This is a genomic window from Paraliobacillus sediminis, from assembly GCF_003426055.1.
The window spans coordinates 1-57,671 of the sequence record NZ_QJSI01000001.1; the positions used below are offsets into that span (position 1 = coordinate 1).

Annotated in this window: 57 protein-coding genes, 2 tRNA genes, 1 rRNA gene, 1 other RNA gene and 1 other annotated feature (1 of these 62 running past the window's edge); of the genes, 32 read left to right on the top strand and 29 right to left on the bottom strand. The window is 35.5% G+C overall.

What is annotated here, in order from left to right; translation table 11 throughout:
• The 8 genes from D2K60_RS00005 to tadA all read right to left on the bottom strand — a co-directional run.
• Positions 1 to 363 (bottom strand): 16S ribosomal RNA (locus D2K60_RS00005); the annotation flags it as partial.
• A 697-nt stretch (positions 364 to 1,060) separates the two neighbouring features.
• Positions 1,061 to 1,330 carry a pro-sigmaK processing inhibitor BofA family protein gene (locus tag D2K60_RS00010; protein WP_117167959.1) on the bottom strand — a complete coding sequence of 90 codons (270 nt, stop codon included), beginning with the start codon at positions 1,328 to 1,330 and terminating at the stop codon, positions 1,061 to 1,063.
• A gap of 75 nt (positions 1,331 to 1,405) precedes the next feature.
• Positions 1,406 to 1,621 carry a YaaL family protein gene (locus tag D2K60_RS00015; RefSeq protein ID WP_117167960.1) on the bottom strand — a complete coding sequence of 72 codons (216 nt, stop codon included), beginning with the start codon at positions 1,619 to 1,621 and terminating at the stop codon, positions 1,406 to 1,408.
• 13 nt (positions 1,622 to 1,634) lie between these two features.
• Positions 1,635 to 2,231, bottom strand: coding sequence for a recombination mediator RecR (gene recR / locus D2K60_RS00020; protein ID WP_117167961.1), 597 nt, complete (start codon positions 2,229 to 2,231; stop codon positions 1,635 to 1,637).
• 13 nt (positions 2,232 to 2,244) lie between these two features.
• On the bottom strand, positions 2,245 to 2,568 hold the full coding sequence (locus tag D2K60_RS00025; protein ID WP_117167962.1) for a YbaB/EbfC family nucleoid-associated protein: 324 nt from the start codon (positions 2,566 to 2,568) through the stop codon (positions 2,245 to 2,247).
• Between the two features lie 22 nt (positions 2,569 to 2,590).
• Complete coding sequence (gene dnaX / locus D2K60_RS00030; RefSeq protein ID WP_117167963.1) at positions 2,591 to 4,297, bottom strand: DNA polymerase III subunit gamma/tau; 1,707 nt, start codon at positions 4,295 to 4,297, stop codon at positions 2,591 to 2,593.
• A 135-nt stretch (positions 4,298 to 4,432) separates the two neighbouring features.
• Positions 4,433 to 4,697, bottom strand: an RNA gene (ffs, locus tag D2K60_RS00035) — signal recognition particle sRNA large type.
• Between the two features lie 99 nt (positions 4,698 to 4,796).
• Complete coding sequence (tadA, locus tag D2K60_RS00040) at positions 4,797 to 5,273, bottom strand: tRNA adenosine(34) deaminase TadA (RefSeq protein ID WP_117167964.1); 477 nt, start codon at positions 5,271 to 5,273, stop codon at positions 4,797 to 4,799.
• 130 nt (positions 5,274 to 5,403) lie between these two features.
• Here tadA and D2K60_RS00045 point away from each other — a divergent pair, with 130 nt between their 5' ends.
• Positions 5,404 to 6,693, top strand: coding sequence for a glycoside hydrolase family 18 protein (locus D2K60_RS00045; RefSeq protein ID WP_117167965.1), 1,290 nt, complete (start codon positions 5,404 to 5,406; stop codon positions 6,691 to 6,693).
• A 69-nt stretch (positions 6,694 to 6,762) separates the two neighbouring features.
• On the opposite strand, the gene D2K60_RS00050 is transcribed toward D2K60_RS00045, so the two are convergent.
• Positions 6,763 to 7,275 (bottom strand): type 1 glutamine amidotransferase domain-containing protein, encoded by a 513-nt coding sequence (locus D2K60_RS00050; RefSeq protein WP_117167966.1) that lies wholly within the window; start codon positions 7,273 to 7,275, stop codon positions 6,763 to 6,765.
• A gap of 220 nt (positions 7,276 to 7,495) precedes the next feature.
• Between D2K60_RS00050 and D2K60_RS00055 the strand changes: the two genes are divergently transcribed.
• The 5 genes from D2K60_RS00055 (at position 7,496) to D2K60_RS20515 (ending at position 12,151) form a co-directional block, all read left to right on the top strand.
• The gene (locus D2K60_RS00055) at positions 7,496 to 8,029 is read left to right on the top strand and encodes a YceI family protein (protein WP_117167967.1); all 534 of its coding nucleotides are present in this window, start codon (positions 7,496 to 7,498) and stop codon (positions 8,027 to 8,029) included.
• Between the two features lie 107 nt (positions 8,030 to 8,136).
• On the top strand, positions 8,137 to 9,630 hold the full coding sequence (locus D2K60_RS00060; protein ID WP_240335196.1) for a spore germination protein: 1,494 nt from the start codon (positions 8,137 to 8,139) through the stop codon (positions 9,628 to 9,630).
• Between the two features lie 19 nt (positions 9,631 to 9,649).
• Positions 9,650 to 10,738: a GerAB/ArcD/ProY family transporter gene (locus tag D2K60_RS00065; protein WP_117167968.1), complete on the top strand. Its 1,089-nt coding sequence runs from the start codon at positions 9,650 to 9,652 to the stop codon at positions 10,736 to 10,738.
• On the top strand, positions 10,735 to 11,985 hold the full coding sequence (locus D2K60_RS00070; RefSeq protein ID WP_117167969.1) for a Ger(x)C family spore germination protein: 1,251 nt from the start codon (positions 10,735 to 10,737) through the stop codon (positions 11,983 to 11,985). The genes D2K60_RS00065 and D2K60_RS00070 overlap by 4 nt, the downstream gene beginning before the upstream one ends.
• A 1-nt stretch (position 11,986) precedes the next feature.
• Complete coding sequence (locus tag D2K60_RS20515) at positions 11,987 to 12,151, top strand: hypothetical protein (RefSeq protein ID WP_162880648.1); 165 nt, start codon at positions 11,987 to 11,989, stop codon at positions 12,149 to 12,151.
• Positions 12,152 to 12,232: 81 nt separating this feature from the next.
• Here D2K60_RS20515 and D2K60_RS00075 read toward each other — a convergent pair.
• Both D2K60_RS00075 and mnmH read right to left on the bottom strand, forming a co-directional pair.
• A tRNA-Arg gene (locus tag D2K60_RS00075) sits at positions 12,233 to 12,305 on the bottom strand.
• A gap of 96 nt (positions 12,306 to 12,401) precedes the next feature.
• Positions 12,402 to 13,451 carry a tRNA 2-selenouridine(34) synthase MnmH gene (gene mnmH, locus D2K60_RS00080; protein ID WP_117167970.1) on the bottom strand — a complete coding sequence of 350 codons (1,050 nt, stop codon included), beginning with the start codon at positions 13,449 to 13,451 and terminating at the stop codon, positions 12,402 to 12,404.
• 287 nt (positions 13,452 to 13,738) lie between these two features.
• On the opposite strand from mnmH, the gene D2K60_RS00085 reads away from it, so the two are divergent.
• Together D2K60_RS00085 and D2K60_RS00090 are read left to right on the top strand one after the other, a co-directional pair.
• Complete coding sequence (locus D2K60_RS00085; protein ID WP_117167971.1) at positions 13,739 to 14,380, top strand: deoxynucleoside kinase; 642 nt, start codon at positions 13,739 to 13,741, stop codon at positions 14,378 to 14,380.
• Positions 14,377 to 15,057 (top strand): deoxynucleoside kinase, encoded by a 681-nt coding sequence (locus D2K60_RS00090; RefSeq protein WP_117167972.1) that lies wholly within the window; start codon positions 14,377 to 14,379, stop codon positions 15,055 to 15,057. Before D2K60_RS00085 ends, D2K60_RS00090 begins: the two co-directional genes overlap by 4 nt.
• A gap of 40 nt (positions 15,058 to 15,097) precedes the next feature.
• Here the strand turns inward: D2K60_RS00090 and proC are convergent, their stop codons facing one another.
• The 7 genes from proC to guaB form a co-directional block, all read right to left on the bottom strand.
• Positions 15,098 to 15,910 carry a pyrroline-5-carboxylate reductase gene (proC, locus tag D2K60_RS00095; protein ID WP_117167973.1) on the bottom strand — a complete coding sequence of 271 codons (813 nt, stop codon included), beginning with the start codon at positions 15,908 to 15,910 and terminating at the stop codon, positions 15,098 to 15,100.
• A 224-nt stretch (positions 15,911 to 16,134) separates the two neighbouring features.
• A tRNA-Ser gene (locus D2K60_RS00100) sits at positions 16,135 to 16,227 on the bottom strand.
• Positions 16,228 to 16,303: 76 nt separating this feature from the next.
• Positions 16,304 to 17,578 (bottom strand): serine--tRNA ligase, encoded by a 1,275-nt coding sequence (serS, locus tag D2K60_RS00105; RefSeq protein ID WP_117167974.1) that lies wholly within the window; start codon positions 17,576 to 17,578, stop codon positions 16,304 to 16,306.
• 63 nt (positions 17,579 to 17,641) lie between these two features.
• Positions 17,642 to 17,864 (bottom strand) — a binding site (T-box leader).
• Between the two features lie 36 nt (positions 17,865 to 17,900).
• Positions 17,901 to 18,491, bottom strand: a complete 591-nt coding sequence (gene pdxT / locus D2K60_RS00110; RefSeq protein ID WP_117169049.1) for a pyridoxal 5'-phosphate synthase glutaminase subunit PdxT — start codon at positions 18,489 to 18,491, stop codon at positions 17,901 to 17,903.
• 24 nt (positions 18,492 to 18,515) lie between these two features.
• Positions 18,516 to 19,400 (bottom strand): pyridoxal 5'-phosphate synthase lyase subunit PdxS, encoded by an 885-nt coding sequence (gene pdxS, locus D2K60_RS00115; protein WP_117167975.1) that lies wholly within the window; start codon positions 19,398 to 19,400, stop codon positions 18,516 to 18,518.
• 155 nt (positions 19,401 to 19,555) lie between these two features.
• Positions 19,556 to 20,893 (bottom strand): D-alanyl-D-alanine carboxypeptidase family protein, encoded by a 1,338-nt coding sequence (locus tag D2K60_RS00120; protein ID WP_240335197.1) that lies wholly within the window; start codon positions 20,891 to 20,893, stop codon positions 19,556 to 19,558.
• A gap of 171 nt (positions 20,894 to 21,064) precedes the next feature.
• The gene (guaB, locus tag D2K60_RS00125; protein WP_117167976.1) at positions 21,065 to 22,534 is read right to left on the bottom strand and encodes an IMP dehydrogenase; all 1,470 of its coding nucleotides are present in this window, start codon (positions 22,532 to 22,534) and stop codon (positions 21,065 to 21,067) included.
• Positions 22,535 to 22,754: 220 nt separating this feature from the next.
• Between guaB and D2K60_RS00130 the strand changes: the two genes are divergently transcribed.
• Together D2K60_RS00130 and D2K60_RS20520 are read left to right on the top strand one after the other, a co-directional pair.
• Positions 22,755 to 23,708, top strand: a complete 954-nt coding sequence (locus tag D2K60_RS00130; protein ID WP_162880649.1) for a YaaC family protein — start codon at positions 22,755 to 22,757, stop codon at positions 23,706 to 23,708.
• Between the two features lie 528 nt (positions 23,709 to 24,236).
• Positions 24,237 to 24,455, top strand: coding sequence for a hypothetical protein (locus D2K60_RS20520; protein ID WP_162880650.1), 219 nt, complete (start codon positions 24,237 to 24,239; stop codon positions 24,453 to 24,455).
• A gap of 2 nt (positions 24,456 to 24,457) precedes the next feature.
• Here D2K60_RS20520 and D2K60_RS00140 read toward each other — a convergent pair whose 3' ends face one another.
• The 8 genes from D2K60_RS00140 to dnaA form a co-directional block, all read right to left on the bottom strand.
• A complete protein-coding gene (locus D2K60_RS00140; RefSeq protein WP_240335198.1) occupies positions 24,458 to 25,552 on the bottom strand; it encodes an HD-GYP domain-containing protein in 1,095 nt (364 codons plus the stop codon).
• A 55-nt stretch (positions 25,553 to 25,607) separates the two neighbouring features.
• Positions 25,608 to 28,163, bottom strand: a complete 2,556-nt coding sequence (gene gyrA / locus D2K60_RS00145) for a DNA gyrase subunit A (protein WP_117167979.1) — start codon at positions 28,161 to 28,163, stop codon at positions 25,608 to 25,610.
• Positions 28,164 to 28,213: 50 nt separating this feature from the next.
• A complete protein-coding gene (gene gyrB / locus D2K60_RS00150) occupies positions 28,214 to 30,133 on the bottom strand; it encodes a DNA topoisomerase (ATP-hydrolyzing) subunit B (RefSeq protein ID WP_117167980.1) in 1,920 nt (639 codons plus the stop codon).
• Positions 30,134 to 30,222: 89 nt separating this feature from the next.
• The gene (remB, locus tag D2K60_RS00155; RefSeq protein ID WP_117167981.1) at positions 30,223 to 30,507 is read right to left on the bottom strand and encodes an extracellular matrix regulator RemB; all 285 of its coding nucleotides are present in this window, start codon (positions 30,505 to 30,507) and stop codon (positions 30,223 to 30,225) included.
• 17 nt (positions 30,508 to 30,524) lie between these two features.
• Entirely contained in the window at positions 30,525 to 31,637 is a 1,113-nt protein-coding gene (recF, locus tag D2K60_RS00160; protein WP_117167982.1) for a DNA replication/repair protein RecF, read from the bottom strand.
• A gap of 36 nt (positions 31,638 to 31,673) precedes the next feature.
• Positions 31,674 to 31,904: a S4 domain-containing protein YaaA gene (gene yaaA, locus D2K60_RS00165; protein ID WP_117167983.1), complete on the bottom strand. Its 231-nt coding sequence runs from the start codon at positions 31,902 to 31,904 to the stop codon at positions 31,674 to 31,676.
• 187 nt (positions 31,905 to 32,091) lie between these two features.
• Positions 32,092 to 33,234: a DNA polymerase III subunit beta gene (gene dnaN, locus D2K60_RS00170; RefSeq protein WP_117167984.1), complete on the bottom strand. Its 1,143-nt coding sequence runs from the start codon at positions 33,232 to 33,234 to the stop codon at positions 32,092 to 32,094.
• A 195-nt stretch (positions 33,235 to 33,429) separates the two neighbouring features.
• Complete coding sequence (dnaA, locus tag D2K60_RS00175) at positions 33,430 to 34,782, bottom strand: chromosomal replication initiator protein DnaA (RefSeq protein ID WP_117167985.1); 1,353 nt, start codon at positions 34,780 to 34,782, stop codon at positions 33,430 to 33,432.
• Between the two features lie 913 nt (positions 34,783 to 35,695).
• Here dnaA and rpmH point away from each other — a divergent pair.
• The 11 genes from rpmH (at position 35,696) to D2K60_RS00230 (ending at position 45,931) form a co-directional block, all read left to right on the top strand.
• Positions 35,696 to 35,830 carry a 50S ribosomal protein L34 gene (rpmH, locus tag D2K60_RS00180; protein WP_117167986.1) on the top strand — a complete coding sequence of 45 codons (135 nt, stop codon included), beginning with the start codon at positions 35,696 to 35,698 and terminating at the stop codon, positions 35,828 to 35,830.
• A 151-nt stretch (positions 35,831 to 35,981) separates the two neighbouring features.
• A complete protein-coding gene (gene rnpA / locus D2K60_RS00185; protein ID WP_117167987.1) occupies positions 35,982 to 36,323 on the top strand; it encodes a ribonuclease P protein component in 342 nt (113 codons plus the stop codon).
• 82 nt (positions 36,324 to 36,405) lie between these two features.
• A complete protein-coding gene (gene spoIIIJ / locus D2K60_RS00190; protein ID WP_117167988.1) occupies positions 36,406 to 37,188 on the top strand; it encodes a YidC family membrane integrase SpoIIIJ in 783 nt (260 codons plus the stop codon).
• Positions 37,188 to 37,808 carry an RNA-binding cell elongation regulator Jag/EloR gene (gene jag / locus D2K60_RS00195; RefSeq protein WP_117167989.1) on the top strand — a complete coding sequence of 207 codons (621 nt, stop codon included), beginning with the start codon at positions 37,188 to 37,190 and terminating at the stop codon, positions 37,806 to 37,808. Before spoIIIJ ends, jag begins: the two co-directional genes overlap by 1 nt.
• Before the next feature lie 288 nt (positions 37,809 to 38,096).
• A complete protein-coding gene (gene mnmE, locus D2K60_RS00200) occupies positions 38,097 to 39,473 on the top strand; it encodes a tRNA uridine-5-carboxymethylaminomethyl(34) synthesis GTPase MnmE (protein ID WP_117169052.1) in 1,377 nt (458 codons plus the stop codon).
• A gap of 40 nt (positions 39,474 to 39,513) precedes the next feature.
• On the top strand, positions 39,514 to 41,394 hold the full coding sequence (gene mnmG, locus D2K60_RS00205) for a tRNA uridine-5-carboxymethylaminomethyl(34) synthesis enzyme MnmG (RefSeq protein WP_117167990.1): 1,881 nt from the start codon (positions 39,514 to 39,516) through the stop codon (positions 41,392 to 41,394).
• Positions 41,395 to 41,468: 74 nt separating this feature from the next.
• Complete coding sequence (gene rsmG, locus D2K60_RS00210; protein WP_117167991.1) at positions 41,469 to 42,182, top strand: 16S rRNA (guanine(527)-N(7))-methyltransferase RsmG; 714 nt, start codon at positions 41,469 to 41,471, stop codon at positions 42,180 to 42,182.
• A gap of 351 nt (positions 42,183 to 42,533) precedes the next feature.
• On the top strand, positions 42,534 to 43,385 hold the full coding sequence (gene noc, locus D2K60_RS00215) for a nucleoid occlusion protein (RefSeq protein WP_117167992.1): 852 nt from the start codon (positions 42,534 to 42,536) through the stop codon (positions 43,383 to 43,385).
• 138 nt (positions 43,386 to 43,523) lie between these two features.
• Positions 43,524 to 44,306 (top strand): ParA family protein, encoded by a 783-nt coding sequence (locus D2K60_RS00220; protein ID WP_117167993.1) that lies wholly within the window; start codon positions 43,524 to 43,526, stop codon positions 44,304 to 44,306.
• The gene (locus D2K60_RS00225) at positions 44,278 to 45,117 is read left to right on the top strand and encodes a ParB/RepB/Spo0J family partition protein (RefSeq protein WP_117167994.1); all 840 of its coding nucleotides are present in this window, start codon (positions 44,278 to 44,280) and stop codon (positions 45,115 to 45,117) included. The genes D2K60_RS00220 and D2K60_RS00225 overlap by 29 nt, the downstream gene beginning before the upstream one ends.
• A 103-nt stretch (positions 45,118 to 45,220) precedes the next feature.
• Positions 45,221 to 45,931 carry a DUF554 domain-containing protein gene (locus D2K60_RS00230; RefSeq protein WP_117167995.1) on the top strand — a complete coding sequence of 237 codons (711 nt, stop codon included), beginning with the start codon at positions 45,221 to 45,223 and terminating at the stop codon, positions 45,929 to 45,931.
• 42 nt (positions 45,932 to 45,973) lie between these two features.
• Here the strand turns inward: D2K60_RS00230 and yyaC are convergent, their stop codons facing one another.
• The gene (gene yyaC / locus D2K60_RS00235) at positions 45,974 to 46,570 is read right to left on the bottom strand and encodes a spore protease YyaC (protein ID WP_117167996.1); all 597 of its coding nucleotides are present in this window, start codon (positions 46,568 to 46,570) and stop codon (positions 45,974 to 45,976) included.
• An 84-nt stretch (positions 46,571 to 46,654) separates the two neighbouring features.
• On the opposite strand from yyaC, the gene D2K60_RS00240 reads away from it, so the two are divergent.
• The 7 genes from D2K60_RS00240 to D2K60_RS00270 all read left to right on the top strand — a co-directional run bounded on the left by D2K60_RS00240 (position 46,655) and on the right by D2K60_RS00270 (position 51,268).
• A complete protein-coding gene (locus D2K60_RS00240; protein ID WP_117167997.1) occupies positions 46,655 to 47,674 on the top strand; it encodes a YkvI family membrane protein in 1,020 nt (339 codons plus the stop codon).
• A gap of 63 nt (positions 47,675 to 47,737) precedes the next feature.
• Positions 47,738 to 47,932, top strand: coding sequence for a DUF951 domain-containing protein (locus tag D2K60_RS00245; protein WP_420818798.1), 195 nt, complete (start codon positions 47,738 to 47,740; stop codon positions 47,930 to 47,932).
• Positions 47,933 to 48,195: 263 nt separating this feature from the next.
• The gene (gene ychF / locus D2K60_RS00250; protein WP_117167998.1) at positions 48,196 to 49,296 is read left to right on the top strand and encodes a redox-regulated ATPase YchF; all 1,101 of its coding nucleotides are present in this window, start codon (positions 48,196 to 48,198) and stop codon (positions 49,294 to 49,296) included.
• Between the two features lie 177 nt (positions 49,297 to 49,473).
• On the top strand, positions 49,474 to 49,764 hold the full coding sequence (gene rpsF / locus D2K60_RS00255) for a 30S ribosomal protein S6 (RefSeq protein ID WP_117167999.1): 291 nt from the start codon (positions 49,474 to 49,476) through the stop codon (positions 49,762 to 49,764).
• A gap of 12 nt (positions 49,765 to 49,776) precedes the next feature.
• Complete coding sequence (gene ssb, locus D2K60_RS00260) at positions 49,777 to 50,271, top strand: single-stranded DNA-binding protein (protein ID WP_117168000.1); 495 nt, start codon at positions 49,777 to 49,779, stop codon at positions 50,269 to 50,271.
• Between the two features lie 27 nt (positions 50,272 to 50,298).
• Positions 50,299 to 50,529, top strand: a complete 231-nt coding sequence (rpsR, locus tag D2K60_RS00265; protein WP_117168001.1) for a 30S ribosomal protein S18 — start codon at positions 50,299 to 50,301, stop codon at positions 50,527 to 50,529.
• Positions 50,530 to 50,719: 190 nt separating this feature from the next.
• Entirely contained in the window at positions 50,720 to 51,268 is a 549-nt protein-coding gene (locus D2K60_RS00270) for a GNAT family N-acetyltransferase (RefSeq protein WP_117168002.1), read from the top strand.
• Positions 51,269 to 51,350: 82 nt separating this feature from the next.
• Here the strand turns inward: D2K60_RS00270 and D2K60_RS00275 are convergent, their stop codons facing one another.
• On the bottom strand, positions 51,351 to 52,724 hold the full coding sequence (locus tag D2K60_RS00275; RefSeq protein WP_117168003.1) for an MATE family efflux transporter: 1,374 nt from the start codon (positions 52,722 to 52,724) through the stop codon (positions 51,351 to 51,353).
• A gap of 64 nt (positions 52,725 to 52,788) precedes the next feature.
• Positions 52,789 to 53,577, bottom strand: coding sequence for an HAD family hydrolase (locus D2K60_RS00280; protein WP_117168004.1), 789 nt, complete (start codon positions 53,575 to 53,577; stop codon positions 52,789 to 52,791).
• A gap of 278 nt (positions 53,578 to 53,855) precedes the next feature.
• On the opposite strand from D2K60_RS00280, the gene D2K60_RS00285 reads away from it, so the two are divergent.
• From D2K60_RS00285 to dnaB, 4 genes are all read left to right on the top strand, one after another.
• On the top strand, positions 53,856 to 54,797 hold the full coding sequence (locus D2K60_RS00285) for a YybS family protein (RefSeq protein ID WP_117168005.1): 942 nt from the start codon (positions 53,856 to 53,858) through the stop codon (positions 54,795 to 54,797).
• Between the two features lie 30 nt (positions 54,798 to 54,827).
• Complete coding sequence (locus D2K60_RS00290) at positions 54,828 to 56,804, top strand: DHH family phosphoesterase (RefSeq protein WP_117168006.1); 1,977 nt, start codon at positions 54,828 to 54,830, stop codon at positions 56,802 to 56,804.
• Positions 56,801 to 57,247, top strand: a complete 447-nt coding sequence (rplI, locus tag D2K60_RS00295) for a 50S ribosomal protein L9 (RefSeq protein WP_117168007.1) — start codon at positions 56,801 to 56,803, stop codon at positions 57,245 to 57,247. Before D2K60_RS00290 ends, rplI begins: the two co-directional genes overlap by 4 nt.
• Positions 57,248 to 57,340: 93 nt before the next feature.
• On the top strand, positions 57,341 to 57,671 hold the 5' end (the start) of the coding sequence (gene dnaB / locus D2K60_RS00300; protein WP_117168008.1) for a replicative DNA helicase. Its footprint extends 1,037 nt past the window's final position; only the first 331 of its 1,368 coding nucleotides appear in the window; its start codon is at positions 57,341 to 57,343; the stop codon falls past the right edge of the window.

The window sequence follows — 57,671 nt, forward strand, 5'->3', positions numbered from 1 at the left end:
AGTCTGGGCCGTGTCTCAGTCCCAGTGTGGCCGATCACCCTCTCAGGTCGGCTACGCATCGTTGCCTTGGTAGGCCATTACCCTACCAACTAGCTAATGCGCCGCGGGCCCATCTGCAAGTGACAGCTCAAAGAGCCGCCTTTCAACTTTCCTTCAGGTGAAGAAAAGTGTTATCCGGTATTAGCCCCGGTTTCCCGGAGTTATCCCAGTCTTACAGGCAGGTTGCCCACGTGTTACTCACCCGTCCGCCGCTCGGTCCACAAGTTTCACCCCGAAGGGATTCACTTGCTTCACGCGCTCGACTTGCATGTATTAGGCACGCCGCCAGCGTTCGTCCTGAGCCAAGATCAAACTCTCCATAAAATGCGAGCTTGCTGCTCAAATACTTAACTAGCTTGTTGTTGCTTTACTTACTTAACATACTGTGTGTTTCGTTCAGTTTTCAAAGATCAATTAATGTTGTCTATTAACTCGACAACCTCTATATCATAACACTTGTTAGCGCTTAATGTCAATTCTTTTTTTACTTTTCGTTTCAATACTTACGAACCGAAAAATTTAAGAACAACTTATTTCGACAACTTAAAAATTATAATATATATTCAAAAAAAATGCAAGAAATTTTTTAAATGTTTTTTAAAATGTATATTGATCATTGCCTCTCAAAAAAGCAACGGTATTCAATATAACACGGCTTCCTTCTATTTGTAAACATTAAAAATAAAAAAGATGTTTATGACTAACTTTCCATAGACTCCGTCGTAATCCCATGTTGATTTCCGCTTCAGTCAGTCACTTTCCGCAGGCAAGTCTTCAGCTAACTCGGAAGCCCGTGCTCTTCCTGCAGCACAAACCGAAGATCTTCTATATAAGCTTTAGATTGTACCACGGAAAGGGAGACCATTTGCTACCGTAGCATGTCTATAGCAGGATAAACTTACAACAGCGTTTATCTCAAGTCCGAAGTCCGTATATTGAAAGCAAAAATGTTTGCGAAAAAAGCCCAATAAAAAACTCGTCTGTGCGTTACAACCACACGACGAGTTTTTAAATATAGTTTTCAAACAAATACAAATAGATGTAATGCAGCTAGTGAAACTAGACCAGGAATACCTAGAAATCCAGTAATTACAGCTGTATAGCCATTTATCGGCAAATGTAATCCCAATGATGCACCAAATACATTAAAGAAGAATAGGAACAAGACACCTATAACTAACTTAACGCTACCTTGCATCAACCAGCGCATTGGTTTTAAAGGCGCACCTACAAATAGTAAGACAACAATTAACACAACGATACTACTTATAATTACAACAGAAGAGCCCACCTCGTTTCCTCCTTCCCTTGTCCTTTCTACAAAAATATGAGAAAAACAAAGGAAATAGAACTAAACGTATCTTAATTAGTGGCGGGCACTTATCTTACGATGCCTTGCTTCTCTTAGTAAATAAAAGTATTTTGTTTCCGCAACCTTTAAATCATATAAGGCAATTTCACTAGGCTCTACACTTTTTTCAATAATCATTTTTATTTGCATCCAATTATCTTTTAAACGAAAAATCTCTTCTAATAATCGATTTTCAACATCTTGTTTTTTTATTTTATAACCAAAAGCCATCTGACCCACCACCTTATATTTCGCGTCTTCCTTCTAGTGCTTTAGAAAGCGTAACTTCATCAGCATACTCTAAATCTCCACCCATTGGTAATCCATGAGCGATTCGAGTAATCTTAATTCCAGCAGGTTTAACTAATCGCGAAATATACATCGCAGTTGCTTCCCCTTCAATATTAGGATTAGTTGCAAGAATCAATTCTTCCACTTCTTCATCCTTTAGGCGATTTAATAGACTTGGCACATTAATGTCTTCTGGTCCTATTCCATCCATTGGTGAAATTGCCCCATGTAGTACATGATAGCGTCCACTAAAATCTTTCATTTTTTCCATAGCAATGACGTCTTTTGGATCTTGGACTACACAGATCAATGTACTGTCACGCGTTTCATCTTGACATATCTGACACGGATCCATATCCGTAATATGTCCACATACTGTACAGTGCGTTAGTTCGCGTTTTGCACTCACTAACGATTTCGCAAAATCTAACACATCATCTTCTTTCATATTTAATACAAAAAAAGCCAGACGAACCGCTGTTTTCGGTCCGATCCCCGGCAATTTTGTAAAGCTGTCAATCAGCTTTGAAATCGGTTCTGGATAATACACAGATTATACCCTCCTAGAACATCCCGCCAGGTAAATTCATACCTTTCGTGAACTGTCCCATCGTGTCATTCGACTTATCTTCTACTTGTTTTAGCACGTCGTTTGTTGCAGCTAAAACTAGGTCTTGAAGCATTTCTATATCTTCAGGGTCTACTACTTCTTCCTTAATTTCAACATCTGTAATCACTTTATTACCATTAGCAGTTACTTTAACCATTCCGCCACCGGCAGTTGCTTCAAAGCTCATGTCTTGAAGTTCCTCTTGTGCTTTTGCCATATCCTTTTGCATTTTTTGCATTTGTTTCATCATTTTATTCATATTTGCTCCACCACGCATGGAAAAAACCTCCTTAGATTATCTAATTATCATGTACTTCTAGCAAGTCATCACCAACAAGTTTACGTGCTTCTTCTATTAAAGGATCTTCTTGTGTTTCTTCTTGTTCTCCATCTGGATCCATAATAGCTTGTTGTCGTTGTTTTTGCACGTATTCTTCGCGAATCTCTTGCCAATTACTATCTGGTACAGGAATTATCTTTATATTCTTTCCGATAATCTCTGCTATTAATGATTCTATCGTTTCTTGATGGTCTAAAGCAAGTGAACAGTGAATTTCGTATTTAAAAGCTAGAATTAACGCCTGATCAGATGCTGCGCTAGGCTTACTATCAAGAACAGTAGCATGGGCCGGTGCATTTTGTTGCTTTAGACTTTTCATAAAGTTTGCCCATTGCGATTGTATCTCTTTTAAATTCGACTTAGATGCATCATCAAGGACTTGACGAATTCTCTCATATGGTACTTTGAAGCGATTTTTTGATGGAGAAGGTTTTCGCTTTGGTGTTGCACTAGATCGTTGTCCTTCTGATTCACTTATTGGTGGATTTCGCTTTAGTTCAGCTAGTTCTTTTTCTAGCCGATCCATTTTTTGAGTAAGTACCTTAATTGATTCTACATCACTATTAGATGAACCTACAATTGACTCTTTTTCGGTTATCTTCAGCATGGTGATTTCAATAAATACTTTCGGACTTGTGGTCCAACGCATTTCTTGCTGACAATGGTTAAACTCAGAAATAGATCGTTGAATCCAGATCGCATCTATTTTTTTAATTAACTGCTCAAATGATTCATTCACTACTGCGCGTTCTAACACTTGTTCGAGTCCTGGTGCACTTTGATATAATAAAATATCACGCAAGAAATAGATGCTGTCAAAAACAAAACGACCTGGATCCTTACCTTCTTGGATAAACCCATCAACTAACCGCAAGGCTTGTTGCACATCCCTATCATATAATGCATGGACCATCTCCGTTAACTTCTCTTGAGAAACAGCGCCCGTCACTGCTAAGACATCGTCTAAGACAACTTGTTCATCACTATATGAAATGGCCTGATCCAATAAACTTAACGCATCACGCATACCACCTTCTGCCGCTAAAGCTACAGCATCAAGTGCTTCTTTGGTTACCGCAACATTCTCATGATTGATAATTGTTTGCATTCTTTCTACAATCACTTGTTGTGTAATCCGCTTAAAATCAAAGCGTTGACACCTTGAAATAATCGTCAAAGGTATCTTATGTGGTTCGGTTGTTGCTAAAATAAAAATGACGTGCTTTGGCGGTTCTTCTAGCGTCTTTAACAATGCGTTAAACGCACCAATTGACAGCATATGTACCTCATCAATTATATATACTTTATATGCTACAGCGCTTGGTGCATATTTTACTTTATCTCGGATATCACGAATTTGTTCCACTCCATTATTTGAAGCAGCATCAATCTCCATCACATCTGAAATTGAACCATCTTGAATTCCCTTACAGGCATCACATTCGTTACACGGTTCTGCAACCGGTGCTTGTCTACAATTAATTGTTTTCGCGAAGATCTTCGCAGCACTTGTTTTTCCCGTACCTCTTGGTCCAGAGAATAAATAAGCATGCGAAAACTTCTCCTGCACGATCGCATTTTGGAGTGTTCGTGTAATATGCGGTTGTCCTACTACGTCCGTGAAGCTCAAAGGACGCCATACACGATACAATGCTTGATAGCTCATTTTCATGATCCTCTCTTCGGAATTCATTTCTATTATAACTGAATTAACCACTGAATGTGAACAATTCGTTTAAAAAAATCCAAGCAAAAACCTCTTACCGACATGGCAAGAGGTTTATATATCATATATTTAACGCCGTGCACCCATCGTCGATGACATAACCCTAAGCGTTACTTAAGTTCATGGCTCAGTTCAGGCTTCCCTGCGGCACACGAGAAATACCGCTTACTGCTGCTTCCTTCCGGATCTGACAGGATTTACGGGTTCCCGTTGCGCAGGACCCAAACGTCAACACCAATTCCTTAAGGCAGACCTTAAAGTCATGCACCTCGGATGGGAGTTCCGTCTCGCTACAGCGGATTGCGAGTATAGGGCACCGCTACCTCCCCACCTAGCACGGCAAATTTACTAACAATTTTAAGTTGCGCAAGTAAAGCGCATTTACAAGTATAGCGAGTTTTTGATAAAAACGCAAGTGAAAATGTATAGTAAAATTTCCCTATTCGTCACAAGTAGTCTTCTTTTTCTTATCTCTCAATTGTTTAAAAAAGCTTGTTAACAATGTACCACAAACTTCTTCTAATACGCCACCCTCTACATTGGCTTGATGGTTAAAACGACTATCTTCTAATAAATTAACCAACGAACCTGCACTACCTGCTTTGGGATCATAGGCACCGAAGACAACCCGTGAAATTCGCGACTGTAAAATTGCACCTGCGCACATCGGACAAGGTTCTAATGTTACATATAACGTACAATTTTCTAAACGCCAACTCGATCTTTTCTGATTTGCTTTGTCAATAACAAGCATTTCAGCGTGTGACGCTGTCGTTTGTAATGCTTCACGTAAATTAAATGCCTTAGCAATTACTTCATTCTCATAAACAAGTACTGCCCCAATAGGAACCTCTCCTACCTCACGTGCTTTTATCGCTTGTGCAACAGCCAATTCCATATAATCCTGATCATTCATAGTACGAGTCTCCTAGCTAATTCACTTCAAATGTATTATATCAAAATACTTTCTAAAAAAGAAGTGCACATTTCACTTAGGTAGGTCATAGGCTAATAGATAACAGCACATTTAAAGGGAGGAAAGTAATTTGCAAATTCATGTTGTTGAACAAGGTGACTCTCTCTATTCAATAGCCAATACGTATGGATCTACGTATCAAGCTATAAACGAAGCAAATGAACTAGACAATCCGAATCAGCTTGTCGTAGGGCAATCAGTCGTCATCCCAATCGTCGGCGAATTTTATTTTGTCCAAACAGGAGATAGTTTATATGAAATTGCACAACGCTTTGGCATTGGCTATCAACGTTTAGCTGAAGTGAACAATATTGATCCAAACGCACCTTTATACATTGGTACCCGGTTATATATACCTGAACAAGCAGGTCCAACCATTGAGTCCAACGCTTATATTGAACCAATTGGTGAAACTGTATCCGAGACATTGATTAACGCCGCCGAAAAAAATGCACCGTTTTTAACTTATCTAGCGCCTTTTAATTATCGCGTAAATAGGGATGGCAGTCTAATTGCACCACCTTTAGATAACTTTGCTACGATTGCTGCTGAAAATAATACGGCCTTGATGCTCGTCGTTACCAACCTAGAAGAGGGTGAATTCAGTGCTGAACTTGGTTCATTAATTGTAACCGATGAAAGTGTGCAAAATACGTTGTTAGATGAAATCATTCAAACCGCACAATCAGTTGGTTTTGGAGATGTTCATTTTGATTTAGAGTTTTTACCTCCAGCAGATAAAAATGCCTATAACAGCTTCTTACGTAAGGCTAAGAGTCGCCTATCTGATGCCGGACTATTAATGTCAACTGCTCTTGCCCCTAAAACAAGTGCTGAACAAGAAGGGGAATGGTATGAAGCACATGACTATGCAGCTCATGGAGAAATTGCAGATTTCGTTGTACTCATGACATATGAGTGGGGATATAGTGGCGGGCCACCCTTAGCCGTTTCTCCTTTAGACAGCGTACGTGACGTAGTGGAATACGCGCTAACTGAAATGCCTGCTAACAAAATTATGCTTGGTCAAAATTTATATGGCTATGACTGGACACTTCCATTTGAACCTGGCGGTGAATATGCTAAAGCACTAAGTCCACAACAAGCAATTATACTTGCTCGTGATAATAATGTCGCAATTGAATTTGACCAACAATCACAAGCACCATTCTTTTTCTACACGGATAAGGAAGGTAATCGACATGAAGTATGGTTTGAAGATGCACGGTCAATTCAAGCAAAATTTGATTTAATCAAGGAATTGAATTTAAGAGGAATCAGTTATTGGAAACTAGGTTTAGCGTTTCCTCAGAACTGGCTTTTATTGGAAGATAATTTCACCATTAGAAAACGTGTATAAATTTCTTTAAGAAAGGAAAAGGACCCGATCTTGTGTGTGAATCACACTAAGTCAGGTCCTCTTTTTAACTTAGGCTAAAAGTTTCAACGCTTCTTTATTAAATGCTGGAATATCATCTGGCATGCGACTTGTAACTAGTTGGTTTTCTGATACAACAACTTCCTGATCTTTCACTGTAGCACCTGCGTATGCCATATCTACCATAATTGATTTAAAGCCTGTTGCTATTCGACCTTCTAATTTTTTTGCTGTAAGAAGTAATTGCGGTCCATGACAAATTGCTAAGACTGGTTTCTTATCATCCATAAAAGATTTCACAAAATCCACAAAGCGATCATCGCCACGTAAGGAATCTGGTGAAAATCCTCCTGGAATAAATAAAGCATCAAAATCGCTTGGTTTAACATCATCAATACTTTGATCAATTATTATTGTGGCGTCTCCTTGTTTACCTGTTATTTGCTTCCCTTTTTCCTTTTCAATTGTAACAACTTGATGGCTCGCATCTTTAAATGCTTTAGCGGGTTCTGTATACTCCACGTCTTCAAAATAATCCGTTATTACACACGCTATCTTACTCATCGCATAATCATCTCCTATAATTTTATGATATATATCTAATTTACCCGGGTTTATATTCACTAAACTTATAATTCATTAGTTTAATCTACTGCTTTAAAGGAAATAGAAATATATAAATCTTTTAACAATTAACACTTGACCTACAGTAATTACTATAATATACTTAGTTACATAAAGTAAGTTAATAATTATTAATAACAAAACAATGGAGGAATATATTATGACAAAAACAACTTTTAAAGTAGATCCAACACACACAAGTGTTGATTTTTCAGTAAAACACATGATGGTTTCAAAAGTAAAAGGTACATTTCACGATTTCCAAGTACAATTCGTGGCTGACCCAGAAGATTTAACAACGGCTGAAATTGTCTTTGATATTGATGCAAATAGCATTGATACACGTAATAAAGATCGTGACGGTCACCTGAAGACTGGTGATTTCTTTGAAATTGAAAAGTATCCATCTATCCTTTTTAAGTCAACTAATATTGTAAAAAAATCAGATGATGAATATGCAGTTACTGGTGATGTAACCATTAAGGATGTAACCAAACAAGAAACATTTAAAGTTGTCTTTGAAGGTCAAGGTCAAGATCCATGGGGTAATCAAGTCTTTGGTTTTAACGCTGAAGGAACACTTAACCGCGAAGCATATGGTTTAACTTATAATGCTGCACTAGAAACTGGTGGCGTTCTTATTGGGAAAGACATTAAATTCTCAATTGACTTAGAAGCAATGAAGGAAGCATAAATATAGTTTTCACCAAAGCATGGAGAACATTCTCCATGCTTTTTTTATTTGCATAAAATAGGCAATATCACAAACACTAAGCCAAGAAATATTGGGGAGGTGACTATTTGCCACATAAACAAAAAAGCAAAATAGCGAACAACCGAATTTCCAAGAAGAATGAAAAACTACAAAATGATGCTGCAAGTAATGCCGAAAGACTAAAAAAACTATTTTCATATGGTATTAATCAAGATTTCTCTTATAAACAATTAGAGGCTAAATATAATAAAAAAAAGATTTACTTATTCTTTTATGCCTCAATTGTAAATAGCGACAAAATAGAAGAATTCATTATTAAACCGATACACGAGGCAGAAGGCGATCGGCTTTCAAAAATTATTAATACGCGAGATTTAATTGAAATCACTGATTTCGAACAAGCATCAGATGACATAAATAACGGAAAAATTGTTCTCTTTATGGAAGATGACCCTATCGGTTACTCCATGGAGGTCTCTGATTTTAAACACCGTGCAATAAGTCAACCAGTGAATGAAACTGTTATTAGAGGGCCAAAAGAGGCTTTTACTGAATCTCTCATCGTTAATATCTCTCTTGTACGGAAACAAATTCGTGATAAACAATTGATTACGGAACAATCAATTGTTGGCTCACGTTCCAAACAAAGTGTTATCTTAGTTTATATTTCCGATATTGTGAATGATGAAATTTTAAAGAACGTAAAAGAAAGAATAGAAAGTATTGAGGTTGATGCGGTTCGGAATGTCGAATTGTTAGAACAATACATTGAAGAAAGACCTTATTCTATTTTCCCAAGTATCTTATATACCGAACGACCAGATAACGCAGGTGGTTACTTAGAAGATGGACATATCGTTTTACTAATGGATAATTCAGCAGCTTGTTTAATTTTGCCCGTCACCTTTTGGGACTTGTTTCACAGTCCAGAAGATCATTACTCACGGTTTATGTTCGGTAACTTCACTCGAGCAATACGCTTTATAAGTTTCTATATAACTACGATGATATCCGCCGCTTATGTATCCCTAGCCAACTTCCATAGCGAGATGATACCACCCGATTTACTTTTTGCCATTACCGCTGCTAGAGAATATGTACCTTTTCCATTGATTGTTGAGGTCTTACTAATGGAATTAGCTTTCGAATTGATTCGAGAAGCTGGGATTCGAATACCAAACCCTTTAGGTCCAACAATCGGTATTGTCGGTGCCTTAATCTTAGGACAAGCTGCTGTAGAAGCAAACATTATTAGTCCTATTATTGTCATTGTTGCAGCGTTATCAGGGCTAACATCGTTTGCAATAGCGGATACTAGTTTAAACTACACAATTCGTATTTCTCGATTCATATTTATCTTATCTGCTGCTTTTTTAGGTATGTTTAGTCTAGTAGGTGCTTTTCTACTATGGTTTATGTATGCAGCATCACTTAAGTCCTTTGGTGTTCCATTCTTCGCACCATTAGCTCCCTATAATAAATCACCAGGTGACACGTTATTTCGTAAAGTACTGCGGGCAGAGATATGGCGACCAGCTCATATAAAACCAAAAGATTTACACAAGAAGCAAAGGAAATAAGGTGGGAGGCAGAAAGAAAATGCATGATCAAAAGACATTAAAAGCAGGTGAGATGTTTACCATCATTGGATTGTTTATTGGTATGAAAGTAACCGATACAACACCAACACTTTTTGCTCAAAAATCACAAAATGCTCTTTGGCTGACCCCTCTTGTTTCATTTCTTGTAATTTTGCCTTCTTTCCTTATACTGCTTTATCTATTAAAAAAAGCACAGAATAAAAATTTAATCGAGTTAATGGAAAGTCTTATTGGTACAAAGCTAGGTAAATCGCTTGGTTTTTTGATATTTTTAAGCTCTTTCTTATTAATGGGATTAGACAGTCGTAGTTATGTTGAACAAATAAAGCTATTATATTTTCCCGAGTCTCCGACAACTGTTCTTTTTTTCTTGTTTTTGTGTATTGCCTTTTTTGGAGCAAAAAAAGGATTAGAAGTAATTGGATTCACAGCAAAGATAAGCTTCCCTTTCATTAAAATCTCGGCTCTTATTCTAGCTTTATTAATTTCAGTGGAAATTGTTTGGCAACGTATTTTTCCTATATTTGGCTCCGGCCTGTCAACAATACTAAAAGAGGGCGCACTAAAAGGATCAATCTTTTCTGAGTTTTTTTTATTAACGATCGCCTACACCTCCTTTAAAGATACAAAACACTTTAGAACTGGAACCTTTTTCGGTGTTTTAGTTGTAATGATTGAAATCACATTCTTTTTCTATGTTTATGCAACGGTATTTGATTATAACTCAATTGAGAAGGCCTCTTTTCCTTTTCATGATATTACACAATATGTGCAATTAGGAGAGTATTTTGCAAATATTGAAACATTCTTTATGGTGTTTTGGTTATTAGCAGGTTTTGTTCGATTTATTATCTACCTCTATTTAATCACATGGATTTTTGGAGCAGTATTTAATATTTCTGAATTTGAACCTCTCTTACTACCAATAAGTTTCCTAGCACTTATCGTTGGCATGATACCTGATAATTCTGTTATAAATGAATTATTATATCGTGACACACTGTTAAATTATGTAACTCCTCTTTTTGTCGTATTTCCTGTCATTTTATGGGTTGTAGCATTATCGAGAGGAGCGTTAAAAAGATGATAAAACATTACTATTATATACTTGTTACTTTTGTATTGTTACTTACGTTAACAGGTTGTTACGACAGGATTGAGCTCGAACAGCAATCATATGTTATTGCTATTGGTATTGACAAAGGAGAGGAGAAAGGAGAATTTTCTTTTACCTTTCAATTGGCTAATCCTGAAGTTGGTGCAACCTTATCAGCAGGTTCAGAGGAAGATCCTAAAGAAACAGTTACCATTACTGGAAGTGATATTGTTACCGCAACAAATACTGCTAACTCCTTTATCACCAAGAAGATTACATTAAATCAAACAAAGGTAATTATTATTTCAGAAGAATTAGCCCGTTCTAAGGATTTTATCCGTGTGATCCAAACTGCGGCACGAACGCCACAAATAAGAAGAAGTGTCCAATTAATTGTTTCAAAAGAAGATGCTAGTGACTTTTTAAATAATAACGAACCAAAAACAGAAACAAGACCACATAAGTATTATCAATATATGATTAATCGGGCATCACAAACTGGGATTATACCTGACGCAAATATCCATCGCTTTTTTCAAATAACAGAAGGAGATGCAGATTTATTTTTGGCTATTTACGCAACCACAGAAAAATCTGAACCGAAAGAATCAGCGAGTGAAGATGAGTATATTGCAGGTCAAGTGCCACAACAAGGAGGAAATCAAACGCAATTTATGGGGTCTGCCGTTTTTAAAGAAGGGCAAATGATTGATGTGTTAGATGGTCAAGATACACGCATATGTAATATTTTGGATAAAACAATGGAAATGGAGGAATTATTAGCAACTTACCCAGATCCAGTTAAACCAGACTATCAAGTTTCAGCGAATTACGCCCAAAAGTCAGCACCACAAATCGACATTACCTATGATAAAAAGAATAACCATGCAAAAATAGCTGTTACTATTCCGTTTGAAATTGAAATTATTGCTATTCCAAGCCTAGTAGATTATGCACAAAATCAAAAAAACCAAAAAAATTTACGTGAATCCATTCAACAAAGTCTTGAAGATGAAACAACTCAACTCGTTAAAAAAAGTCAAGAAGAGTATGGATCAGATCCTTTTTATTGGTCCATTTATATCCGAAAATTTTTCAAAGATATCCCAGCATATGAGAAAGCGGATTGGAACAAAGAAATTTATCCTAATGCAGACATTACAATTAATTATGACCTAAAACGTCTTGAGTTTGGAAAGATGTTAAAAGACTCGAAATTAAATGAAGTGAGGGATTAACATGATTATGACTGTCCTAACAATCGTAGCAATATATATTGTTCTATATTGTATCAACTACAGTCGTATCGTTATAAAAGATGGAAATAAATTAGGTGGATTTGCTATTATCTGTCTCATTCCCTTTATTATAGCCGGCCCAATATTACATTATATAATGGGGTAAAAGTTTTGCAAAATGAATTTTCAACAAAAAATAGCAAGGGATATAGGTTTATATCCCTTGCTACATATAACTTTTAACATATGGCCCCAGTAGGATTCGAACCTACGACACATGGTTTAGGAAACCAATGCTCTATCCCCTGAGCTATGGAGCCGTTAGTCATGTTCCTAGTAAAACATGACGCTTTTTTCATTATACAGAATCATTCAGAAATTGCAAAGAAGCGGACAATATAAATATGACTTAAGCCTTATATCACTTTTTCATTATACCTTTTAGCTAAATAATCTTTTAGCAACACGACTGCCTCATTTACAGTCTCAGCTTTAATTATAATTTTATCATCTACGTCGAATTGATCTGCAGAGTGATCATATAACGGATCATAATAATACTCGAGTAGCAACCGTACTGCATGAAAGTACTTTCCAGTATCTAAATCAGATTCAATTTCATTAGCAATCGGGGTATGAATTCGTTTTTTTATTCTAGCGAAGGAATCTATACACTCCTGCTCATGATCCCATGGTTGGTAATCTTCAAGAATGTTATTAACCCTTTCCTCAATTGGTATCTCGATAAACAATTGCGTTCCTTGATTTTTTTTCTCCATCATAAAATCAGGTAGCATTATTTTTCCAATCCGTTTACTTTCTCCCTCAATCAGAATATATGGTGCATGTTGCAGGCGTTCGATACTCTCGATAAACAATGCATCAAACTTTTTTTGATTATGAGGCTCCAACCCAATTTGACCAAAAATAGATCCGCGATGATTTGCTAATCCTTCTAAATCAATAACGGGATAATCGGATTCTTCTAAACGATGTAGTATCGTTGTTTTGCCTGAACCAGTATAGCCATTTAAAACAATTGTATCTGGGTTAACTTCTAATGCACCTAATGTATCTACTACTAAATTACGGTAGTTACGGTAGCCTCCATCCAAGCGCAGAACATTAATCCCCATTAGGTCAAGAACAGTTGCTGTCGTTTTACTACGCATTCCACCACGCCAACAAAAAACAGCTTTATCACCTTTTAACTTATTAAACTCTTTTACAAAGCTCGGTAATTTAGCTGAAGCAATTTCAAGCCCTCTCTCTTGTGCTGCTTCTTTACTTATTTGTTTATAAAGTGTTCCAACTTCTGCTCTTTCTTTATCATCAAATAAAGGTATATTTATACTACCAGGAATAGTAGCATCCTTAAATTCGGAAGGAGAACGTACATCTATTACTGTGATTTTCCCTATTTTTTTTAACGGAAGTAATTCATCTATTGAAATATCTTTAAACATTTTGCTACCACCTTTCTGAATCGGAGAAGTGAAAATATCATTATTAAAGTAACCTTTTCTTTATATGTCTCTTACATAGTATAGAACACTCCCTGCTTTATTGCATGTAGAACATTACTATTTTTAACAAAACAAGGTTTCATGCTTATTAGGTATCTCTTTACGAACATAATCCTTTTATCTATCACATTTATAATGTCCACTTCGCTAATAAATGTGATAGAATAATCATTGTCAATTTTGTTACGCTCAAGAAGCGAACAAGTTATTGTTTAGGAGGAACTAGGATGCATGAAGTACCATTTATAGCAGTTGAAGGGCCAATTGGCGTTGGTAAGACTTCTTTATCAAAAAAAGTAGCAAACCATTTTCAACTACACTTATTAAAGGAAATAGTCGAAGAAAATCCGTTCTTAGGTAAATTCTATGATGATATAGATGAGTGGAGTTTCCAAACAGAAATGTTTTTTCTATGTAACCGATATAAACAATTAGAAGACATCGATAGCCATTATCTTGGATTAAAAAAGGCCGTGATTGCCGATTATCATATCTCTAAAAACATGATTTTCGCCAAGCGCACCTTAAAACATAGACAGTTCGAAAAGTATCAACAAATCTATCATATTTTAACTGCTGACATGCCAAAGCCTAACATGATGATTTATCTAGATGCAAGTCTTGATACACTCTTATCTCGGATTTCCATGCGTGGACGCGAAGTTGAAATGAATATTCAAGCTTCTTATTTGCAACAATTGAAACAAGACTATCAAACATTCATGGATGATTTCGAAAAACAACATCCTGATATTCCTGTCATTCGTATTAATGGTGACAAGCTTGACTTTATTAAACAACAAGATGATTTGAATTTTATTCTTGACCAGATTAACCAGCAATTACAAAAAGGAGAAATTATTCGATGAATTTACGAGAAAAATATCAAATTCCACATGATAGTGTTATCACGATTGCCGGAACAGTAGGTGTTGGTAAATCAACAATGACCAATGCACTAGCCGATTCACTTGACTTTCGTACTTCTTTAGAGAAAGTAGATACAAATCCTTACCTAGACAAGTTCTATGCTGACTTTGAACGTTGGAGTTTCCATCTGCAAATCTATTTCTTAGCAGAACGATTTAAAGAACAAAAGCGTATTTTTGAATATGGTGGTGGGTTTATTCAGGACCGCTCTATCTATGAAGATACAGGTATTTTTGCTAAAATGCATTATGATAAAGGAACAATGACACCCGTAGATTATGAAACTTATAGTAGTTTATTTGAAGCAATGGTAATGACACCATATTTTCCGCATCCGGATTTATTAATTTATCTAGAAGGTTCATTTGATGACGTCGTTGGTCGTATTCAGAAACGCGGCCGACCAATGGAACAACAAACTCCTATTAGTTATTGGAAGGAAATGCATGAACGTTACGAAAAATGGATTAATAGCTTTAATTCTTGCCCAATTCTTAGGATTAACATTGCAGACTATGATTTGGTAAATGACCAAAGTGCTGTTGAATCAGTATTGGAAAAGGTTGGACATTTTATTCAACAATCACGAAAATGGGAAACACGAACAACTAAATAAATAAAAAGGGGCTATCTAAGTTTAGATAGCCCCTTTTTATTTAAAATTTACCTAATTCTTCTGATCGTTGTGCCGCTTGTTTAACTGCCGCTTCAAAGGCTTTATTTACCTCATGCTTATCCAATGCTTTTATTCCGCTTTCTGTTGTACCACCAGGACTAGTGATTCGTTTACGTAAGGTAACAGGGTCTTCTTCTGCCTGTTGCAACATTTGGGCAGCTCCTAAAATGGTTTGATTGATCAATTCTTTTGCATGCTGTTGATCCAATCCTCCATCTTGTGCTGCTTTTTCCATTGCCTCGACAATATAGTAAAAATAAGCTGGGCCACTTCCAGAAATTGCAGTAACTACATGCATCTGTTCTTCTTCAACGATCGTTACCGTACCAACAGTTTCAAATAATTCTGTAACTAGATTCATTTGCTCTTGTCTAACAAATGAACCACCAGTCAATGCTGTTGCGCTATAACCAATTGTTGCAGATGTATTTGGCATCGCACGAATTACTGATAGATTTAATCCAAGGTTTTCTGTAATGAATTGCGATGGAATCCCTGCTAGAACAGAAATAATCACTTGCTCATCTGATAAGAAGGGTTTAATTTCAGCTAACGCTCCTGAAACATCCTTTGGCTTCATTGCTAGAAAAATAGCATCAGCACTTTCTACAGCACTCTTGATTTCATGTGTTGTCTGAACATTATACAGATTCGACAAGTCTTTTAACCGTACTTCATTCGCTCTATTTGTAACCACAATTTGTGTTGACTCTAACACTTTAGATTTTATAATCCCTGCAATAAGTGCTTCAGCCATTGAACCAGCACCAATAAACGCTATTTTATTAAACATACAATACCTCCTTTGATAACTCTTTCCCTCTAGTATAAATAAAAAACGCTTTCCTGTCTTGTTTTTTTGAATGGAAAGCGTATCGAGAAGTCGAGATAGCTTTCGCTCGATTCCACTTCACGCCTGAAAAATAATTAATTGCCTCTATAAAAAAACAACGCTTTAACTTAATTACTAAGTTAAAGCGTTGCTAGCTATTTGTTCTTATGTATTAAAATAAAAAATGGAGGAGGATGAGGGATTCGAACCCCCGCGAGCCGTTAAGCCCCTGTTGGTTTTCAAGACCAATCCCTTCAGCCAGACTTGGGTAATCCTCCGAAACTGACGACAAAACTTATAATATCAGTTTCTTTTAAACATGTCAATATATTTAATACATTTTCTTATTTTTTTTTATTTAATGATGTTCTTACCACCCATGTAGGCTTGTAAAACTTCTGGTATTTCAATTGTTCCGTCTGCTTTTTGGTAGTTCTCGATAATTGCTGCTACAGTTCTACCAATTGCTAAACCAGAACCATTTAATGTATGAACAAATTCTGGTTTAGCTTTTTCTTCACGACGGAACCTGATACCTGCACGACGCGCTTGAAATGCTTCAAAATTAGAACAAGAAGAGATTTCACGATACGTATCATTACTCGGCATCCAGACTTCGATATCGTACTTCTTCGCAGCCGTGAAGCCTAAGTCAGCTGTACACATGCTCAAGACGCGATAAGGTAATTTCAATAGTTGCAATACCTTTTCCGCATGTCCAGTTAAATCTTCTAACGCTTGATAAGAATCTTCTGGTTTCACAAATTGCACCAGTTCTACTTTGTTGAATTGATGTTGACGGATTAATCCACGTGTATCTCTACCCGCAGAACCTGCTTCAGAACGGAAAGAAGCACTGAATGCTACGAATTTTTGTGGCAGATCATCCACTTTTAGAATATCATCACGGTAATAGTTTGTTACAGGAACTTCAGCCGTTGGAACCAAAAAGTAGTCCCAATCTTGAATTTTGAAAGCATCTTCTTCAAATTTCGGCAATTGACCAGTCCCCGTCATACTTGTCCGATTAACCATGTATGGAGGTAACATTTCTTCATATCCATGTTCATCTGCATGTAAGTCCATCATGAAATTAAGTAATGCACGTTCTAAACGAGCTCCTAACCCTTTATAAAAGACAAATCGGCTTCCTGTCACTTTACCAGCACGTTCAAAGTCTAACATACCTAATTCTGTCCCAAGCTCCCAATGTGGTCTTTGTTCAAAATCAGTGCTCTTTACTTCGCCCCATGTACGAACCTCTACATTATCATCTTCTGTTTCCCCAATAGGTGTTGTTTCGTGAGGAATATTTGGTATAGCTAACAATAGTGCTTCTAATCTTTCCTCTACTTCTTTAAGTTCCGTATCAATCATTTTAATGCGATCTCCAACTTCACGCATTTCCACGATCATATCATCTGCGCTCTTTTTCTCTTTTTTTAAAGTAGAAATTTGTTTAGAAACATCATTTCTTTTTGCTTTTAATTCTTCTGTTTCAGCAATTAATTCTCTTCTTCGTTTATCTAAATCTTCAAATGTATCAAATTCAGCTAAATCTTCTCCACGGTGCTGTAATTTCTCTTTTACCTCATCAAAATGTGTACGCAAATATTTTAAATCCAACATACTATTTCCCTCCAATATGATTAATTTTATTCAAACAAAAAAGACTCCCATCCCTAATAAAACATTAGGGACGAGAGTCTTTCCCGCGATACCACCCTGATTGAAGAAATATTTATCTTCCGGCTTCTTTTACGATAACGGCTAAACGTGTTAGCCGGGCATGTTTCATTAAATATCACATGCCAACTCAAGGATGGATTCACAGTTCTCTTTCACTGATTTGCACCAACCATCAGCTCTCTAATAGAAAGAAAGATCTGTTACTAATTCCTCTCATTGTGTTAATTTATAGCATTATTTTTTTAGCATAGCGAAAAATGTTTTACGATGCAAGTTCTTTTTTAGCTTGTTCAACCATTTTAACAAAGTAAGCTGTTAAACGATCATCATCGGTTAACTCTGGATGAAAGGCACTACATAAGTAATGTCCTTCTCTAGCTGCTACAATTGCGTTGTTGTGCGTTGCTAATACTTCAACATGTTTACCAACTTCTACAATAAATGGTGCTCGAATAAAGACTGCATCAAAATCTTTTGCAACATCATTAATTTCTAATTTTGCCTCAAAAGATTCCTTTTGTCTACCAAATGCATTGCGTTCTACTTTGATATCCATCAATTCTAGATGCCCATTACTTTGTCCAACAATCTCAGTTGCTAACAAAATTAAACCCGCACACGTTCCAAAAATCGGTTTTCCCTGTTTACCAAAATGCTGTAAAGGCTCCAAGAATTCATACTGATCAATTAACCGGCGCATCGTCGTGCTCTCGCCACCAGGTAAAATCAGACCATCTATATCATCTAACTGTTCTTTTTTCTTTACAACAAGAGCCTCAGCACCACTTGATTCTATTGACCGAACGTGTTCTCGAACGGCACCTTGTAAACCTAAAACACCTATTTTAGTCATCATGTGATCTATCTCCTTTAAGTCTTACCAGCCACGTTCTTGCATACGGTTTTCTGGTGCAATTGTGCTAATTTCAATACCTTTCATTGCAGTTCCTAATCCTTGTGAAACTTTTGCGATCAACTTATAGTCTTGATAATGCGTAGTTGCTTCAACAATAGCTTTTGCGAATTTCGCAGGATTATCAGATTTAAAGATACCAGAACCTACAAAAACACCATCAGCTCCAAGCTCCATCATTAATGCAGCATCAGCTGGAGTTGCGATACCGCCTGCTGCAAAATTAACTACAGGTAAGCGCCCATTTTCTTTAATACCAATTAGAACTTCGTAAGGTGCACCTAACTCTTTAGCAAATGTCATAATTTCATCATAAGACATACTAATTAACTTACGAACTTGTCCTTGTACCTCGCGCATATGGCGAACTGCTTCAACAATATTTCCAGTTCCCGGCTCACCTTTTGTACGTAACATGGATGCACCTTCACCAATACGACGTGCAGCTTCACCTAAATCGCGGCAACCACATACAAATGGAACAGTATATTCTTTTTTATTTAAATGATATACTTCATCAGCGGGTGTTAGTACTTCACTTTCGTCAAGGTAATCGACACCCATAGATTCTAAAACACGTGCTTCAACAATATGGCCAATACGTGCTTTTGCCATAACAGGAATTGATACAGCGTTCATTACCTCTTCAACTATTGTTAAGTCAGCCATTCTTGCTACGCCACCTGCTGCTCGGATATCAGATGGAACACGTTCAAGAGCCATAACTGCAACAGCTCCTGCCTCTTCGGCTATTTTAGCTTGTTCTGCATTGATAACGTCCATAATGACGCCACCTTTTTGCATCTCAGCCATTCCTCTTTTAACACGATCTGTTCCTAAATTCGTCATCAAATATATCCCCCTATTTATCTTAAAAATCAAGTAATTCATAATTCAAACTATTATTCAACATTGTATAACACTATTATAGCCTAGTGCAAGCACCATTGAAATAAAAAACCTCAACATATCCGTTGTCATGTTGAGGCTTTAACCATTCTATATTAAGCAAACCATCCTTTTACTGTATCAGCGACTGATGAGAATATTCCACTAAAGAAATCTCCTACTGCACCAAGTGTAAGCATAAACCAATTTGCCTTTTCTACAGCATCTGTGGCTAAAAGATCAACAACTTGAACTTGTGCACCATCAAAAATATAACCATAATCGGTACCACCGTTATAAACAAGTTCCATTTCACCAATTTTTTCACCTTTTTCAATTGGTGCTACAAGTTCGCCATCTTCATTAAGTTTATTTTCATCTAGGTGATATTGAACCATGAAAGATTCTTCTTCACCGTTTAACACTGTTGCTATCATAGCTTCACTTGTTTCTATTTCTACTGTATCTTCTTTTCCTTTTGCTACAGGTATAGTAGATTCATCTTCAATCTGAAACCCGGCAGGATAAAGTTCTTGCTTTTCAAACTGATTATAACCATATTCCATTATTTTTTTTGTTTCTTCAAAACGTGCACCTTGACTATCTGTTTTCATTACAACTGAAATCAGACGACGACCGTCTACTTCCGCTGTTGCAGTGAAAGTGTAACCAGCCTCTGTCGTGTATCCTGTTTTTAAACCGTCAATACCTGCAAATGCATATTGATCAAAGTTCACATTATCCCAAGGAAGCATCCAATTTAAATTTTCTAATGGTTGTTCATCTAATTCAGACATCAATGTACTAGAAAATTCCAACGCTTCTGGATAATCATTAACCAAATAATAGGCTAATAATGCTGCTGAACGTGCAGACATTAAATTATCAGCATTTGGATCTGTACCTTCTGGGTAGTTATCACCTAAGTCAGCATTCGATAATCCTGTTGAATTAACAAATTGATATTCAGGAAGACCCATTTCTTCTGCTTTATCATTCATCATTTGCACAAATTCGCCTTCGGAACCAGCAATTAGCTCTGCTAAAGCAATCGTTGTTGCATTATCAGAAATAATAGACATTCCTTCATATAATTGACGTACCGTATAGTCCTGTCCTTGTGTCAAACCAATTCCTGACATAGAAGTGTTTGCAGAAATACTATACGGATAATCACTAATTTGAGTGGTCGTATCCCAGCTAATTTCACCATTTCCTATTGCTTCTAATACTAAATACTCTGTCATCATTTTTGTCATGCTTGCTGGTGGTAATTTTAAATCAGCATTTTTGGCATACAATATTTGTCCTGTTTCTGCATCAACTAAAATAGCAGATTCTGCCTCAACCTCTACTTCAGCTGCATGTACAGCAAGTGGATTCATACCAAACGATGTTACAAGTATTACTAATACCAATATAAGATAAACTGATGCTTTTATTCTATGTTTCAATCTTCTCTACCTCCAACACTTTTTATATGCCTATCCGCTATTTTAGCATACCATGTCGAAAAGTGAAATATACTTTTGTAGGGTATTTTAGTATGGTTTTCCTCTTGTTACGCTTACTACTAATAAACGCCATAAATAAGGATAAAAGACTCCCAATTTATAGCGTTTATTTTATAAAGAATAGTTTGGTGATTCATTGGTGATTTGCACATCATGGGGATGTGACTCACGTAAACCGGCACCTGTCATTCGAATAAACTGTGCTTCATTACGGAATACTTCTAAATCTTTTGCACCACAGTAGCCCATACCAGAACGTAAACCACCTAGTAATTGATGTACCGTATCCGATAACGGTCCTTTGTACGCTACACGTCCTTCTATTCCTTCTGGTACTAATTTCTTTGCGTCCTCAGTATCTTGGAAATAGCGATCCTTAGAACCGGATTTCATTGCAGCTACAGAACCCATTCCTCTATACACCTTATAACGTCGTCCTTGGAATATTTCTGTTTGTCCTGGACTTTCCGTTACTCCAGCAAACAGACTACCCAGCATAACAGCGTGTGCTCCAGCTGCTAGTGCTTTGACAATATCACCAGAGTATTTAATTCCACCGTCTGCAATGATTGGAATACCATGTTTACGTGCTTCAATTGCACAATCATATACAGCAGTGATTTGTGGTACACCAACGCCTGCAATTACACGGGTTGTACAAATAGAACCAGGCCCTATTCCCACCTTAATTATATTCGCGCCAGCTTCTATTAGGGCACGCGTTCCCTCAGCAGTTGCAACATTACCTGCAATAATATCTAAATTTGGATATTTTGATCTAACTTTTTTCACTTGGTCTAGAACACCTTGTGAATGTCCGTGCGCTGTATCGATAACGATTAAATCTACTCCAGCATCGACTAGTTTATCAATACGCGTCATTGCATCGCCTGTAACACCAACCGCAGCACCTGCTAATAAACGGCCATTACGATCTTTTGCAGAATTCGGGAATTCTATTAACTTTTCGATATCTTTAATTGTAATTAAACCTTTTAATACACCTTTATCATCAATCAAAGGTAGTTTTTCAATACGATGTTTTTGTAATATTTTACTAGCTTCTTCCAATGTTGTTCCTACTGGTGCTGTAATTAAATTATCGCTTGTCATCACATCTGAAATTTTAATTGAATAATCTTCAATGAAACGAAGGTCACGATTCGTTAATATACCGACCAATACTTGATCTTCTTCATTATTAACAATTGGCACACCTGAAATCCTAAATTTACCCATTAAGTGTTCCGCATCAAATACTTGATTATCTGGTAATAAGGAAAAAGGATTTGTAATGACACCACTCTCTGAACGTTTAACACGGTCAACATGTTCTGCTTGTTCTTCAATTGACATGTTTTTATGAATGATACCAATTCCACCTTGACGGGCCATTGATATTGCCATTGCAGCCTCTGTCACAGTATCCATTCCTGCACTGATTAATGGTATGTTGAGTTGAATATTTTCTGACAGTTTTGTTTTAATCGAAACATCGCGCGGTAATACTTCTGACTTAGCTGGTACTAATAAGACATCATCAAATGTTAATCCTTCTTTTGCAAACTTGTCGTCTCTCATAACTTAACCTCCTCATAATAATAGGTACTAAAAATAAGTGCATAATGAAAACACGCTCTACTGGTTACACTATAAACAGATCCAATAAGCTGTATCAATTTAATGATCAATATTCTATTGTTCTTTACATTACGACATCCGTGGAGCAATTTCAACCTTTTTACATAGCAAAATAATTAAAGTTTCGTTGCGATTATTTATTAGAAAGGGACCAAACCAATTGAAAAAAAATATAGAACTCTTTTTAGCCTATATTCAATCAGCTGAAACAGCTCAAAAATGCTTATATACTAGTTATCAAAAATTGTCTATTAAAGATGCTCAAAAGCATAGTTATGCCAATTGTTATCAATTTTTCTATTATATACAGCATGGATTACTTTATTATCAAACAGGAAAACATTCACCTGTCGTAACCCAACCATTATTTTATTTCTATGGTATGACGCATCTTATAAAAGCTTGTTTATTAGCAAAGATACCTGATTATCCTGCTAGTACATCATTACTTGCACACGGTCTATCAACTAGAAAAAGAAAAAGACGTGATTATGAATTTTTACAAGATGAAGTAAAAATTCAACAAAAAGGTTTATTTCCGTTTTTCGCTACTCAACTTTTTCAAGTGCAGCGTTGGCAAAGTGATAAAGTTCAAATGGCTACACTTTTAAAGTCAATTCCGGAAATGGATCCATTGTTTTTCATGCACACAAAACAAACTAATATGGTTAAAGTAGCGATCAGACAAGATACAAATTTCACATTCCCTACCCATCTATTAGATTCGTATCATCTTTCTCAGGGTCGATTTTTATCCAAGTTGTCACCTTATATAGATCCAAATAAAATAAAATTGGCTGATAGATCAATAAGTTGTCCCATTAGGCAGTCCTTTTCTATTCTAGAAAAAGGACCCTTCTTTTACCATATGGATGAAGATAGTATTTATTTTCCTACAAAAAATAGGCTGCCTCATGACAGTCATGAAATAATGCATCACTATATTCTTCTTTATAATTTAAGTATGATCGCGCGCTATGAAACAGAATGGTGGGGGGATTTATTGCATGGTAATCCCACAAAAGACTACCCTTTTATTAAGTCATTCTTAGAAGTAACGAGTGATAAAATGCCTCTATACATCGGCCATTATCTTCAAACATTATGTGAATAAAAAAATTGTGAACATTATGCTTTTAAGCGACTTATTTTAGTCCGAATATATACGTTTTTGTTCTATTTTTTAGTATAATTAACTCAACTTTCTCACTTAAATAATAAGCGCTAATCGTGGCTGTGTTGCGTTTGAATTAATTTTTCTTTTATATAACATTCTTTAAAAAGGTCTGCTTTCTAAAAAATTATTGTCAATGACAGAATAAACATAGACTCTGTCGTAACATTGTTATCGGCTAGCTAAATAATTTAAAAATTGGCTATCACGCTACGGTAGCACATGGTCTCCCTTTCCGTGGGCACAACCTCAGCTATCTATAGAAGCACAGAACACTTCTATAGAGGATCTTCGGTTTGTGCTGTTCCCACAGGAGTGTCAACCATTTGCTACCTTTGCTGGATAGTGTATCTTTATTTTATACAGGTGATAAAGTACTTTTCTTTGTTTTTAACTCTTGCTTTTGTTGGCCTTTTAATAACGAATAATAGAGTCTTTCACACAATTTTATTTACCGGACTAAAGCCAGTGGATCAAGCGAAATGGGCGACACTCCTGCAGGAACAGCACGGGCTGAAGATCCACTCGGAAGCGTTCTTTGCTTCCGAGTTAGCTGAAGCCGTGCCTGCGGAAAGGGAGCCCATTTCGCTTGAGGAGCGGGACATAAATTTAAATATAAAACAGGCTTTTATTAATAGCCATAAAAAAAGATTACTCAACAAGCTTGCTTGTCGAGTAATCCTTTAAAATCAATTAATAATATCTTCAATATATAATTGCTTTTCTTCTTTTAACGAAACAATAGTTTTCGTGCTTTCAATTCGAACCATAGGTCGCGTTGGGTATTCTGGGTCTATATATATAATTTCGCCTATTTCGTGATTAGAAAGTTTAACCTTAGTTCCCGAAGAAAAGTTGGTTAAACACAAGATAAATGCTTGTAATATTTGATGGTCAAACTTTTGAAATTGGTCTTGTTGCATCTCCTCAATGACACGAAATGGAGATTGCTTTGCACGATAAAATCGTTCTGATGTCATTGCATGATACGTATCGCTAATAGCTACTATTTTAGCATAGGTATGTATTTTCTCTTCCTTCACACCTAATGGATAACCAGTACCATCCAATCGTTCATGATGCTGTAAGATGGCTAGTTTAGCACCTTTAGTTAAAGAAGTAATTTTTTCAACCAAACGGTAAGAGTAAGTTGGATGTTTCATTATTTCATCAAATTCAGGTTTACTTAATGTCCCTTCTTTATAAAAAAGAGATCGTTTTATTTTTGCCATTCCACAATCAGCTAAAAATGCAGCAATACCAATTTGCATCCACTCTTTTTTAAAACCTAACTTTTGTGCTAATACAGCTGCAATTAAGCTTGTTGAGACACTATGATGAAAAAAGTAATCATCTTTAGCAGTGTATTTATACAAAGTTAAGATATAAAAACCAACTTCTTCGGTTCGTTCTAGCAAAGGAACAATCAACTTTCGAACACTATGAATTTCAATTGGTGATCCACTTTGCCACGCTTCAAATTGAAACTTATAAGCCTTTACAACCTGTTGATAATGATCCATAAGCGGCAGTACTTTTTCAACTTGTGTTTCTTTCTTTACGTTAACTTCTTGTTTTACTTGTTCTTTAGGTGTAAATGCTACACCATTTTCCAAATTGGTAGCGACTTCTACGCGGTCAATTAAAAAACGTTGTAATACTTCTATATGTGCTTCTTCAATAACCGTGTCCTTTGTTGCAATTGGACGATTCGTTTTACCCATTACGTCCGTTTTTAGTATGCATTTAGGAATTAATTGCGATGGATGTACCCACAATGTCATCGTCACCCCTTATATGCGATATAGTGGTTCCCCTAGAGAAGGGAACCACTAATCATTATTCTTCTGTATTCTCTTGTGTGTCTGTATCTTCTTCGTTTATTTCATTAACTGGATCTTGCTGTGTTTCAACTGTTTCTTCTATTTCACTTGTAGATTGATCTTCGATAATTTCCTCATCTTCCTCATTAACAATACGCGCCACTGTTGCTACTTTGCCTTCCTCTTGAAGACGAATGAGACGTACACCCTGTGTATTTCTACCTGTAACAGAGATACCTTCAACTGGCATACGAATGAGGACACCTTGAGTTGTAATAATCATAATATCTTCATCACCTGTTACGGCTTTTACAGCAACTACTTTTCCAGTTTTTTCAGTAATGTTACATGTGAATACACCTTTACCACCACGATTAATAATGCGATAGTCTTCAGCAGGCGTTTGTTTTCCATAACCATTTTCGGTCACGTTTAACACATGTAAGCCGTTTTCAATAATTTCCATAGAGACAACCTCATCATCCCCTCTAAGGGAAATACCTTTAACTCCAGCAGCTGTTCGACCCATTGTACGAATTTGCGTTTCTTCAAAGCGAATAAGTGAACCATTTCTTGTACCGATCATAATGTCTTTCGTACCATCTGTTAATCGAACAGAAATCAATTCATCATCTTCGCGTAAGTTTAATGCAATTAAGCCACCCTTACGGATATTAGCAAATTGTGAAAGTGTCGTTCGTTTAGAAATACCGTATTTCGTTGTAAAGAATAAATACCATTCTGCTTCAAACTCATGAACAGTAATTACCGCATTAATCCATTCACCTTTATCAATTTCTAATAAGTTAATGATTGGAATACCTTTTGCTGTTCTACTGTATTCTGGTATTTCATATCCTTTAGCTCGATATACTTTCCCTTTGTTAGAGAAGAATAAAACAGTATCATGTGTTGATGTAGAAACCAAGTGTTCAACAAAGTCATCTTCATTTGTATCCATACCTTGAACACCACGACCACCTCTACGCTGTGTGCGATATGTTGAAGCTGGTAATCGCTTGATATAACCTTTATTCGTTACCGTAATAACAATATTTTCCACCGGAATTAAGTCCTCATCTTCAAAGAAGTTAATGCCACCAGCTATAATTTCAGTTCGACGTTTATCATTAAAACGTTCTTTAATTTCATTTAGCTCTTCACGAATAATTTCTAATACTTTTCCTTCATCAGCTAAAACTGCCTTTAATTCTGCAATTAATTCTAGTAATTGCTTGTACTCTTCTTCTATCTTTTCACGTTCTAAACCAGTCAAACGTTGTAGACGCATATCTAAAATTGCTTGTGCTTGTTTTTCAGATAACTGATAGTTTTCCATTAAACCTGTACGAGCAATATCTGCTGTTTTGGAACCACGTATTAATGCAATAATTTGATCAATGTGATCTAAGGCAATTCGTAAACCTTCTAAAATATGCGCACGTGCTTCAGCTTTACGAAGTTCATAGGCTGTTCTACGTTTGATAATTTCCTTTTGATGCTCTAAATAGTGAAACAAGGACTGTTTTAAATTAAGTACTTTAGGTTGTCCATCAACTAATGCAAGCATATTAATACCAAAGGACGTTTGTAAAGACGTTTGTTTATATAAGTTATTTAGTAACACATTAGGATTGGCATCGCGACGTAACTCTATTACAATGCGCATCCCATTACGGTCTGATTCATCACGTAGATCGGTAATTCCTTCAATCTTTTTATCACGTGCAAGTTCTGCGATTTTTTCAATTAATCTTGCTTTATTCACTTGATACGGCAATTCATTAACAATGATTGTTGCTTTACCATTGTCACGCTCTTCAATTAAAACTTTTGATCGAATGGTAATAGAACCTCTTCCAGTTTCAAACGCTTTTCTAATTCCACTTCTTCCTAGAATTGAACCACCTGTAGGAAAGTCCGGACCATAGATATACCCTTCCATCAATTCCTCAATGGTGATATCAGGATTCTCACTAACAGCTAGTACCGCATCAATCGTTTCTCCTAGTTGATGTGGCGGAATGTTCGTTGCCATACCAACCGCGATTCCTGATGCACCGTTAACTAATAAATTTGGAAATCGAGCTGGTAATACTTTAGGTTCTCTCTCCGAGCCATCATAGTTGTCTTGGTAATCAATCGTGTCTTTATTGATATCACGTAACATTTCCATTGATATTTTTGACATCCTAGCTTCCGTATAACGCATAGCAGCTGCAGGGTCACCATCGACTGAACCGAAGTTACCATGACCATCAACAAGCATGTTACGATAACTGAAATCCTGTGCCATTCTTACCATAGCATCATATACTGAAGTATCACCATGTGGGTGATACTTACCCAATACATCTCCAACAATACGGGCAGATTTTTTATATGCCTTATCTGCATGAATTCCTAAGTCATTCATGGCATATAATATTCTACGATGTACTGGTTTTAAGCCATCTCTTACATCTGGAAGCGCACGAGCTACAATAACACTCATGGCATAATCTAAAAACGATGTGCGCATTTCTGTTCCAATATTTATTTCTTGTACATGTGGACGTTGATTTTCCACCATACGACTGCCTCCTATCCAACTGACGACGTTACTTCTTTTCTGTTACATGATTAAATATCTAAATTTTTCACATATATAGCATTCTCTTCAATGAAGTTTCTTCGTGGCTCTACTTTATCGCCCATTAACATATCAAATATTTGGTCAGCTTCAATCGCATCGTCTAAATTAACTTGTAGTAACGTTCGATTATCTGGATCCATTGTCGTTTCCCAAAGCTGTGTAGCATTCATCTCACCTAGACCTTTATAACGTTGCAAACCTGGTTTCGGTTGTTTAGGTAATTCACTAACAATCCGCTCCATCTCTTTTTCATTGTATGCATAGTATGCAGCCTTACCCTGCTGTACCTTATACAATGGTGGTTGCGCAATGTAAATATAACCATAATCAATTAACGGTCGCATAAATCGATAGAAGAACGTTAATAATAATGTTCGAATGTGTGCACCATCAACATCCGCATCTGTCATGATTACAACTTTATGGTATCTAGTTTTCGTAATATCAAAATCTTCAGCAATTCCAGTACCTAATGCAGTAATCATCATTCGGATTTCATTATTGGATAAAATTTTATCTAAACGTGCCTTTTCTACATTTAAGATTTTCCCTCTTAAAGGTAAAATTGCTTGGAAATGACGATCACGGCCTTGTTTTGCCGAGCCACCCGCAGAATCACCCTCTACGATATACAGTTCACTTTTCGTTGCATCACGTGTTGAACAATCCGCCAGTTTTCCAGGAAGATTAGAAATTTCTAATGCTCCTTTTCGACGTGTTAATTCACGTGCCTTTTTGGCAGCCATTCTTGCTCGAGAAGCCATCAAACCTTTTTCAACAACAATTTTAGCTGTGTCTGGATTCTCAAATAAGAATTTAGAAAATAATTCACTAAATGAAGCATCCGTTATCGCACGTGCTTCACTATTACCAAACTTTGTTTTCGTTTGACCCTCAAATTGTGGATCTGGATGTTTAATCGAAACAATAGCAGTTAATCCCTCTCTGACATCATCACCAGTAAGATTCGGATCACTTTCTTTGAATAAACTATTTTTCCTAGCATAATCATTGATCACACGAGTTAAGCCTGTTTTAAATCCAGACTCATGCGTTCCACCTTCATACGTATGAATATTATTTGCAAACGAATAGATATTGCTTGCAAAACCATCATTGTACTGTAAAGAGACTTCAACAGTAATACCTGCTTCTTCTTTTTCAGCAAAGAATGGTTCATGCAATACTTGTCTTGCGCGGTTTAAATGTTCTACATAAGAACGAATTCCGCCTTCATAAAAGAACGTTTCTTGTTTACCTTCTTCGCGTTTGTCCTCAATAGAAATATTTAATCCTTTATTTAAAAAGGCTAATTCACGTAAACGTTGCGAAAGAATCTCATATTTGAACGTTGTTGTTTCTGTGAAAATTTCAGTATCTGGCACAAAGTGAATACGTGTTCCACTCTCTTCTGTTTGACCAATAACTTGTAATTCCTCATCAATAGCACCACGTTTAAAGCTCAAATAGTGAATTTCTTTATCACGATGTACGTATACTTTTAAAGAAGAAGACAACGCGTTAACAACAGAGGCACCAACACCATGAAGACCACCTGATACTTTATAACCGCCGCCACCGAACTTACCACCAGCATGTAATACGGTCATAATTACTTCTACAGCAGGACGTCCTGTTTTTTTCTGTATACCTACTGGAATACCACGACCATTATCCATTACGGTAATACTATTATCCTCTTCGATAAAGACTTGAATATGGTCACAATAACCTGCTAATGCTTCATCAATACTATTATCGACAATTTCCCATACTAAGTGATGTAAACCTCTTTCGTTAGTGGCACCAATATACATCCCAGGTCTTTTACGTACTGCCTCTAAACCTTCTAATACTTGAATCTGATTTTCATCATATACTTGTTCTATTTCAATTTTATCTTCCATTGTCAATTCTTTCACCTACAATACTATTTTTTACACTACTTTTAATTAAACGTTATCTATCCTATTCTATATTTATCCCTTTGAAATCGCTACGTTTCATTAGAATTGGTATAGTCTTCTAATTTACTAATAGTAGAAATCATACTTGCACGTTTCTTTAAAGTTAAGACGGAAAGGGGACTGTAATATATATAATCTTTTGTTATTACGATCGCTTTTGTTGTTTCTTCTTGAAGATCTAATACATTTTTGGCTTGTCTTTGATTATCAATCATTTCAGCATTAATTGTAGAAGAAGCAACAAATTGTTGATCAATAATAGCAATAACATCCTCAGAACGGATAACATTATCGCCTCCGATGTGAATAAACATTTTAAATCCCCCCATTTCTATTGCACAATTATACCATTATCGATATGGAACATTTCCGCTTTACTTATCGTTTTGTGCTGAATATCACTAACACTTGTTGTCGATACAAAGGTTTGAACTTTCCCTTGAATAGTATGTAATAAATGTGATTGACGATAATTATCTAGTTCACTTAAAACATCGTCTAATAAAAGAATAGGGTATTCCCCAACTTCATTTTTAATTAGTTCAATCTCAGCTAATTTCAATGATAATGCAGTTGTTCTTTGTTGCCCTTGTGAACCATAAGTTTGTACATCTTTGCCATTCACATAAAATACTAAATCATCTCTATGTGGACCGATCAATGTACTGCCTCTATCAATTTCCTTTTCTATGATATCTGCAAAAGCTATTTCATACTGCTTTTTTATTTTTTCCTTATCTTCCTCTTCTGATACATCAATCGAACCTGAATACGTAATTTCTAATTCTTCTTTATCCCTACTTATACCTTTATGAATTGGCGAGGCCCATTGTCTTAACAATTGCAAAAACAAAAAACGTTTCTCAACTATAACACTAGCATGTTCAATAAGTTGCTCTGTTAAAACCTCCAGCAGTGTTCGATCTTTCGATTGTCTGCGCTGCAAGTTTTTTAATAGATGATTTCTCTGTTTTAATATTTTTTGATATTGACCTAGATGATAAATGTATAAAGGTTTAATTTGACCAATTTCCATATCGATAAAACGTCGTCTAATTTGCGGACTCCCTTTCACCAAGTTCAGATCTTCTGGTGCAAACATAACAACATTTAGAGCGCCGATATAATCACTAAGTCGTCTTTGTTCAATATGATTTAATTTTGCTTTTTTTCCCTTGGAAGAAAGTTGGATTTCTAAAGGGAAGGTACGATTTCTTTTAAAGATGGTCCCTTCTATTTTAGCATAGTTTTCATTCCATTGAATAAGTTCTTTATCACGAGGGGTTCGATATGATTTAGAAAACGCTAAAACGTAGATAGCTTCCATAAGATTGGTTTTACCTTGGGCATTTTCACCTATAATTACATTGACTTTATCATCAAACTTTACATGTAAGTTTTGATAGTTCCGATAGTTCGAAAGTGTTAAGTCTTGAATGTGCATAAAATTATCCTTCCTAATTGGTTCAAGCTATATATATTAGGCATTTTCTTCTTTTACAACTTGATATACGCCAATGTCAGGAATTGAAATCTGATCACCTGGATATAATTTACGACCACGACGTTGATCTTGTTCATCATTAATAAAAACATCATAGTCTGCTAAAAATGGTTTCACCATACCACCTGTATCGATAACACCAGCTAATTTTAAAAATTGACCTAAAGGAATATATGTTGTGTGAATAGCAATACTTTCTGTTGACATATCGAACCACCTTACTTTCTAGAAGAAATATTTTTTAATCTGTTACTCTATTTTACTAAATATTTTCATATAAGCAAAGTAATCTATAAAGGATACGCTATTTCTTTTTAACTTTCTTAATTAAACCGTACAAAAATGGAAAAAGGATAGATAAGTAAACTTAATCTATCCCATTTTTATTTAAAAATTAATATGTTCGAACAGGTAAAATTAGCTGCAATATAAATTCATTATCCATAGGTCTCATAATAAATGGACGCATTGCACCAGTAAACTCTATTTTAACACGATCTTCTTCAATTGTTTTTAGTGCGTCAATCATATATTTAGCACTAAAGGATATCTTAAGCTCTTCTCCTTCAATTGATTCGGTCTTAACATCTTCTGTAACTTGTCCAACTTCTGGTGTATTACTACTAATTTCAATTTCATTATTGCCTTTTGTTTGAAGTTTTACGACATTATTACGATTTTCCTTTGCTAATAATGAAGCACGATCGATTGCTTGCAATAATTCCTTTGTTTTTGCATATACGATTGTTTTACTTTGTTCTGGGATTAGTCTAGCTGTTTCTGGATAATTCCCATCTAATAATCGCGATAAAAAGTACAGATTTTTTGTTTGAAATAGTATTTGATTCTCTGTGACACTTATCGTAATTGTTTCTTCATTGTCATCTAAAATTTTATTTAGCTCCGTTAAACTTTTTCCAGGAATAATGACATTACTAAAGTTTACCTTTTCATTAGCTTGATCTAATGGAATTTTTCTTGAAGCAAGGCGATGGCTATCTGTCGCAACAAAATCTAAGAAATGGTCTTCCACTTTCATATTGACTCCAGTTAATATCGGTCTAGTTTCAACTGTAGAAACTGCAAATACAGTTTGTTTAATTAAATTTTTAAGTAAGTCATTCTTTAATTCAAAACTATTTTCTGGTTTAAAAATTGGTAACTGTGGATATTCTACAGCATCTTGACCATTTAAATGAAATTCTGCTCCACCAGATTTAATCGTTACTTGAAAATGATCATCAGTAGAAATTTCAACTGTTTTTAATGGTAACTTTCTAATTATATCTGGAAAGTATTTAGCTTGAACGACAATACTACCATTTTTACTGATTTCTACGTTTTCTATACCTTCTTCTTCTTTCGGTATAAATGATTCTATCGATATATCAGAGTCACTGCCTGTTAATTTAATACCCTCTGCTGTGGCTTCAATTTTTATACCAGTTAAAATTGGAATCGTTACTCTTGCTGATATTGCTTTCATTACATGTTGAATACTTTCAATTAGTAAATCACGTTGAATAATAAATTGCATGAAATTAATCCTCCTAAGGGAAGTTATATATATAATTATTATTATATAAATGTCGTAGTAATAGTAGTAGGGCCTGTGATTATGTGGATAAGTCAAATTTAGACATGATTTGCATGCCTGTGTGTATGTGGATAGATTGTTGGTAAGTCTGCACCGGTTATCCACGTTATCCACATGTGTATAGATGAAATTATGTTAAAAAATTTTAAGTCGTTCCTTTATTTCTTCAATATCACGGTGTAATAATTCATCGGTACTTAACAATTTCGATATTTTTTCATGTGCATGAATAACAGTTGTATGATCTCTTCCACCAAATTCTTCACCAATTTTAGGTAATGAAAAATCCGTTAATTCACGTGATAAGTACATGGCGATTTGTCTAGGAAACGCAACAGATTTCGTTCGTTTTTTAGCAGCAAATTCATCTAATCTAATATTATATCTTTCACTAATGATCTCTTGTATAGCGGGTATTGTGACTACTTTTGGCCGCGAGCTAGGGATAATATCCTTTAATGCCTCAGCTGCTAATGAAGCATCTACATCTTTATTTACTAAGGAAGAGTATGCAACAACACGTATAAGTGCACCTTCTAATTCACGAATGTTTGTATCAATCTGATTTGCAATATATAGCATTACTTCATTTGGGATATCTAGTCCTTCAGCTTTCGCTTTTTTACGTAAAATAGCGATTCTTGTTTCTAAATCAGGTGGTGTTATATCAGTAATTAAGCCCCATTCAAATCTTGAGCGTAGACGATCTTCTAACGTTGGAATTTCTTTTGGTGGTCTGTCACTAGAAATAATAATTTGCTTATTTTCTTCATGTAACGTATTAAATGTATGAAAAAATTCTTCCTGTGTTTGTTCTTTTCCTGCTAAGAACTGAATATCATCAATTAATAAGACATCTACATTTCGATATTTATTTCGAAAATTAACAGCTTTATTATCACGAATGGAATTAATAAATTCATTTGTGAATTTTTCAGATGATAAGTAAACGACCTTTGCGCCTGGATTATGATCTAGAACATAATGCCCGATTGCATGCATCAAATGTGTTTTACCAAGCCCGACACCACCATAAATAAACAGTGGATTATATGCTTTAGCTGGTGCTTCTGCTACAGCTAAAGATGCAGCATGTGCAAAACGATTCCCTGTCCCAATAACAAAAGTATCAAAAGTATACTTATCATTTAACATCGTTTTTGGAAATTCACCATTATCTTGCTGATTGACACGTGGCATTTTCCTTTTTGTTTGCACAGTATCATCAATAGATCCTTCTGATTCTGGAATAATAAATTTTGTTTTTAATTTTGCCCCAGTTACATCAAATAACGCATCAGATATGAGTTCTGTATAGCGACTTTCAAGCCAATCCCGTGCAAATTCATTAGGTGCTGAAACAATTAATGTATCATCTGTAATACTGTCAGCACTTGTGTTTTTAAGCCAGGTATCATAACTTGGTTTGCTTACTTTTTCTTTAATTGATTCAAGTGTACTTAACCATAATTCTTCAATATTTTCCATAATACTATTCACCCCTCTCAATAAAAATAGTAATTAAGAAATAAAAAACCTCTCGCAATATCTCTGTAAAAGAAAGATCGAAAGGTAACATATTAATTGTATGCCTGTGGATAGACAGAAAGCCTAAGTATATAGTCTATAACATTTTTCAATAGTTTTCCACACCCTTGTGTGTAAGTCCATAAACAGGTGTGTTAATAAATGTCCACATGTTATCCACAGTCTGTGGATAGTTGTAATTTGTTAGTTCATTTTTAACATATTAAAGCACAAATATAATAACAAATATATGCAAAGGATGCAAGGCTTATTCGACACTTATCCACAAAGAGCAACTGTTGTAGACAATAATTATCCACAAGACTGTATTTTGTGGTTAATTTGTAGATAACTTGTGTGGACAAAAAAATACATAAAAATATTGCGCACAGGACCTGTGGATAATAATTAAATACAGTTTTTCTTAAATTTTGTTATACTTTTAAAAGATTTGTTGAGAGATTAGTGAAACGTGCTTTTTAAAATTATTTCCAAATGAGGACGAATCTAATCGTTGTAGAAAACAGGTGCTTCGATGTTGGAGTTGTAATCCTACTGTTTTTGCTTGCATAAAAGATATTGAAGATCCTCTTATAGAAGTGATCTTTATTTTGATAAAATGATTTAGTCTCCAATGCTGCAATAACTAGTTTTGAAGAAACCATCATCCAAAGAAAGCAAAACATTTTATGGCTACATTAGGGCAGATTTTATCGATAGCTGCTAAAAATATGCTGCTTTTATTCAAGCATTAATCCAGATGAGATAATAAATAAGCGTCTACGTATTGACATATGGTGCTTTCATTACGTATAATGTATTCGACTGTCTTCTTAATTTTAGAGTTTTAATTCCTCAGGGAGGTGTAATATAAATGAAACGCACATTTCAACCAAATACACGTAAGCGTAAAAAGGTTCACGGTTTTCGTTTACGCATGAGCAGTAAAAATGGACGTAATGTACTTGCTCGTCGCCGTAAAAAAGGACGTAAAGTATTATCAGCATAGGCCACTGAGATAATATCAGGGGTCTTTTTTTCAATTTAAAAGAGAATTAATGATAATAAGCTCGTTTAAGTGAAGGAATTAACAAAGCGAGCTTATTTTCATACATATCGATCAAATCTATTGGATGAATTGATGATGGAGGTAAAAGTCCATGAAAAAGGCTTATAGATTAAAAAAGGATAAAGAATTTCAACTTGTTTTTAAACAGGGAAAGTCTTTTGCTAATAGACAATTGGTAATATATTATTTAAAGAAAACAGAACAAACTCATTTTCGAGTCGGTTTATCTGTGAGTAAAAAGATTGGTAATGCTGTAATGCGTAACCAAATAAAGCGTTATCTTAGACAAGCCTTTTTAGAACTTGATGAACAGATCGATAATACGTATGATGTTATTGTGATTGCTAGGGTTCCTGCAAATAAGATGGATTTTTCAGAAATTAAAAAGAGTTTAATACATGTATTAACTAAATCCCACGTATTAAAACGTTAGAGCTATGGATTCAACATGTGAATAATGATAAAATAAAAATTAAGTTTTTACATACATCGCAAGGTAAATGAGGAGGAAGAGCATGCGCAAAAAAGTATTACTGTTTGCGGCTTTAATCGGTTTACTAGTGTTACTGTCAGGTTGTGGTGACATTGAAACGGATATTACAAGTGAAAGTACCGGATTTTGGGCACAATATTTTGTTTATCCATTATCTTGGGTCATTATTAAAGTAGCAGACTTTTTTAGTGGTAGTTATGGTTTATCAATAGTGGTTGTAACGATTGCTATTCGTTTAGTGCTATTGCCATTAAATATTAAACAATTGAAAAGCTCAAAAGGAATGCAAGCAATTCAACCAGAATTACAAAAGGTTAAAGAAAAATACAGTTCAAAAGATGCTCAAACACAGCAAAAGTTACAAAAAGAAACGATGGAGTTATTTCAAAAAAATGGTGTTAATCCAATGGCTGGTTGTTTACCAATCATTGTGCAAATGCCAATATTAATTGCGTTTTATCATGCAATTATGCGGACACCACATTTAGATGAGGGTAGTTTTTTATGGTTTCAATTAAGTGAACCTGATCCATACTTTATCCTACCAATCGTTGCTGCTGGTGCGACATTCTTACAACAAAAATTAATGATGGCAGGAACGAATACAACACAAAATGCCGCTATGCCACAAATGCAAATGATGCTTTATATGATGCCGATAATGATTGGTGTTATGGCAATCTTCTTCCCGACAGCTTTATCATTGTACTGGGTAGTCGGAAACATATTTATGGTATTACAAACTATTTTCGTTCGTGGACCTATGATGAAAGATAAGGAACCTGAAACGGGAGGAAATAAATAGTGAGACAGGTAACTGCTTCTGGACAAACAGTCGAAGATGCGGTCCAATCAGCACTAAAGCAGTTAAACACCACAGAGGACCAAGTAAAGATAGATATTATTGATGCAGGCAAAAAAGGATTATTTGGTCTGTTCGGTAGTAAACGTGCAATTGTAAAAGTAACAATTGAAGAAAGTCCTATACAGCAAGCGGAAACATATTTGAAACAGCTAGTTAATGCTTTTTCAGAAGACGTTTCTATTGAAAGAATAACACGAGGTAATACGATAACATTTGAGTTATCGGGTGAAAAGATCGCGATGTTAATTGGAAAACGAGGACAAACCTTAAATGCGTTGCAATATCTTGTTCAACTTGTTTTAAATCGCGGTAAAAAAGAGCGTTATAATGTAATACTTGATGCAGAGGGCTATCGTAACCGGAGAAGAAGTACACTGCAACAGCTAGCCCATCGATTGGCTGATAAGGCTGTTAAGATACACAAACCAGTATCATTAGAACCGATGCCTTCTTATGAAAGAAAAATAATTCATAGTGCCCTGCAGGGTAATAAAACCATAGAAACGGATTCAGAAGGAACAGAACCGAATCGTTATGTAGTTATTAAACCTGTAAAATAAAACGGTAAAAACGCGCAGGAAACAGAAAATGTTTCTTGTGCGTTTTTTTGTGGATAAGAAGAGAAGAATAAAAAAACGCGTTGTCCACTTGTGCATAACTTTAATTTTGAGAATAAACGCTTTTCATTCGTATAAAATACTATACACATGTGGATAAAAGTGAACGTATAGCTTTTCAATAGGCTAATGATGTGCTATTCTGTTATGTTAGTGACAGCTTTTTTATAGATAAGTAAATAATATAAATTTTATATAGATGACTGAAGGAAATTTGGAGGTGAAGGAATGATGGAAACTGATACAATAGCAGCGATTTCAACACCAATTGGGGAAGGTGCCATTGCAATTGTTCGATTGAGTGGGAATGATGCAACAATGATTGCCACTAAACTTTTTCATGGTGCTAATTTAACTACCGTAGATTCACACACAATTCATTATGGAAAGATCATTGATCCAGAAACAAATCAAACGGTTGAAGAAGTAATGGTTAGCGTGATGCGTGCACCGAAAACTTTCACAAGAGAAGATGTTGTCGAAATAAATTGTCATGGTGGACTGGCATCGGTAAACCGTTTGTTGGAATTAGTTCTGCAGATGGGAGCTCGACTGGCTGAACCAGGTGAATTTACGAAACGCGCCTTTTTACATGGTCGGATAGACTTATCACAAGCTGAAGCAGTAATGGATTTGATTCGTGCAAAAACGGATAAGGCAATGAATGTTGCAATTAAACAGTTAGATGGAAAACTATCTAAATTAATTCAGCAATTACGCCAGGAATTATTACAGACAGTAGCCCATGTTGAGGTCAATATTGATTATCCAGAGTATGATGATGTAGAACAAATGACACATGACTTTATGCTTGTAAAGACAAAAGAGGTTTATCAAGAAATTGAACGTTTGTTACAAATGGCAAGACAAGGTAAAATTCTACGTGAGGGGATTGGAACTGCTATTATCGGGAGACCGAATGTAGGTAAATCGTCTTTATTAAATGCTTTGGTTCATGAAAATAAGGCGATTGTTACGGATGTTCCTGGTACAACGCGTGATGTGATTGAAGAGTATGTAAATATTCGAGGTATACCACTACGATTAGTCGACACTGCAGGAATACGTGATACGGAGGATATTGTAGAAAAAATTGGTGTTGAACGTTCTCGTCAGGTACTAAAAGAGGCCGATTTAATTTTACTCGTTTTAAATTATAATGAAGCATTAACGGATGAAGATCTGCAATTATTTGAATTAGTAAAAGACCTTGAAGTTATTGTACTTGTTAATAAAACAGACCTACCGCAGAAAATTGATTTAGAGAAACTAAAGCAATTGGCTAATGGACAACCTCTTATTACAACAGCTTTAATAGAAGAAACAGGCTTGGATGATTTAGAAACAGCAATTGCTGACACATTTTTTGAAGGTGAACTAGATACTGGAGATTTAACATATGTTTCAAATGTACGTCATATACAATTGTTAAAGCAAGCATTACATGCACTTGATGAAGCAATGGATGCGTTAAGAGACGGTATGCCAATTGATTTAGTTCAGATAGATGTAACACGCACGTGGCAACTGCTAGGTGAAATTGTAGGGGACACAGTCCATGACAGTTTAATTGATCAACTGTTTTCTCAATTTTGTTTAGGAAAATAAAAAATCTGTTTTATAACAGATAGACAGAGGGTGACAACTAATGACATATAATGCTGGTAATTTTGACGTAATAGTTATTGGTGCAGGACATGCAGGTGTAGAAGCGGCAAATGCTGCAGCAAAACGCGGAGCAAACACATTAATGCTTACATTAAATTTAGATATGATTGCTTTCATGCCATGTAATCCATCGGTTGGTGGACCAGCAAAAGGTGTTGTGGTAAGAGAAATAGATGCATTAGGTGGATTAATGGGTAAAGTAATTGATAAAACATATATTCAAATGCGGATGCTTAACACAGGAAAAGGACCAGCTGTTCGTGCGCTAAGAGCACAAGCTGATAAGCCTTTATATATTCAAGACATGAAAAGAAGGCTAGAAAATCAAGATAATTTAACATTGCGCCAAGCAATGGTTGAAAAATTAATTATGGAAGATGGCGTGTGTAAAGGTGTTATTACGGAGACAAAAGCCGCCTATCATGCAAAATCAGTTATTATTACAACAGGAACGTTTATGCGATCTCGGGTTATTATTGGTGATTTATCTTATGAAAGTGGACCAAATAATCAACGGGCATCTGTTAAACTTTCGGAACATTTAGAGGAAATTGGCTTTGAGTTGGTACGGTTCAAAACAGGGACACCACCACGTGTAAATAGCCATACAATTGATTATTCAAAAACAGAAATTCAACCAGGGGACGAAAACCCAAGTCATTTCTCATATGAAACATCGCAAGAACTAATTGATCAAATACCTTGTTGGTTAACGTATACGAATGAATCTACACATAAAATTATAAATGATAATTTAGGTTTATCTGCTATGTATTCAGGCATGAAGATAGGGACTGGTCCTCGCTATTGTCCGTCAATTGAGGATAAAATTGTTCGTTTTCATGACAAACCACGCCACCAAGTTTTCCTAGAACCAGAAGGAAGAGATACAGAAGAAGTCTACGTACAAGGGTTATCAACATCCTTACCAGAGTTTGTTCAACGGGAAATCCTACGTTCAATCGAAGGATTAGAAAATGCTGAAATTATGCGTGCAGGTTATGCGATAGAATATGATTCAGTTGTTCCGACTCAATTATGGCCAACGCTTGAAGTGAAGAATGTTCCTGGCTTATACACAGCTGGACAAATAAATGGAACATCGGGATATGAAGAAGCAGCGGGTCAGGGATTGATGGCTGGAATTAACGCAGCTGCAAGAGCGCTTGATAAAGAACCTTTAGTTCTCGACCGGTCACAGGCATATATTGGTGTGCTAATTGATGATTTAGTAACGAAAGGAACAAACGAACCCTATCGATTATTAACATCTAGAGCGGAATACCGTTTACTTCTACGACATGATAATGCAGATATGCGTTTAACTGAAATTGGACATCAAATCGGTATGATTACAGATGAACGTTATCAAAGTTTTGTCGATAAAAAACAATTTGTTGAAGATGAAACGAAGCGTTTGGAAAAGGAAACAATAAAACCATCTGAAGCATTGAAAGTTTTAATGGATGAAGTTGGTGCAACAGAGTTAAGAGAGCCAACAAAAGCAATAGAGTTATTGAAAAGACCTGAAATTAACTATCAATTAATTGAGAAGCTAACACCTGCACCAATCAATCTAAATTATGATGTTAAGGAACAAGTTGAAATTCAAGTTAAATATCGGGGTTACATTGATAAGTCTAATCAACAAGTAGAACGAATGAAAAAAATGGAAAATAAATGGATCCCAGAAAATATTGATTATGATGCCGTTAGTGGTATCGCAACAGAGGCAAAAGAAAAATTCAAAAAGGTTCGTCCTTTATCAGTTGGTCAAGCCTCACGTATTTCTGGCGTTAACCCAGCGGATGTATCAATTCTGCTCGTTTATATTGAACAAGGGAAAATCGCTAAAGTATAAAACACCTTTATAAAAATGAGCATTAGCAAGCGTTTTGATACGTTTGTTTCCAAATAGAAAGGAATTTAATGTCGATGAATGCCGAATCATTTGCTGCAAAAATGTTGGAACACGGAATAGAACTATCTGATCAACAAAAACATCAATTTGATATTTATTTTCAAACATTAGTTGAATGGAATGAAAAAATAAACCTAACTTCAATTACTGATGAAGCGGGGGTCTATCTGAAACATTTTTATGATTCTCTTACGGCCTCGTTTTATTTTGATTTCAGTAAAGAACTTCGTATTTGTGATGTGGGAGCAGGTGCAGGTTTTCCTAGTATTCCATTAAAAATATGTTTTCCGCATTTACACGTTACAATTGTTGATTCATTACAAAAAAGGATTAACTTTTTAAATCATTTAGCTAACCAGTTAGAATTAGAAGGCGTTACCTTTTACCACGACAGAGCAGAACTATTTGGTAACAATCAAGAATATAGACAATCGTTCGATGTTGTAATGGCAAGAGCCGTTGCACGAACATCAGTTTTGAGTGAATTATGTTTACCATTATGTAAAACTGCTGGAACATTCATTGCGATGAAGGGCCCAAATGCCCAGGATGAGTTAGTTGATGCGAAAAAGGCAATTGAGCTTTTGGGTGGAGAAGTTTCTACTATTCACACCTTTGACTTACCTGATAATAATGGTGAGCGTAACATTGTTATAATTGATAAAATTAAAAAGACACCAAAGAAATACCCGCGAAAACCGGGAGTTCCTAATAAAGCTTCATTGTAATGAAAAGGGTAGAAAACAAAGATAGTGCTGAAGAGATCAGTACTATCTTTGTTTTACTTTGAAATCTAGTAAAATTTTTCGTGTTTTCTGCTATACAATCTTACGCTTTATGCGTAATGTGTGATAGAATAATAGTAGAATATAACGTCGTAGATAAGAAACTAGAGGGATACACAGTCGTTTCAAGACTATTCTTATCGTAATAGAGTAATGAATTGTTTCACGTGAAACAATTCATTAAAGTTACCTCACTAATAAACGTATTGTTAGTTATGAAGTATTGGTGATCAATGACCGATACTTCATATTTCATACGTACGTTAAGTAGGAATATAAAGGTGGTGTCTGTTCATGTTACACCCGTTCAGCCGAATATTTGGCATAGGTGATAAATCTGAAGAAGTGGAGGAGTATATTCCAGATGAAGTATTCCAACTTCCGGTTAAGGATATTGCACCAAATAGGTATCAACCGCGTGCTATTTTCAATCAAGAAAAGATAGAAGAACTAGCACAAACGATTCATACACACGGTATGATCCAACCTATTGTTGTGCGAAAAATGGAAGATGGAGAGAAAAAATACGAGTTGATTGCTGGTGAAAGAAGATGGCGTGCGGTTACCTTTTTAGAATGGGAAACTGTACCAGCAATTATTCGAACGATGACTGAGGCAGAAACGGCTTCTGTTGCATTAATAGAAAACTTGCAAAGAGAAGAATTAACTGTGATTGAAGAAGCGAAAGCATACAGTCGCTTGTTAGAGATCCATGACTTAACCCAAGAGGCTTTAGCGCAACGTTTGGGTAAAAACCAATCAACGATAGCTAATAAACTAAGATTATTAAAGCTACCTGAGGTCGTGCAAATTGCAATATTAGAGAAAAAAGTAACAGAGAGACATGCACGAGCATTAATTATATTAAAAGATCCAGAAAAGCAAGAAAAATTACTAGCTGAAATAATTGAAAAAAGTCTAAATGTTAAACAGACAGAAGAGAGAATAGCAAAACTAATGGATGACACGCCTAAAAAGAAAAAACCGAGATTAAAAGGTGTGAATAAAGACATGCGCATTGCTATGAATACAATACGTCAATCGCTGAGCATGGTAACGGACACTGGAATTGATTTAGAAACAGAAGAACAAGATTATGACGATTTTTATCAAATCACAATCAAAATTCCAAAGAAAAAAAAGTAAAGAAAAAATCCCGTCTTCGAGTAACGTAAGGTTGGGATTTTTTCTTTGATATGAAAAAACAAAACTATTTACCAATGTTTATTTGTTAAAAAAGTGATAGAATATAAAATATAGAGTTATAACTAGGTAGGTGACACCATGGGAAAAGTAATTGCCGTAGCCAATCAAAAAGGCGGCGTAGGAAAAACTACTTCATCAGTTAACTTAAGTGCTTGTTTAGCTTATTTTAACTATAAAGTTTTATTAGTCGACATAGATCCACAGGGGAATGCAACTAGTGGCGTGGGTATTAATAAAGCTGACATGGATGAATGCATTTATAATGTATTGGTTGAGGACTTAGATGCTGAAAAAGTATGTGTTCCTACAGCGGTGGCAAATTTAGATGTTATTCCAGCAACGATTCAACTGTCTGGAGCAGAAATAGAGCTTGTTCCAACTATTTCAAGAGAAGTTCGCTTGAAAAAGGCATTGGAACCAGTTATTGATCAGTATGATTATATTATAATTGATTGTCCACCATCACTAGGATTATTGACTATCAATGCATTAACAGCTGCTGATAGTGTATTAATTCCTGTTCAATGTGAGTATTATGCTTTAGAGGGCTTAAGTCAGTTATTAAATACTATCCGACTTGTCCAAAAACATTTGAATAAACAATTAATGATAGAAGGCGTATTATTAACAATGTTAGATGCAAGAACAAATTTAGGTATACAGGTAATAGACGAAGTGAAAAAGTATTTTCAAGATAAGGTCTATCGATCAATTATACCTAGAAACGTACGTCTTGGAGAAGCGCCAAGTCACGGTAAACCGATTATACTTTATGATCCGAAATCTAGAGGTGCTGAAGTATATCTTGATTTAGCAAAGGAAGTGATTGCAAATGGAGAGAGGATTAGGGAAAGGAATTAATGCTTTTTTCCCAGAGTTAGAGGATGAGAAAGAATCAGAATTAGTAATTCAAGTTTCGGTTAAAGAATGCCGACCCAATCCATATCAGCCCCGTAAGACATTTCAAGCAGATGCTATTGAAGAATTAAAGGAATCAATTTTGGAATTTGGTATATTGCAGCCTTTAATTGTTAGAGATAGTATTAAGGGCTATGAAATAGTCGCTGGTGAAAGAAGATTCCGTGCTGCAAAAGAAGCAGGTCTTGATACAATCCCGGTTATTGTTAAAGAATTAACGGATCAAAAAATGATGGAGTTAGCCTTATTAGAGAATTTACAACGTGAAGATTTAACACCAATTGAAGAAGCTCAAGCTTATGCTAATCTGATGAAAGAATTTAATATTACACAAGAAGTATTGGCTAAAAGATTAGGTAAGAGCAGGCCTCATATAGCGAATTTAACACGCTTACTGAGCCTCCCAACGACCATTAGTGCCTTAATTAATAATGGAGAGCTATCAATGGGTCACGGAAGAGCTATTCTTGGTTTAAAAGATAAAAATAAACTTCAACCTTTAATAGATAAAATTCGAAATGACAGTCTAAATGTTAGACAAGTAGAGCAGCTTGTGAATCATCTAAATGATAAAAAGCCTGAACAAAAACAACAACCAAAGAAAAAAGATTTGTTTATCACAGAAAGAGAAGGTATTTTACGTGATCAATTAGGAACAGGCGTAAAAATCCATAAAGGTAAGCGAAAAGGAAAAATTGAAATTGAATTCTTTTCGGACGATGATCTAGATAGAATCTTAGAGCTATTTCAGTAAAAATAAAGTCTGACAACGGGAAATAAAGCCGATCTGTCAGGCTTTATTTCTATTTTAAAGTATATTGTTTCACGTGGAACAATGATAGGCGGGTGGGGTAAGTATGGCTTTACTAGGTACAATAATTAATGGAATAGCTATTATAATTGGAACAGTACTAGGCCTATTTTTTAGGAAAATACCTGAAAGGTACAAAGAAACAATCTTAAGTGGTATAGCATTAACTATCATACTGATTGGCTTGCAAATGGCCTTACAAGTCAATCACATTATAATTGTATTGTTAAGTATTATGACTGGCGCAATACTAGGAGAAGTAATAGATATAGAGAATAGACTGAATAAAATTGGTACTTGGGTCGAATCTATTATAAGTGGTAACAAAGTAGATTCAAAAATATCACAAGGATTTATTACAGCATCTTTGATCTTTGTAGTAGGAGCAATGGCAATTATAGGAGCGTTAGATGGCGGGCTACGAGGAGATCATGGTGTATTAATAACAAAGTCAATATTAGATGGATTCACCTCATTGGTGTTAGCTACTACTTTAGGGTTTGGTGTTATCCTGTCTGCAATTCCAGTTGTTATTTATCAAGGTACGATTGTTTTATTGGCAACAACAATAGAAAAATGGATTCCACCGGCTTTGTTAGAAGGATTCATTGTAGAGATGACAGCAACAGGCGGTCTATTAATTGTCGCAATAGGTCTAAATATGCTAAACGTTACTAGTATTCGTATAGCTAATCTATTACCATCACTGTTTATGGTAGGTATTATATATACAATATATCAATTCTTATTAGGGTGATCATATTATAGAATAATTAAGATAGAAGCCATTTCTACTATTTCAAATGGTGTCTATCTTTTTTCTTTCAAGAGAAGGATAACAAAGGTAATGATGTAGGTGGTGTAAAGTCTTAGCGATTGTTTCTGCCATGTTCATTACAAGATGTAATCGAGTGCTTTGCAAAACCATATAATCCATGTAGCCATTAATATTCACAATACCCGTTAGATAAATGTTACCAACAGGTGGTAAGTCTTTTTGTAAAGCTGCACCAGGTTGGATAGTGCCGATACCGGTTGTGATCATGCCAACTGAGTCCTTCTTCCCTAAGCAAGCATCTATTGCAATAATAAAAGGGTTTTTATGTTTCAATTTTATTTTTTGTAATTTTTCCTTTAAGTTGACGGCATGTACAGGGTCTTCTAGAGTGCCATATACAGTGTAGTGAGGATGTTGCCATTTATTCAACAAAGTACCTGTTAAGGGGCCAAGAGAATCCCCTGTGGATCGATCTGTTCCAATACAGACAATGATGAATTCGTATGCTTCAGAAGGTAGCCATTGGTAAATGCTTTGACTAAGTGAACGGTATACAAGTGTGTCATCATAATGGAATCTTTTTTCTGTTTTCTCTAACGTTACTTCTTTTAGATTCATAGCTTTCACTCCTATAACATATTTTTATTAGTATACGGATTTTTGAATGATTCTATACATCTTTTGAAAATAGGAGTGAATCTAATGTTTAAAGCAGGAATGAAATGGATTTTTTTAATTATAGGTACAATGATAGGTGCTGGTTATGCGTCTGGAAGAGAATTGTGGCAATTTTTTGGTGCGGAAAGTGGACTAGCTATAGGGTTGTTCACTATTTTGTTTTCTATTTGTTGTTATTCGATTTTAATTATCAGCTTCCAAAAAAAAACAACGCAATATCTTCCTGTATTAAAGGTACTTGTCGGAAAGCGTTTTGCACATCTATATGATGCAATGATTGTTATTTATCTTTTTTCAACAACGGTAATTATGTTGGCCGGAAGTGGTGTGACTGTTGAGGCATTTCAATATCCATACTGGTATGGCATTATATTAATAGTTGTTCCTCTGATACTCGTGTTTATTTGGGATATAGACGGCATTCTGTCTATAAACAGTTTTATTTTGCCGCTTTTATTAGTTGGTTTAATAAGTGTACTTATTTCCTTCATCCTTAAAGAAGATCTAACACTCCTATTTTCGATTGATAAACAAAGAAACTGGATGGCTGCCTTCACATTCACATCATTAAATATTCTGCCCTTAATTGCAGTAATAGGTGCTATAGGGAACCAAATAAAAGCAAAAAATGAAGCTGTTTTTGCTAGTATAGGAAGTGGTGCCATATTAGGCTTTATATCTTATATCTATAATAATAGTCTTGTTCAAATTGCAGATGATATATTAGTGTATGAGATACCACTGTTTGCAATTTTAAAAAATTATCCATATGCAATGTTTTTGTTTATGTCTGTTTTATTATGGCTCGCAATTTTTACAACAGCTGTTTCAGGAACATTAGGATTAGTAAGTAGAATTAGAGATAAGATCAATGCGCCCCTGTGGTTAATAGTGCTAGTTCTTGTATTAAGCATGATTCCCCTAACGAAATTCGGTTTTTCAACGTTAATTGAATATTTATATCCGTTATATGGCTTATTGAATTTATATATATTAGCAACTTTACTATTATATCCGCTCATAAATCGATACAAAACAAGTTGATAATGATAAAATAAACTATAAGCTACTAATAAGAAAATTAGGTAGGAAGTGGGGCATGATATAATGGAGAAAAAATATCAATTACATGATGTCGTCCAGATGAAAAAGGCACACCCTTGTGGAGAAAACAGATGGGCAATAATTCGAATGGGCATGGATATTCGAATTAAGTGTGAGGGTTGTGGACATAGTGTTCTTGTACCGAGAAAGAAATTTGAAAGTAAATTAAAAAAAGTATTAACGGCAACAGAGGAGTAAGCCGTCATGTTGTTGGTAAACACGTAATACGCTTAGACACCAAAAAGTATGTTTCACGTGGAACAAAAAACAAGTATATTTCTAGTTTGTGAAAATTACTAATCTCGATTTTCAAATAAACTGTAGCTAAAAATAAAGAGTGTAAAGTCAAAGAACAGTTAAATTCAAATTTTAATAACTTGTCAATTTGAATGACTGTATTTATAATTGGTATGACTGAAACGTTCATATGAGCGGTATATCCTTAAGGAGTGGAAGTTTTTATGGCATTAACAGCAGGAATCGTTGGTTTACCTAACGTGGGTAAATCAACTTTATTTAACGCAATCACACAAGCTGGGGCAGAGGCAGCAAACTACCCGTTTTGTACAATAGACCCTAATGTAGGTATCGTAGAAGTACCAGATGAAAGATTAGCTAAGCTAACTGAATTAGTAAAACCAAAGAAGACAATTCCAACAGCTTTTGAATTCACTGATATTGCAGGTATTGTAAAAGGTGCAAGTAAAGGGGAGGGATTAGGAAATAAATTCTTATCTCATATTCGTCAAGTAGATGCTATTTGTCATGTTGTTCGTTGTTTTGTAGATGAAAATATCACACACGTATCAGGAGGAGTAGATCCAATCTCTGATATTGAAACAATTAATTTAGAATTAATTCTAGCAGATCTAGAGACAGTTACGAAACGAATGCAACGTGTTGAAAAGATGACAAGACAAAAGGATAAAGAAGCAGTTGCAGAATTTGATGTTTTAACTAAATTAAATGATGCATTTGAAAATGAAAAACCAGCAAGATCAGTAAGTTTTACAGAAGATCAAGAAAAGATAATAAAAGGATTGCATTTGTTAACGAGTAAACCAATATTATACGTTGCAAATGTGGCCGAAGATGAACTTTTAGAAGCAGATACAAACCCTAACGTAATTAAGGTACGTGAATTTGCTGAAAATGAGACTGCAGAAGTAATTGTAATCAGTGCAAAAGTAGAATCAGAAATTGCCGAATTAGACGGGGAAGAGAAAGAGATGTTCCTAGAAGAGTTAGGAATAGAGCAGTCAGGTCTAGATCAATTAATTAAAGCAACATATAAATTGTTAGGAATGGCAACCTATTTCACGGCGGGCGAACAAGAAGTACGTGCTTGGACATTTAATAAAGGAATCAAAGCTCCTCAAGCTGCAGCTATTATCCATACAGACTTCGAACGTGGGTTTATCCGCGCAGAAACGGTTTCATATGATCACCTAGTTGAAGGTGGCTCGATGGCTGGTGCTAAGGAAAAAGGAAACGTGCGATTAGAAGGAAAAGACTATTTGGTGAAAGACGGCGATGTAATACATTTCCGTTTCAATGTGTAAGCCTGGATCATTATAAAAGTAAACGTATAATTATTACAGAAGGAAGTAATGCTCAAATTATAGTTGCGCTTTTTCATAAAGTTTGGTATAATTCTTGATTGTGAGTAATGAATGAAATTACTCCTTGTTCCTTTATACCAAAAAGGAGCCGCTAAGACCAAAAGGAGGTGCAAACGGATGAGAAATTATGAGATTATGTACATCATCCGCCCAAACATTGAGGAAGAAGCGCAAACAGCTTTAATTGAGCGTTTTAACAGTATCCTTACTGATAATGGAGCGGAAATCGTAAAAGTTGAAGAAAAAGGCAAGAAGAGACTTGCTTATGAAATCAATGATTTTCGTGATGGTTACTATGTATTGATTAAATTTATAGGCGATGTAACAGCAATTAATGAATTTGATCGTCAAGCGAAGTTTAGTGATGATATTATTCGTCACATAGCTGTACGCGAAGACGACAAATAAGGAGGGGATCTCATGTTAAATCGTGTCGTACTTGTAGGCAGGTTAACGAAAGACCCAGACTTACGCTATACTGCAAATGGCGTTGCAGTAGCTAATTTCACCTTAGCAGTCAATCGCCCGTTTTCTAACCAACAAGGGGAAAGAGAAGCAGACTTTATCAACTGTGTCGTATGGAGACGTCCGGCAGAAAACTTGGCTAATTTTATGAGTAAAGGTAGTCTTGTGGGTGTAGATGGTCGTGTGCAAACTCGTAACTTTGAAGGACAAGATGGAAAACGCGTATTTGTCACAGAAATTGTAGCAGATTCTGTTCAGTTTCTTGAGTCAAAAGGTAGCGGAGGATCTAATTCTCAGAATAGTGGACAAGGTATGGAAGGGTATAATAAAGCCCAGGACCAAAACCAGTCTTCTAATACCAATAATTCGAATTCAAACCAAAATGAATCGGACCCGTTTAAAGATAACGGAGAGCCAATTGATATATCAGATGATGATTTACCGTTTTAATATTTAATTATAAAGGAGGACTTTCTTATGGTAGCTCGTCGTGGACGTCCAAAACGTCGTAAGGTATGCTATTTCACAGCAAATGGCATAACACACATTGATTATAAAGACGTTGATTTACTAAGAAGATTTGTTTCAGAAAGAGGAAAAATTCTTCCTCGTCGTGTAACAGGTACTTCTGCAAAATACCAACGTAAATTAACAAGAGCAATCAAACGCTCGCGCCAAATGGCTTTATTGCCATACGTGACTGATTGATTTGTTGAAGATGAAAAGCCTATCTTTTGGCTACTGTCTAATTTAGACAGTAGCAGAAGGATAGGCTTTTTGTTTTATAGTAAAGCTACTAAACTAGTAGAAGTTGTACTTCTAGTTTAAAAAATAGGCAACATTCTATAAATTCTATTACAATAGATATTAGGAAACGAAATGTTAGGAGTGGAAGAAAGTGAAAAGTGAATTAACTGGAACAAATATTACGTTTCGAGCATTACAAAAAGAGGATGCTACAGTATTATTAGATATGAATAAAGAGAATAGGGAGATATTTGATCTTTACTCTCCTGTTGATAAAAAGGATGACTTTTTCACATTAGAAAAGCACGAAGAAATGATAGAAAAAGATCAAAAGGCATGGGAAGAGGATAAGGGATATGAATTCGGTATCTTTATTAATGGAACCAACCAACTAGTAGGAACGGTATCTTTTTTCTTCATTGAAAGAGGGACAGCAGAGAAATGTATGATTGGCTATGGTCTTGATCATCGATATAAAGGAAAGGGATACATGACAGAAGCAGTCAAGCTCGCAATTAGGTTCGCGTTTGAAGAAGCAGACTTTCACCGAATTGAAGCGGGTGTTATGCCGAGAAATAAAGGATCAATTAATGTGTTAGAACATTGTGGGTTTACGAAAGAAGGGACCTTGCGTGATCAACTAAAAATTAATGGAAAGTTTGAAGACCATCATATCTATTCAGTGTTATCAACGGATTGAAGGCTAGAAAAAAATCTGATGCTTCCTCTTAAAGGATGCATCAGATTATCTGTAATCACTAGTCAATAGTGCTTCTGTTGAATTACATATGACCATCTTCAATCGCGACTTTTTTTGCCCTTTGGTAAACGATTCGTAATCTAAGTAGAAATCCAATCGCAGCAAAGCTTAATCCGAGTATAATACCAATCCAAAATCCAGTAGGACCTAAGTCCGTATATTTGGAGAGAAGGAAACCACTAGGAATTCCAATTATCCAATAAGAGACGAATGCAATATAAAACGGTAGTTTCACATCTTTATAGCCTCGAAGTACGCCTTGCAACCCTGCTTGTGCAGCGTCGGATAGTTGGTAAATAATGGCGACCATAAATATTTGACTTGCCAACTGTACAACTTCAGGATCCTTTGTATATAGATATGAAATAGGTTCATTAAAAAAGAAGAGGAAGACAGCGCCAATTGCTAAGATCCCAATTCCACCTAGAACCCCGATATAGCTGTATTGTTTCGCTGCCTGTAATTTTTTTCCACCAACCGAATAACCTACCACAATAGTTAAGGCCATTGAAATACTTAAAGGAATCATAAAAATCAATGACGTAAAGCTGATGACGATTTGATTCGCTGCAATGGCAATAGTCGTGAACATAATCCCAACTAATAGAGTTACAACCGAGAAAATACTTGCTTCAAAGAAAATAGAAAGTCCCATAGGTATTCCTATTGAAAGCTGTTCTTTCCAAGCCTTCCATGAAGGTTTGACCCATTTAACTAACAAGTTGTATTCCCTAACAACATTCAACTTAAAGGTCATCCAGACACTGGCAAATAAAATAATCCAAAAAGTTAATCCGGTAGCATAACCCGCGCCAATCCCACCAAGTTCTGGAAACCCAAAGCGACCAAAAATTAAACTATAATTTAAAAAAACATTAAATGGAACAGCAAGAACAGTAATAAACATGGTAATTCGGGTGAAACCTTGTCCATCAAAGAAATTGCGTATCACATTGGTTATAAACAAAGGAATTATACCAATGGAGAGTCCAACTAAATAATGAAACGCAATGTGATGAACAGCTGGATCTAAGTCCATAAATGTTAGAATTGGTTGAAGTAGCATAGCACCAATTAATATAACAATCAGAGCCATTATGACAGCTAAATAGAGCGCCTGTGTCACTGTTTGATGTATTTTGTGTTTTTCGTTACTGCCCATTAAGTGCGCAATGATTGGCGTCACAGCTAACATAACACCGTTAATACCGACGAAAATAGGCATCCAAAGACTTGCCCCAATAGCAACCCCAGCTAAGTCGTTCGTTCCAACACGACCAGACATCATGGTATCCACAAGGTTCATTGCAGCTAAGCTGAGTTGTGTGATCATAATAGGCCACATAATGGAAAGAAATAAACGTGTTTTATCTTTTAATGATTCTGCATGGTACATGTGATTCCCCCGTATAATTTCTACGCTTTATAATTCTTTAAGTTAAGTTAAATGAAGAGTTAACTTATTTGTTCAAATTATCAAGCAGAGTAAATAGTTCTTCAAGATGATTAATTTCATAAGTTGGTGTAACTTCTTCTGCTATTTTATCCTCACGGTTAATCCATACATTTTTAATTCCAGCTCTGTTCGATCCGAGAATGTCTGTCATTAGATTATCGCCAACCATTAACGCTTGCTCTTTACTTACATTTGAAAGTTCTAGAGCATGTTCAAAGATGCTTGGATCAGGTTTGCCCTTACCAAAATCACCAGAAATAACAATATATTCAAAGTATTCCCTTAGTTCAGGCGTTATAGTTAGCTTTCTTTGTTGCAAAGAAGGTGCGCCGTTTGTTAGTAGAAGTAATTGATAGTCCTTTTTAAGCTTCTTTAAAACAGAAAATGTTTCTTCATATAAAAATGGGTTTTGTTCACGTTCTTTAATAAATTGTTCTGCTAATTGTTCACCAAAGCTTGGATCATTAATGCCAAGTGCTGCTAAACCATTAGTCCAAGCTTCTTTTCGATAGTTAGGCACAATGTTATACATCTCACGAAACATGTCTTGCTCATCATCAAAGGTACCCCATAAGCCTTCAAATGGGTTGATACCTATCATTTGAGTGAAGTCATATGTATGATAGCCCTCATATAAATTACGTGCTTCTAAGCGAACAACCTCCTCTAAAGTATTTTCATTAATGTCATATTTTACTTTAGCTAATTCACATGTTTTTTGAAAAGCTTGTTGGATGCTTTTTTTATCCCAAAGCAATGTATCATCAAGATCGAAAAAGATGGTAGTAATCATTAAAAGTCTCCTTTACAAATATGGTATGATAATAGTATAGCAAGAATAGTGAGTGATTGAGAATTTTTCATGAAATAAAATCAAAAGTGCGATAGGAAAAACTATCATTTGTCATTTTTCCTTATTATCGTTTATAATCGTATAGAAAGCAAAAAAAGCGTTTTTTTGCTGGAAAAGAATATTTTATAGTGTTAATAAAAAAGCTATTCAAAAGCACAGCCCTGTAGCTGTGCTTTTTCTAAGCTAATAGAAGGAAATATAATGAGGTGTTAGTAAGAATGTATGATTCAAAGAAAGTGCGGGAAGGTGTGCTATTAAGCGCTATCTATGGTTTACTGCTATTTGTAACCGTATTGGTACCAGCAATTGAGTTAGTAACACTATTTTTATTGCCGATTCCATTTGTGATTTATGCTGCGCACCATGGATATAAAGCTTCGTTAATTTTAGGAGGTTTTGTAACACCTTTAGCACTATTACTTATTTTTGTTATCTCTTTACCATTAACTATTCTTTCCGTTTTAGGCGGTACGATGATAGGAGAGGCAATTTATAAAAAAAGGAACGCATATGAAACATGGGCATTTGGAACAGTCGGAATAACAATGGGCTTGTTAGCCTTATTTTTAATGATCCAGCTCGTTGCTCAAATTAACATTATTGATCAATATGAGGGAATGGTGCAAGAATCGATTGCCACGACAGAAAGTTTGGTAATATCATTAGGAATGGAGTTATCCTCTAATGAAATGGCTTTAATAAAAGAGGAAATGCTGAAAATCACTACGCTTTTGCCGTCTATATTAGTGATTTGTGCGCTAGGTATAGGTTTTGTTACACAATGGATAAGCTATAAAATACTGAATTGGCGTGAAGATAGGAATTTAAGATTCCCACCTTTTAAATTCTTTCTATTACCAAAATCGGTTGTTTGGATATATTTTTTCGCAATATTGTTTGCATGGTTTGAATTAGATCCTACAAGTAGCTTAGCTGTCGGTGTAATGAATGTAACGAATTTAGTAGGTTTATTACTAACACTGCAAGGTCTGTCATTTGTTTTATTTTATTCATATAAAAAGAAATTAAATATCGCAATTCCGATCTTAATTATTGTTGGTAGTGTCATTATTTTGCCTGCAGGACTTTATATGTTCCGTATTTTAGGTATAATTGACGTAGGATTTGGTTTAAGAGAAAGGTTTGAGAACAAAAAATGAGTGCTTGTCTGGATGTAGGAGCTGACAAATATGTCTGATTTATTTAAGAAGCCAACATTAAGCAATCATATATGGATTATATATGGACTATCATTCCTATTATTAGGGTTCATTTGGTTTTTCCAATGGATGCTTGGAATTTTTATGACATTTATATTAGTTGCTTCTTTATATTATAGTATTCGATCGGAAAGAACTTTGCTAAATGAGACAGAAGAGTATATTACGACTTTGTCTCACAGAGTGAAAAAAGTAGGGCAAGAAGCATTACTTGAAATGCCGATTGGTATTGTTTTATATAGTGAAGATTACAAAATTGAGTGGACGAATCCATATATGAATAGATTTACGAATGAAGAGTCATTTGTTGGGCAACCGTTAAGTCAGTTATCTTCAGATCTTATGACTAAGGTTAAAGAAAACATAGAAGAAATTTGGGTCCCAATTGAAACGTATGATTTTCAAGTTGCAGTCAAAAAAGAAGAACGATTATTATACTTTTTTGACCGAACGAAACAAACAGAAATTCAAAATCTATACCATAACGAACAAACGATTCTAGGTGTTATCTTTTTAGATAACTATGAAGAAATAACACAAGCCATGGACGACACAAATAAGAGTCAAATTAATTCCCGTGTAACAGCGATTTTAAATGAGTGGTCGATGGATTATGGTATTTATCTTAAACGGATATCTCAGGAACGTTTTTTAGCAGTAATGAATCAACAGATTGTGGAAGAACTAGAGAAATCAAAGTTTGAAATTTTAGATGAAGTAAGAGAGTTAATTTCAGATAATAAAAATGTACCACTTACACTTAGTATTGGTGTAGGATTAGGTGGAGATTCACTGCCTGCTCTAGGAACACTGGCGCAGTCCAGTTTAGACCTTGCTCTAGGCAGAGGTGGAGATCAGGTTGTCATCAAAGAAGAATCAGGTAAAGTGCGCTTTTACGGTGGGAAAACTAATCCCATGGAAAAACGAACAAGGGTGAGAGCGCGTGTTATCTCACACGCATTAAAAGAATTAGTGAAAGAAAGTGATCAAGTACTAATAATGGGACATAAAGCACCTGATATGGATTCGATCGGCGCGGCAATTGGTATATTAAAAATTGCACAAGCCAGTGATATTGACGCCTATATCGTTGTTGATGAAAATGATATTGATACAGGTGTACAGCGATTGATGGAACAGATTAAAGAAGAGGACACATTGTGGTCTCACTTTGTATCACCAGATGAGTCACTTGATATTGTTACAAAAAACACGCTATTGGTAGTTGTAGATACACATAAACCTTCGCTTGTTGCAGAAGAGAAGCTATTAAGTAAAACGGAATATGTTGTTGTAATTGATCACCATCGCCGAGCTGAGGAATTTATCGATCATCCAACACTTGTATATATGGAACCATATGCATCTTCAACGGCTGAATTGGTAACTGAATTGTTGGAATATCAACCAGATACCTTAAAGTTAAACATGCTTGAATCAACTGCACTATTAGCAGGAATTATTGTTGATACCAAAAGTTTCACATTACGAACTGGTTCCCGTACTTTTGATGCAGCTTCTTATTTACGATCTAAGGGTGCAGATACCGTATTGGTGCAACGCTTCATGAAAGAAGATTTAGATATTTATATTCAACGAAGCCATTTAATTGAGAGCACAACGATATATAAAAATAATATTGCAATTTCATTAGGTACCCCTGGAAAAGCATTTGGTCCAGTTATTATCGCACAAGCTGCTGATACACTTTTAACAATGACAGGTATTGTTGCTTCCTTCGTCATTTCCGAACGAAAGGATGGACGTATTGGTATTAGTGCTAGATCACTTGGTGATATAAATGTCCAAGTAATCATGGAAAAGATGAATGGTGGCGGTCATTTGACAAATGCAGCAACACAATTAGATGACGCTTCTATAGAAGACGCTTATGAGCAATTAAAAGAGATTATAGATCAATCAATTGAAGGAGGAGAACAAGAATGAAAGTAATCTTTCAAAAAGACGTAAAAGGAAAAGGCAAAAAGGGTGAAGTTAAAAACGTTTCGGATGGTTATGCCCGTAACTATCTTTTGAAAAATAATGTGGCTGTTGAAGCAACCCCCGGTAATTTAAAAGGTTTAGAGGCCAAGCAAAATAAAGAAAAAGGTCTAGAACAAGCAGAAGTGGATGAGGCAGAAAAGTTGAAAGAGAAGTTAGCGAATATGCAAGTTGAATTAACAGCTAAATCAGGAGATCATGGTAATCTATTTGGCTCGATAACAAGTAAACAAATTGCTGAAGAATTAAAGAAAAAACATAATATTAAAATGGATAAAAGAAAAATCGAGCTAGATGCTCCGATACGTTCTTTAGGCGTAACAAATGTACCTGTAAAACTTCATCAAGAAGTAACTGGTATAATCAAAGTACACGTAACAGAAGTATAAAAGATACAGTTAATTTAATTGATAAAAAAAGGAGTGGGAGGATTAATTCCTCCCATTCCTTTGTCTATTTGATTTCATAAAGGGGGGAATTGCATGAGTGAGGAATGGAACGAACAGCGAACACCACCACATAATATTGAAGCAGAACAAGCAATATTAGGTGCTATATTTTTAGAACCAGAGTCAATGTCTTCTGCTACAGAATTATTAATACCATCAGATTTCTATCGTGCTAGTCACCAACGAATTTTTCAGGTTATGATGCAACTGACTGATAAGGGAGAGCCAATTGACTTGGTAACGGTGACGACGGCATTATCAAATGCAAAATTACTGGATGAAATTGGTGGTGTCTCCTATTTAAGTGATCTAGCCAATGCAGTTCCAACCGCAGCGAACATTGGTTATTATAATAAAATTGTGG

Bases quoted from the DNA above. Each gene is read 5' to 3' on its own strand.
- ychF (WP_117167998.1), top strand. From the start codon at position 48,196: ATGGCATTAACAGCAGGAATCGTTGGTTTACCTAACGTGGGTAAATCA.
- D2K60_RS00245 (WP_420818798.1), top strand. From the start codon at position 47,738: ATGGAGAAAAAATATCAATTACATGATGTCGTCCAGATGAAAAAGGCA.
- recF (WP_117167982.1), bottom strand. From the start codon at position 31,637: ATGCACATTCAAGACTTAACACTTTCGAACTATCGGAACTATCAAAAC.
- dnaN (WP_117167984.1), bottom strand. From the start codon at position 33,234: ATGCAATTTATTATTCAACGTGATTTACTAATTGAAAGTATTCAACAT.
- gyrB (WP_117167980.1), bottom strand. From the start codon at position 30,133: ATGGAAGATAAAATTGAAATAGAACAAGTATATGATGAAAATCAGATT.
- spoIIIJ (WP_117167988.1), top strand. From the start codon at position 36,406: ATGCGCAAAAAAGTATTACTGTTTGCGGCTTTAATCGGTTTACTAGTG.
- rpmH (WP_117167986.1), top strand. From the start codon at position 35,696: ATGAAACGCACATTTCAACCAAATACACGTAAGCGTAAAAAGGTTCAC.
- yaaA (WP_117167983.1), bottom strand. From the start codon at position 31,904: ATGTCAACAGAAAGTATTGCTATTCACACAACATATATTCCTTTAGGT.
- D2K60_RS00230 (WP_117167995.1), top strand. From the start codon at position 45,221: ATGGCTTTACTAGGTACAATAATTAATGGAATAGCTATTATAATTGGA.
- D2K60_RS00085 (WP_117167971.1), top strand. From the start codon at position 13,739: ATGCATGAAGTACCATTTATAGCAGTTGAAGGGCCAATTGGCGTTGGT.
- D2K60_RS00050 (WP_117167966.1), bottom strand. From the start codon at position 7,275: ATGAGTAAGATAGCGTGTGTAATAACGGATTATTTTGAAGACGTGGAG.
- D2K60_RS00285 (WP_117168005.1), top strand. From the start codon at position 53,856: ATGTATGATTCAAAGAAAGTGCGGGAAGGTGTGCTATTAAGCGCTATC.
- D2K60_RS00070 (WP_117167969.1), top strand. From the start codon at position 10,735: ATGATAAAACATTACTATTATATACTTGTTACTTTTGTATTGTTACTT.
- mnmE (WP_117169052.1), top strand. From the start codon at position 38,097: ATGGAAACTGATACAATAGCAGCGATTTCAACACCAATTGGGGAAGGT.
- D2K60_RS20515 (WP_162880648.1), top strand. From the start codon at position 11,987: ATGATTATGACTGTCCTAACAATCGTAGCAATATATATTGTTCTATAT.
- rpsR (WP_117168001.1), top strand. From the start codon at position 50,299: ATGGTAGCTCGTCGTGGACGTCCAAAACGTCGTAAGGTATGCTATTTC.
- mnmH (WP_117167970.1), bottom strand. From the start codon at position 13,451: ATGTTTAAAGATATTTCAATAGATGAATTACTTCCGTTAAAAAAAATA.
- D2K60_RS00055 (WP_117167967.1), top strand. From the start codon at position 7,496: ATGACAAAAACAACTTTTAAAGTAGATCCAACACACACAAGTGTTGAT.
- rnpA (WP_117167987.1), top strand. From the start codon at position 35,982: ATGAAAAAGGCTTATAGATTAAAAAAGGATAAAGAATTTCAACTTGTT.
- D2K60_RS00225 (WP_117167994.1), top strand. From the start codon at position 44,278: ATGGAGAGAGGATTAGGGAAAGGAATTAATGCTTTTTTCCCAGAGTTA.
- D2K60_RS00240 (WP_117167997.1), top strand. From the start codon at position 46,655: ATGTTTAAAGCAGGAATGAAATGGATTTTTTTAATTATAGGTACAATG.
- mnmG (WP_117167990.1), top strand. From the start codon at position 39,514: ATGACATATAATGCTGGTAATTTTGACGTAATAGTTATTGGTGCAGGA.
- serS (WP_117167974.1), bottom strand. From the start codon at position 17,578: ATGTTGGATTTAAAATATTTGCGTACACATTTTGATGAGGTAAAAGAG.
- guaB (WP_117167976.1), bottom strand. From the start codon at position 22,534: ATGAGAGACGACAAGTTTGCAAAAGAAGGATTAACATTTGATGATGTC.
- D2K60_RS00090 (WP_117167972.1), top strand. From the start codon at position 14,377: ATGAATTTACGAGAAAAATATCAAATTCCACATGATAGTGTTATCACG.
- ssb (WP_117168000.1), top strand. From the start codon at position 49,777: ATGTTAAATCGTGTCGTACTTGTAGGCAGGTTAACGAAAGACCCAGAC.
- dnaA (WP_117167985.1), bottom strand. From the start codon at position 34,782: ATGGAAAATATTGAAGAATTATGGTTAAGTACACTTGAATCAATTAAA.
- D2K60_RS00290 (WP_117168006.1), top strand. From the start codon at position 54,828: ATGTCTGATTTATTTAAGAAGCCAACATTAAGCAATCATATATGGATT.
- dnaX (WP_117167963.1), bottom strand. From the start codon at position 4,297: ATGAGCTATCAAGCATTGTATCGTGTATGGCGTCCTTTGAGCTTCACG.
- yyaC (WP_117167996.1), bottom strand. From the start codon at position 46,570: ATGAATCTAAAAGAAGTAACGTTAGAGAAAACAGAAAAAAGATTCCAT.
- rplI (WP_117168007.1), top strand. From the start codon at position 56,801: ATGAAAGTAATCTTTCAAAAAGACGTAAAAGGAAAAGGCAAAAAGGGT.
- gyrA (WP_117167979.1), bottom strand. From the start codon at position 28,163: ATGGTGGAAAATCAACGTCCACATGTACAAGAAATAAATATTGGAACA.
- D2K60_RS00275 (WP_117168003.1), bottom strand. From the start codon at position 52,724: ATGTACCATGCAGAATCATTAAAAGATAAAACACGTTTATTTCTTTCC.
- tadA (WP_117167964.1), bottom strand. From the start codon at position 5,273: ATGAATGATCAGGATTATATGGAATTGGCTGTTGCACAAGCGATAAAA.
- D2K60_RS00025 (WP_117167962.1), bottom strand. From the start codon at position 2,568: ATGCGTGGTGGAGCAAATATGAATAAAATGATGAAACAAATGCAAAAA.
- pdxT (WP_117169049.1), bottom strand. From the start codon at position 18,491: ATGACTAAAATAGGTGTTTTAGGTTTACAAGGTGCCGTTCGAGAACAC.
- rpsF (WP_117167999.1), top strand. From the start codon at position 49,474: ATGAGAAATTATGAGATTATGTACATCATCCGCCCAAACATTGAGGAA.
- D2K60_RS00015 (WP_117167960.1), bottom strand. From the start codon at position 1,621: ATGGCTTTTGGTTATAAAATAAAAAAACAAGATGTTGAAAATCGATTA.
- pdxS (WP_117167975.1), bottom strand. From the start codon at position 19,400: ATGACGAATTTAGGAACAGATCGTGTTAAAAGAGGAATGGCTGAGATG.
- D2K60_RS00065 (WP_117167968.1), top strand. From the start codon at position 9,650: ATGCATGATCAAAAGACATTAAAAGCAGGTGAGATGTTTACCATCATT.
- rsmG (WP_117167991.1), top strand. From the start codon at position 41,469: ATGAATGCCGAATCATTTGCTGCAAAAATGTTGGAACACGGAATAGAA.
- D2K60_RS00280 (WP_117168004.1), bottom strand. From the start codon at position 53,577: ATGATTACTACCATCTTTTTCGATCTTGATGATACATTGCTTTGGGAT.
- proC (WP_117167973.1), bottom strand. From the start codon at position 15,910: ATGTTTAATAAAATAGCGTTTATTGGTGCTGGTTCAATGGCTGAAGCA.
- noc (WP_117167992.1), top strand. From the start codon at position 42,534: ATGTTACACCCGTTCAGCCGAATATTTGGCATAGGTGATAAATCTGAA.
- remB (WP_117167981.1), bottom strand. From the start codon at position 30,507: ATGTTTATTCACATCGGAGGCGATAATGTTATCCGTTCTGAGGATGTT.
- D2K60_RS00140 (WP_240335198.1), bottom strand. From the start codon at position 25,552: ATGACATTGTGGGTACATCCATCGCAATTAATTCCTAAATGCATACTA.
- D2K60_RS00220 (WP_117167993.1), top strand. From the start codon at position 43,524: ATGGGAAAAGTAATTGCCGTAGCCAATCAAAAAGGCGGCGTAGGAAAA.